The organism is Litoreibacter ponti (assembly GCF_003054285.1).
Lineage (GTDB): Bacteria > Pseudomonadota > Alphaproteobacteria > Rhodobacterales > Rhodobacteraceae > Litoreibacter > Litoreibacter ponti.
In genome coordinates this window covers 165367-219900 of sequence record NZ_QBKS01000001.1, presented here as the reverse complement: position 1 = coordinate 219900, position 54534 = coordinate 165367, and the positions used below count along the sequence as shown (strand labels likewise).

The 54534-nt window shown below is 64.7% G+C and carries 56 protein-coding genes (2 of these 56 cut by a window edge); 23 read left to right on the top strand and 33 right to left on the bottom strand.

Going from position 1 to position 54534, the window contains the following annotated elements; translation table 11 throughout:
- Both C8N43_RS01160 and C8N43_RS01155 read left to right on the top strand, forming a co-directional pair.
- Positions 1–383, top strand: the 3' portion of a protein-coding gene (locus tag C8N43_RS01160; RefSeq protein ID WP_107843871.1) for a rhodanese-like domain-containing protein. 82 nt of this gene lie to the left of the window's left edge; 383 of the gene's 465 nt are visible here — the last part of the coding sequence; its start codon lies off the left edge, out of view; it ends in the stop codon at positions 381–383.
- Complete coding sequence (locus tag C8N43_RS01155; protein ID WP_107843870.1) at positions 380–1192, top strand: CE1 family esterase; 813 nt, start codon at positions 380–382, stop codon at positions 1190–1192. Before C8N43_RS01160 ends, C8N43_RS01155 begins: the two co-directional genes overlap by 4 nt.
- Positions 1193–1195: 3 nt before the next feature.
- Here the strand turns inward: C8N43_RS01155 and mdoH are convergent, their stop codons facing one another.
- The 11 genes from mdoH to C8N43_RS01100 form a co-directional block, all read right to left on the bottom strand.
- Positions 1196–3082: a glucans biosynthesis glucosyltransferase MdoH gene (mdoH, locus tag C8N43_RS01150; protein WP_245912867.1), complete on the bottom strand. Its 1887-nt coding sequence runs from the start codon at positions 3080–3082 to the stop codon at positions 1196–1198.
- Positions 3079–4638, bottom strand: coding sequence for an OpgD/OpgG family glucan biosynthesis protein (locus C8N43_RS01145; RefSeq protein WP_245912866.1), 1560 nt, complete (start codon positions 4636–4638; stop codon positions 3079–3081). Before C8N43_RS01145 ends, mdoH begins: the two co-directional genes overlap by 4 nt.
- Positions 4638–5933, bottom strand: coding sequence for an OpgC family protein (locus C8N43_RS01140; RefSeq protein WP_107843869.1), 1296 nt, complete (start codon positions 5931–5933; stop codon positions 4638–4640). Before C8N43_RS01140 ends, C8N43_RS01145 begins: the two co-directional genes overlap by 1 nt.
- A gap of 33 nt (positions 5934–5966) precedes the next feature.
- Positions 5967–7337, bottom strand: a complete 1371-nt coding sequence (locus tag C8N43_RS01135; RefSeq protein ID WP_107843868.1) for a tetratricopeptide repeat protein — start codon at positions 7335–7337, stop codon at positions 5967–5969.
- A gap of 189 nt (positions 7338–7526) precedes the next feature.
- A complete protein-coding gene (locus C8N43_RS01130; RefSeq protein WP_107843867.1) occupies positions 7527–8726 on the bottom strand; it encodes a CaiB/BaiF CoA transferase family protein in 1200 nt (399 codons plus the stop codon).
- A 16-nt stretch (positions 8727–8742) separates the two neighbouring features.
- Positions 8743–10353: a thiamine pyrophosphate-binding protein gene (locus C8N43_RS01125; RefSeq protein ID WP_107843866.1), complete on the bottom strand. Its 1611-nt coding sequence runs from the start codon at positions 10351–10353 to the stop codon at positions 8743–8745.
- A gap of 13 nt (positions 10354–10366) precedes the next feature.
- Positions 10367–10831 (bottom strand): DUF302 domain-containing protein, encoded by a 465-nt coding sequence (locus C8N43_RS01120; protein ID WP_107843865.1) that lies wholly within the window; start codon positions 10829–10831, stop codon positions 10367–10369.
- 167 nt (positions 10832–10998) lie between these two features.
- Positions 10999–11451: a host attachment family protein gene (locus C8N43_RS01115; RefSeq protein ID WP_107843864.1), complete on the bottom strand. Its 453-nt coding sequence runs from the start codon at positions 11449–11451 to the stop codon at positions 10999–11001.
- Positions 11448–11651 (bottom strand): hypothetical protein, encoded by a 204-nt coding sequence (locus C8N43_RS01110; RefSeq protein ID WP_107843863.1) that lies wholly within the window; start codon positions 11649–11651, stop codon positions 11448–11450. The genes C8N43_RS01115 and C8N43_RS01110 overlap by 4 nt, the downstream gene beginning before the upstream one ends.
- A 76-nt stretch (positions 11652–11727) precedes the next feature.
- Positions 11728–12633, bottom strand: coding sequence for a metallophosphoesterase (locus C8N43_RS01105; protein WP_107843862.1), 906 nt, complete (start codon positions 12631–12633; stop codon positions 11728–11730).
- A gap of 9 nt (positions 12634–12642) precedes the next feature.
- On the bottom strand, positions 12643–13242 hold the full coding sequence (locus C8N43_RS01100) for a superoxide dismutase (protein ID WP_107843861.1): 600 nt from the start codon (positions 13240–13242) through the stop codon (positions 12643–12645).
- Positions 13243–13475: 233 nt separating this feature from the next.
- Between C8N43_RS01100 and C8N43_RS01095 the strand changes: the two genes are divergently transcribed.
- Entirely contained in the window at positions 13476–14747 is a 1272-nt protein-coding gene (locus C8N43_RS01095; RefSeq protein ID WP_107843860.1) for a PDZ domain-containing protein, read from the top strand.
- 9 nt (positions 14748–14756) lie between these two features.
- Here C8N43_RS01095 and C8N43_RS01090 read toward each other — a convergent pair whose 3' ends face one another.
- The 6 genes from C8N43_RS01090 to C8N43_RS01065 all read right to left on the bottom strand — a co-directional run bounded on the left by C8N43_RS01090 (position 14757) and on the right by C8N43_RS01065 (position 20866).
- The gene (locus tag C8N43_RS01090; RefSeq protein WP_107843859.1) at positions 14757–15083 is read right to left on the bottom strand and encodes a hypothetical protein; all 327 of its coding nucleotides are present in this window, start codon (positions 15081–15083) and stop codon (positions 14757–14759) included.
- Positions 15084–15212: 129 nt separating this feature from the next.
- Positions 15213–15788, bottom strand: coding sequence for a sarcosine oxidase subunit gamma (locus C8N43_RS01085; RefSeq protein WP_107843858.1), 576 nt, complete (start codon positions 15786–15788; stop codon positions 15213–15215).
- Positions 15781–18792 carry a sarcosine oxidase subunit alpha family protein gene (locus C8N43_RS01080; RefSeq protein ID WP_107843857.1) on the bottom strand — a complete coding sequence of 1004 codons (3012 nt, stop codon included), beginning with the start codon at positions 18790–18792 and terminating at the stop codon, positions 15781–15783. The genes C8N43_RS01085 and C8N43_RS01080 overlap by 8 nt, the downstream gene beginning before the upstream one ends.
- Positions 18793–18856: 64 nt before the next feature.
- A complete protein-coding gene (locus C8N43_RS01075; RefSeq protein WP_107843856.1) occupies positions 18857–19195 on the bottom strand; it encodes a sarcosine oxidase subunit delta in 339 nt (112 codons plus the stop codon).
- Between the two features lie 81 nt (positions 19196–19276).
- On the bottom strand, positions 19277–19474 hold the full coding sequence (locus C8N43_RS01070; RefSeq protein WP_107843855.1) for a hypothetical protein: 198 nt from the start codon (positions 19472–19474) through the stop codon (positions 19277–19279).
- Positions 19475–19621: 147 nt separating this feature from the next.
- Complete coding sequence (locus C8N43_RS01065) at positions 19622–20866, bottom strand: sarcosine oxidase subunit beta family protein (RefSeq protein ID WP_107843854.1); 1245 nt, start codon at positions 20864–20866, stop codon at positions 19622–19624.
- A 197-nt stretch (positions 20867–21063) separates the two neighbouring features.
- Between C8N43_RS01065 and ruvX the strand changes: the two genes are divergently transcribed.
- From ruvX to C8N43_RS01045, 4 genes are read left to right on the top strand one after another with little or no spacing between them, the layout of a single operon-like run.
- Complete coding sequence (gene ruvX / locus C8N43_RS01060; protein ID WP_107846180.1) at positions 21064–21525, top strand: Holliday junction resolvase RuvX; 462 nt, start codon at positions 21064–21066, stop codon at positions 21523–21525.
- Complete coding sequence (locus C8N43_RS01055; RefSeq protein ID WP_107843853.1) at positions 21522–21749, top strand: DUF1289 domain-containing protein; 228 nt, start codon at positions 21522–21524, stop codon at positions 21747–21749. Before ruvX ends, C8N43_RS01055 begins: the two co-directional genes overlap by 4 nt.
- A 60-nt stretch (positions 21750–21809) precedes the next feature.
- Entirely contained in the window at positions 21810–23174 is a 1365-nt protein-coding gene (locus C8N43_RS01050; protein WP_107843852.1) for a TrkH family potassium uptake protein, read from the top strand.
- Between the two features lie 36 nt (positions 23175–23210).
- Positions 23211–24305: a THUMP domain-containing class I SAM-dependent RNA methyltransferase gene (locus C8N43_RS01045; protein ID WP_107843851.1), complete on the top strand. Its 1095-nt coding sequence runs from the start codon at positions 23211–23213 to the stop codon at positions 24303–24305.
- Positions 24306–24362: 57 nt separating this feature from the next.
- Here C8N43_RS01045 and C8N43_RS01040 read toward each other — a convergent pair whose 3' ends face one another.
- The 3 genes from C8N43_RS01040 to C8N43_RS01030 are packed head-to-tail and all read right to left on the bottom strand — an operon-like array spanning position 24363 to position 27071.
- The gene (locus tag C8N43_RS01040; RefSeq protein ID WP_107843850.1) at positions 24363–25124 is read right to left on the bottom strand and encodes a hypothetical protein; all 762 of its coding nucleotides are present in this window, start codon (positions 25122–25124) and stop codon (positions 24363–24365) included.
- Positions 25121–26107: a tRNA dihydrouridine(20/20a) synthase DusA gene (gene dusA / locus C8N43_RS01035; protein WP_245912865.1), complete on the bottom strand. Its 987-nt coding sequence runs from the start codon at positions 26105–26107 to the stop codon at positions 25121–25123. The genes C8N43_RS01040 and dusA overlap by 4 nt, the downstream gene beginning before the upstream one ends.
- Entirely contained in the window at positions 26094–27071 is a 978-nt protein-coding gene (locus tag C8N43_RS01030; protein WP_158269883.1) for a GlxA family transcriptional regulator, read from the bottom strand. Before C8N43_RS01030 ends, dusA begins: the two co-directional genes overlap by 14 nt.
- A 106-nt stretch (positions 27072–27177) precedes the next feature.
- Here C8N43_RS01030 and C8N43_RS01025 point away from each other — a divergent pair, with 106 nt between their 5' ends.
- Positions 27178–28356: an MFS transporter gene (locus tag C8N43_RS01025; protein WP_107843847.1), complete on the top strand. Its 1179-nt coding sequence runs from the start codon at positions 27178–27180 to the stop codon at positions 28354–28356.
- Here C8N43_RS01025 and C8N43_RS01020 read toward each other — a convergent pair.
- On the bottom strand, positions 28326–29009 hold the full coding sequence (locus C8N43_RS01020) for a fumarylacetoacetate hydrolase family protein (RefSeq protein ID WP_107843846.1): 684 nt from the start codon (positions 29007–29009) through the stop codon (positions 28326–28328). The genes C8N43_RS01025 and C8N43_RS01020 overlap by 31 nt on opposite strands.
- A gap of 85 nt (positions 29010–29094) precedes the next feature.
- Here C8N43_RS01020 and C8N43_RS01015 point away from each other — a divergent pair, with 85 nt between their 5' ends.
- From C8N43_RS01015 to C8N43_RS00995, 5 genes are all read left to right on the top strand, one after another.
- Positions 29095–29634 (top strand): DUF4329 domain-containing protein, encoded by a 540-nt coding sequence (locus tag C8N43_RS01015; RefSeq protein WP_107843845.1) that lies wholly within the window; start codon positions 29095–29097, stop codon positions 29632–29634.
- 86 nt (positions 29635–29720) lie between these two features.
- Complete coding sequence (locus tag C8N43_RS01010; protein WP_107843844.1) at positions 29721–30608, top strand: metal ABC transporter substrate-binding protein; 888 nt, start codon at positions 29721–29723, stop codon at positions 30606–30608.
- Positions 30609–30619: 11 nt separating this feature from the next.
- Positions 30620–31495: a manganese/iron ABC transporter ATP-binding protein gene (locus C8N43_RS01005; RefSeq protein ID WP_107846179.1), complete on the top strand. Its 876-nt coding sequence runs from the start codon at positions 30620–30622 to the stop codon at positions 31493–31495.
- Positions 31492–32337: a metal ABC transporter permease gene (locus tag C8N43_RS01000; protein ID WP_170114402.1), complete on the top strand. Its 846-nt coding sequence runs from the start codon at positions 31492–31494 to the stop codon at positions 32335–32337. The genes C8N43_RS01005 and C8N43_RS01000 overlap by 4 nt, the downstream gene beginning before the upstream one ends.
- Positions 32337–33158 (top strand): metal ABC transporter permease, encoded by an 822-nt coding sequence (locus C8N43_RS00995; protein WP_107843843.1) that lies wholly within the window; start codon positions 32337–32339, stop codon positions 33156–33158. Before C8N43_RS01000 ends, C8N43_RS00995 begins: the two co-directional genes overlap by 1 nt.
- Positions 33159–33235: 77 nt before the next feature.
- Here the strand turns inward: C8N43_RS00995 and C8N43_RS00990 are convergent, their stop codons facing one another.
- The 6 genes from C8N43_RS00990 to C8N43_RS00965 all read right to left on the bottom strand — a co-directional run bounded on the left by C8N43_RS00990 (position 33236) and on the right by C8N43_RS00965 (position 39125).
- On the bottom strand, positions 33236–34018 hold the full coding sequence (locus C8N43_RS00990) for an FAD binding domain-containing protein (protein ID WP_107843842.1): 783 nt from the start codon (positions 34016–34018) through the stop codon (positions 33236–33238).
- 15 nt (positions 34019–34033) lie between these two features.
- Complete coding sequence (locus tag C8N43_RS00985) at positions 34034–36400, bottom strand: xanthine dehydrogenase family protein molybdopterin-binding subunit (protein ID WP_107843841.1); 2367 nt, start codon at positions 36398–36400, stop codon at positions 34034–34036.
- Positions 36401–36461: 61 nt separating this feature from the next.
- On the bottom strand, positions 36462–36764 hold the full coding sequence (locus C8N43_RS00980) for a hypothetical protein (protein WP_107843840.1): 303 nt from the start codon (positions 36762–36764) through the stop codon (positions 36462–36464).
- Positions 36765–36767: 3 nt separating this feature from the next.
- Entirely contained in the window at positions 36768–37253 is a 486-nt protein-coding gene (locus C8N43_RS00975) for a (2Fe-2S)-binding protein (RefSeq protein ID WP_107843839.1), read from the bottom strand.
- Between the two features lie 40 nt (positions 37254–37293).
- Positions 37294–37797, bottom strand: coding sequence for an SRPBCC family protein (locus tag C8N43_RS00970; RefSeq protein ID WP_107843838.1), 504 nt, complete (start codon positions 37795–37797; stop codon positions 37294–37296).
- 104 nt (positions 37798–37901) lie between these two features.
- Positions 37902–39125, bottom strand: coding sequence for a urate hydroxylase PuuD (locus tag C8N43_RS00965; RefSeq protein WP_107843837.1), 1224 nt, complete (start codon positions 39123–39125; stop codon positions 37902–37904).
- A gap of 97 nt (positions 39126–39222) precedes the next feature.
- Here C8N43_RS00965 and C8N43_RS00960 point away from each other — a divergent pair, with 97 nt between their 5' ends.
- Complete coding sequence (locus C8N43_RS00960) at positions 39223–40125, top strand: LysR family transcriptional regulator (RefSeq protein ID WP_107846177.1); 903 nt, start codon at positions 39223–39225, stop codon at positions 40123–40125.
- Here C8N43_RS00960 and C8N43_RS00955 read toward each other — a convergent pair.
- Complete coding sequence (locus C8N43_RS00955; RefSeq protein ID WP_107843836.1) at positions 40122–40610, bottom strand: anthrone oxygenase family protein; 489 nt, start codon at positions 40608–40610, stop codon at positions 40122–40124. The genes C8N43_RS00960 and C8N43_RS00955 overlap by 4 nt on opposite strands.
- 94 nt (positions 40611–40704) lie before the next feature.
- On the opposite strand from C8N43_RS00955, the gene C8N43_RS00950 reads away from it, so the two are divergent.
- Complete coding sequence (locus C8N43_RS00950; protein WP_245912864.1) at positions 40705–41286, top strand: TetR/AcrR family transcriptional regulator; 582 nt, start codon at positions 40705–40707, stop codon at positions 41284–41286.
- Here C8N43_RS00950 and C8N43_RS00945 read toward each other — a convergent pair.
- A complete protein-coding gene (locus tag C8N43_RS00945) occupies positions 41274–42041 on the bottom strand; it encodes a DUF2189 domain-containing protein (protein WP_107843834.1) in 768 nt (255 codons plus the stop codon). The genes C8N43_RS00950 and C8N43_RS00945 overlap by 13 nt on opposite strands.
- A gap of 45 nt (positions 42042–42086) precedes the next feature.
- On the bottom strand, positions 42087–42440 hold the full coding sequence (uraH, locus tag C8N43_RS00940; protein WP_107843833.1) for a hydroxyisourate hydrolase: 354 nt from the start codon (positions 42438–42440) through the stop codon (positions 42087–42089).
- A gap of 147 nt (positions 42441–42587) precedes the next feature.
- Here uraH and puuE point away from each other — a divergent pair, with 147 nt between their 5' ends.
- The 5 genes from puuE to C8N43_RS00915 all read left to right on the top strand — a co-directional run bounded on the left by puuE (position 42588) and on the right by C8N43_RS00915 (position 48159).
- On the top strand, positions 42588–43997 hold the full coding sequence (gene puuE / locus C8N43_RS00935; RefSeq protein ID WP_107846176.1) for an allantoinase PuuE: 1410 nt from the start codon (positions 42588–42590) through the stop codon (positions 43995–43997).
- The gene (locus C8N43_RS00930; RefSeq protein WP_107843832.1) at positions 43994–44809 is read left to right on the top strand and encodes a bifunctional allantoicase/(S)-ureidoglycine aminohydrolase; all 816 of its coding nucleotides are present in this window, start codon (positions 43994–43996) and stop codon (positions 44807–44809) included. Before puuE ends, C8N43_RS00930 begins: the two co-directional genes overlap by 4 nt.
- Positions 44803–45285 carry an ureidoglycolate lyase gene (locus tag C8N43_RS00925; protein ID WP_107843831.1) on the top strand — a complete coding sequence of 161 codons (483 nt, stop codon included), beginning with the start codon at positions 44803–44805 and terminating at the stop codon, positions 45283–45285. The genes C8N43_RS00930 and C8N43_RS00925 overlap by 7 nt, the downstream gene beginning before the upstream one ends.
- A 66-nt stretch (positions 45286–45351) precedes the next feature.
- Positions 45352–46674 carry a uracil-xanthine permease family protein gene (locus C8N43_RS00920; protein WP_107843830.1) on the top strand — a complete coding sequence of 441 codons (1323 nt, stop codon included), beginning with the start codon at positions 45352–45354 and terminating at the stop codon, positions 46672–46674.
- Positions 46675–46800: 126 nt separating this feature from the next.
- Positions 46801–48159, top strand: a complete 1359-nt coding sequence (locus C8N43_RS00915; protein WP_107843829.1) for a phosphohexomutase domain-containing protein — start codon at positions 46801–46803, stop codon at positions 48157–48159.
- Positions 48160–48219: 60 nt separating this feature from the next.
- On the opposite strand, the gene C8N43_RS00910 is transcribed toward C8N43_RS00915, so the two are convergent.
- Positions 48220–48813, bottom strand: coding sequence for a L,D-transpeptidase (locus C8N43_RS00910; RefSeq protein WP_107843828.1), 594 nt, complete (start codon positions 48811–48813; stop codon positions 48220–48222).
- Positions 48814–48881: 68 nt separating this feature from the next.
- Positions 48882–49868: a type I glyceraldehyde-3-phosphate dehydrogenase gene (locus C8N43_RS00905; RefSeq protein ID WP_107843827.1), complete on the bottom strand. Its 987-nt coding sequence runs from the start codon at positions 49866–49868 to the stop codon at positions 48882–48884.
- 125 nt (positions 49869–49993) lie between these two features.
- On the opposite strand from C8N43_RS00905, the gene C8N43_RS00900 reads away from it, so the two are divergent.
- Together C8N43_RS00900 and C8N43_RS00895 are read left to right on the top strand one after the other, a co-directional pair.
- On the top strand, positions 49994–51388 hold the full coding sequence (locus tag C8N43_RS00900) for a cytochrome ubiquinol oxidase subunit I (RefSeq protein ID WP_107843826.1): 1395 nt from the start codon (positions 49994–49996) through the stop codon (positions 51386–51388).
- 8 nt (positions 51389–51396) lie between these two features.
- Positions 51397–52407 (top strand): cytochrome d ubiquinol oxidase subunit II, encoded by a 1011-nt coding sequence (locus C8N43_RS00895; protein ID WP_107843825.1) that lies wholly within the window; start codon positions 51397–51399, stop codon positions 52405–52407.
- A gap of 7 nt (positions 52408–52414) precedes the next feature.
- Here the strand turns inward: C8N43_RS00895 and C8N43_RS00890 are convergent, their stop codons facing one another.
- On the bottom strand, positions 52415–53143 hold the full coding sequence (locus C8N43_RS00890) for a DsbA family protein (protein WP_107843824.1): 729 nt from the start codon (positions 53141–53143) through the stop codon (positions 52415–52417).
- A 146-nt stretch (positions 53144–53289) separates the two neighbouring features.
- Between C8N43_RS00890 and C8N43_RS00885 the strand changes: the two genes are divergently transcribed.
- Positions 53290–54534, top strand: the 5' portion of a protein-coding gene (locus C8N43_RS00885) for a protein-disulfide reductase DsbD family protein (protein ID WP_107843823.1). 768 nt of this gene lie beyond the right edge of the window; only the first 1245 of its 2013 coding nucleotides appear in the window; it begins with the start codon at positions 53290–53292; its stop codon lies off the right edge, out of view.

Here is a 54534-nt window from a genome sequence, read left to right as displayed (position 1 = left end):
GCAACCTGTTCTACGCCGCAATCACCGAGGCCTCCGCCGCCACCAAGCTCACAGCGCCCGAGGCGCACGCGCAGGCGGTGGCGGGCGATATCCTGCTGGTCGACATCCGCCGTCCCGACGAATGGGACAGGACCGGAACCGGCGAGGGCGCGGCGCGGCTCGACATGCGCCGCGAGGATTTCACCGACGCGCTCAAAACGCTCGCGGGCGGGCGCACCGACGCTCCGGTCGCGCTGATCTGCGCGCGCGGCGTGCGCTCGGCGCGGCTCACCAACCGACTGACCGAGGCGGGGTTCACGAATATCATTGATGTGCCCGAGGGCATGCTCGGCTCGCGCGCCGGGCCCGGCTGGATCGAACGCGGGCTGCCGGTCGTGAAATGAGGCATCTGCTCGCGGCGGCGCTCACGCTCCTTGCCACTCCCGCGCTGGCCTGCGGGGCTGCGGATCAGCCCTGCGAAATCGAGACCGGGAGCTACCACATCGCGATACCCGAAGGGGCGGACGGCCCCGTGGGCGCGGTCGTGTTCCTGCATGGCGCGGGCGGGCAAGGCACGGGCATCCTGCGCATGGGTGGCCCGATCCTCGCGCGCGGCTACGCGGTGATCGGCCCCAACGGGTTGAAGCGGCCCAACTCGCGCTTCGGGCCGGGCTGGTCATTTCACCCCGACCGGCCCGCGCAGCGCGACGAGCTGGCCTTCATCCGCGCAGTGATCGAGGACGCCGCAGACAACCACGGCATCGACCCCGACCGGATCCTGCTCGGCGGCTTCTCTATCGGCGGCTCCATGGTGACTTATCTCGCCTGCGACGACCCGACCCTCGCCCGCGCCTACGCGCCCGTGGCGGGCAGCTTCTGGCGCCCTCACCCGGACATGGAGGCCTGCGCCGGCCCGGTCGATCTGCTGCACACCCATGGCTGGCGCGACAAGACCGTGCCGCTGGAGGGCCGCCCGCTGCGCTCCTTCGATATCCTGCAGGGCGACGTGTTCTACGGGATGCAGATCTGGCGCGAGACCAATGGCTGCGCCGGGTTGCGCGCCGATACGTTCGAGACCTCGGAAGACTTCTGGCGCCGTAAGTGGGAGAGCTGCGAGGCGGGCTCTTTGGAATTCGTCATGCATCCGGGCGCACACGGCATTCCCAAGGGCTGGTCCACGCTCGCGCTGGATTGGTTTGAAGGGTTGGAGTGACGGCTATTCTGCCGGGAAGCGCTCCGCCCGGTCCAGCATGGCGCGCAGCCGGGAGCGTTCCTCCTTGGCGCGGCGGATGATGTCTGGGGCGTTGAACACCTCTGCCGTGCCAAGCTGGCGGGCGGTCCAGGCGTGGCGCGTCAACCGCGCGCCGGAGATCAGCGACAGCGGCACCGCCAGCGCCAGCGACACGGCGATGGGCAGCAGCCAAAGCGTCACCAGCCCCTCGAACAGGCCCGCGACCAACAAGGCGCCCGCCACGGTTTCGACCGCGTGGAACTTCATCACGGTCACCAGCGAGTAGCGCCCACCGCCGCGCGATTGCGGCGTCCAGCGCTCCTTGTAGCCAAGGGCGGTGCGCGCCACGGCGATGGTTTGCTGCACCATCAGGATCGGCGCGTAGAGCACCGAGATCACGATCTCGGACACGAAGCTGAAGGCGAATTGTGCCGCACCGCCGAGGTCCCGCAAGGCTGGTCCCGTACGCAGCAAAGCGACCGCGCCAAGGAACTTGGGCGCAAGCAGCATGCCGTACATGAACACCAGGATGGCGAAGTTCGACACGGTGCTCATCTCGGGCCAGGCCACCTGCGGGTTCTCGCCCGTGAAGTAGCGGATTACGTTGGCCTCTTCGCCCTTGCCGATCAGCGCCCAGACGGTCAGCAGTGCGAACCATGCGGGGCTGAGCAGGTAGCCCATCGCGCCGTGGAACAGGTGGAAGCGGGTCACCGGATGGAAGCCCTTGGAGCCGAGGATATTCAGGTGCTGCAGGTTGCCCTGACACCAGCGGCGGTCGCGCAGCACGTAGTCGATCAGGGTCGCAGGGACCTCTTCATAGCTGCCTTTCACCTGCGGCACGAAGCGCACGCCCCAGCCCGCGCGGCGCAAGAGTCCTGCCTCGACAAAGTCGTGGCTCAGGATCAGCGCGCCCTTGGAGCGGAACGTATCAAGCCGCGGCAACCCCGCGCAGGACGCGAAAGCGGCGGTGCGAATGATAGCGTTGTGACCCCAGTAATTGCCCTCGTGATCGGCCCATTTGGCCAGACCTTCGGCCAGGGCTGCACCGTAGATCGTGTTCGAGAACTGCTGCACCCGGCCAAAAAGCGTCTCTGCCCCGAAGAGCTGCGGGAAGCTCTGGATCAGGCCCGCCGACGGGTCGCGGGCCAACTCGTCGGTCAGCGCAAGGATGGCGGAGCCGGACATCAGGCTGTCGGCGTCGAGCACCAGCGTCGCCTCATACCCCCCACCCCAGCGGGCGACCCAATCGGCCAGATTGCCGACCTTGCGGTCAATATTGTCCGGGCGGCGGCGATAGTGCAGCGCGACATGCTCCGGCAGTTGCGCGCGCAAGGTCGCGAAGGCGCGCAGCTCCTGCTCGGCGATGGTCTCGTCGCGCGTGTCAGAGAGGATGAACAGCGTGTAATGGTGCGGGTGGCGCATCGCGTCGAGCTCTTCGAGCATCGCGCAGGCATTTCCGAACACGTCGGACGGGTTCTCGTTATAGACCGGCACCAGCAGCGCCACGTTTTGCGGCGCGGCGGGCGTCGTCGCCAGTGGGCGCGGACGCAGCATGGCGGCGAGGCCCACGGTCACGGTGGAGACCGATAGGGCGATCCAGAAGAACGTGCCCGCGATGAGCGCGATCAGCAAGCCCTCGAACAGGGACAAACCGCCCATGGCGAACCAGTCGGTGAACATGGCGATCAGCGCGCCGGTGGTCAGAAGTGCGGGCAGAAAGGTGGCCCAGCGCCACATCGACGTGCCGCGGCTGGTGGCCAGCTGCGGCGCGGCTCCATCGCTGAAGTCGCGGGACAAATCCTGCGTGGGGAAGGCCAACGGCCGCTCGGGCGGCATCATCGGCGCGGGGGTGACATCGGTCAGCGCGTTCATGCGGTCCACCTGTAAAGCCAGACTTCCGTCAACGACTTGCCATCCTTCACCAGCTGCACCCGGAATTCGGCGGAGGTCGCCTCTCCGGGCTCGAACTTGAACGCCAGCCGCACCCCGCCCGTTCCCGGGTTGCGCTGCAAGACGCCCTCGGTCACCTCGCCGCGATTGGCCCCAATGAAGCGCGTGATGCCGTCGAGGTCTTTCTCCTCGGTGCCGAACGCCTCGTGATCGGCGAAATCCACCGCGATGATCGAGTACGGCTTGGTCTTGTCATAGCCCTTGCCGATGCGCGAGTTCAGCACGCGGGCCACCGGGCGCACGCCCTCGGGCTCGCCGCCCCAATGCATCTGGTAGGCGAAGTCGTGCTCCTGCCCTGCGGCGAGCGGCTCGCGCGGGCGCCAATAGGCCACGATGTTGTCGTAGATTTCCTTGTCCGCCGGGATTTCGACCAGCGTGACAGAGCCGCGGCCCCAGCCGCCATCCGGGGTGATCCAGAGCGAGGGGCGGTTGTGGTAATGCGCCTCGAGATCGGCGAAGTCCTCGACCTCGCGGGCGCGCTGCATCAGGCCGAAGCCGCGCGGGTTGTCGTCGACGAAGCTGGATACTTGCAAGGTGGCCGGGTTGGCCAGCGGCCGCCACAGCATCTCGCCCGCGCCGTTATAAACCAGCAGCCCCTCGCTATCATGGACCGCCTCGCGAAAATCGTCGAAGCGGGTGCGGTTGGTCTGATCGAACAGAAACATCGAGGTCAGCGGCGCGATGCCCACATGGGTCAGCTCGGTGCGCGGGTAAAGCGTGGCCTCGACCGCGACATGGGCGGGCGCGCCGGGGGTGATGGTGAAGCTGTAGGCGCCCGTGGTGGACGGGCCGTCGAGCAGCGCGTGCACGATGATCTCGCTCGCATCCTCGCCCGGGGCCTCGACCCAGAAGCGGGTGAACTCGGGGAATTCCTCCCCCGCTGCATCGCCGGTGTTGAGCGCGAGGCCGCGGGCCGACAGGCCGTAATTCTGCCCCGTCGCGATGGCACGGAAGTAGGATGCGCCCTGAAAGACCATGAATTCCTCGAACTTGCCGGGCTTGGACAGCTCGTGGCGCAGGCGCAGGCCGGAATAGCCCAGCTTGCTGTCCATCGGGTCCTCGTCCATGGCCTTGTCGACCAGCTCTTTCGGGAATTGCTTGTAGCGCTTGAAGAGCGTCAGATCGAAGGCCAGCGTGCGGGCCTCGTCGCCTTCGACTACGTTGATCTCGATCGGACGCGGGAAGTAGAGGCCGGGATGGAACAGGTCCATCTGGAAGGCCCGGTCGGTGTCGGACCAGAGCGACTTCTTGGTGTCGAACACCAGCGCGCGGTACTGGTCATAGGTCAGGTCGCGCCAGCTTTGGTCGACCTCGGGCATGGGCTGGTAGTCCTCGCCCGCCAGCCGCGCGGCTTCCTGTTTCAGCCACAGGCGCGAGAACGGCCTGGCCTCGCCCTTGAACATCGGCAGCGCACCGGCAGGCCCCGCCACGGAGGCGGCGCCCAGCATCATCAGGAAGGTGCGGCGGTCGAGGCTCATCAGACAGGCGTCCTCTTGGGTTTCCAGGGCGTAGCTTTGATCCAGGCGACGAAGTAGGCAACCAGAATGAGCGCTGCAACACCCGTCAGGTTCACCAAAACCACGGTGGCCGTTTCCCGCCCGACCTGATCCATGGTGAAGCCGGAAATCCGCGCAAAGACCATGGAGAAGACGAAGACCGCAAGGCTCTGCTGGCCCACCTTCATGATCACGCGCACGATGGTGTCCCAGCTGCGCGACAGCGCCGAGTGGCCCTTGGCGATCAGGCGGTGCCCGCCGACGCCCGCAACGACCCAGGCAAGGTAGGCCAAGGCCAGGAAATGCACGTAGCGCAGGATGCCGAAGGCGGATTTGTCGATTAGCGGCTTGTTGGAGACGCGCCAGTTGATCACCGGGTTGTTCTCGAACGCCAGACCGAACCACTCGCGGTTCACCGCCCGCACTCCGATGTTGGAAAGCGGAATGTTCGCCACCACGATCACCGCAGCCACGACGATCAGCCACGTCTTGACCGGCGGCGCGGGAATCCAGCCGCGCATGAACGCAAAGCCCGTGAAGAAGATCAGCTGCCAGCCGAACGGGTTGAAGAACCAGTGACGCTCCGACCACGGCTCCGCGGGCAGTGACAGCCACAGATGCTCCGCCCCCATCCACGCCAGCAGACCGCGCTGCGCGAACAGCCAGACGGTGGCGATCACGGCGAACATCAGCCAGATATTCACGCGGCTCAGCGCCATGACGAACGGCATCATCACGAGGATGATCATATACATCGGCAGGATGTCGAAATAGTTCGGCACATAGGTCAGCGTGAACAGCCCCACCAACTGGTCGGCGGTGGTGGCCAGCTCGACCCCCTTGCGGGTGACGCCCTCGAAGAACGGCACGAGGTTCAGCGTGTTGATATAGGTCTTCTCGAAGATGCCGAAGCTGTCCCAGAAGGCCAGCATCATCGCGATGAAGAAGAACATCCCGATATGCGCCCAGTAGACCTGCCAGACGCGGTAGGCGACGCGCGCGGTGCCAAGCGCCCAACCCGCCCGATCAAACGTGCGCCCAAAGGCGATGGCCGAGGCCATGCCCGAGCAAAACACGAAGATCTCGGTGGCATCCGAGAAGCCCCAGCGGGCGGGGATCCAGGAGGTGAAGAAATTGCCCGGCGTATGAGCGAACAGGATGATGAACATCGCGATGCCGCGATAGAAGTCGAGCCGCGGGTCGCGCGTGGTAGCGCCCGACGTGCCAGTGGCCGCCGGACTGGCGGCATAAGCATCAGCAGGATTGAGCGTGGCCATCGTCATATCTTTGATCTGCCTCGGTTGGCCCGCTTATTCAGCAGGCACGCGGGCAGCGCAAGCGGATGCGTCGCGCCCCTGGGCGATCAGATCGAAGCGGGCGGCGGCATAGCCATCCTCGGCGGAGCGTTTGCGCACGCGGTCTTTCAGGATGCGCTCGGCCTCGTCGAGGAAGCCCGCGCGGATGCCCGCATCAATCGTCAGCCGCTCGAACACATCGCGCTGCGCGTGGGAGCCGCCGGCCTGCTGCATCGTGCTGCGCGCGCGTGCGAGGTTCAGGAAAGCGGTCTTGAAATCCGCCTCGCCAAACGCTTCGAGCCCGGCGGCGGCGCTCAGGCCCGGGGCCGCCATGCGACGGTCCATCTCGACCCGGTTGGCCTTGGCGTCCCGGTGCATCCGGCCCATCAGCTTGGTGATCGCGTGCTCGCGCTTGCCGCCGATCAGCGCCAGCAGGTAGTGCAGGTCCGCGAAGATCAGGCAGCCATCCTCGGTGCGGTTGGCAGAAATGTCGGCCAGCTCTTCCCAGCGGCCGCCGACATTGACGCCGTCGAGTTCGAGCCGGCTCAGAAGCGAGGTCGCGTTGGAGATATCGCGGTAATCATCGGTCTTGTCGGCGCGGATCTCGGTGTCGTAGAGCGCCAGCACCGTGTCGGTCTGGCCGAGGTCGAGATGCATCAGCGCCTTGTGCCACCACACGTGGTAGCGGAAATTGTTGCAATGGGCCCAAGCCTCTTCCCGACCGGTCAGCCAGTCGATCCCGCCCTTGGCGTTGCCCGTCATGTCGTAGACGTGGGCGACCGCATGCAGGCCCCATGCGTCATCGGGAGAGACAGCAAGTCCCATGCGCCCGACCGTTTCGGCCCGGGCGTATTCGCCGGTCTCTTCCAGCGTGAAGGCGTGGCAGCCCATCAGGTAGCCGCGCCCGGGATGATCCGGGCCGTAGGCGTGCATCACCGCCTCGACCGAGGCGCGCATGCCGACGCCGTCGCCCAGCACGAAGCGGATCGCGTGCGACAGCTTCATCGCCAGCGTGTCGCCGGGATGGACCTTCAGCACGTCTTCGAGGTTTGAGATCGCGTCAGAGGGGCGGCCTTCGTAGAACGCCTTCAGCGCCTTCAGGAACGAGGTCTCCCGGGCGGAAATCGTCCGGGTCAGCGCCGCGGCCTCGGCGAGGCCCAGCGCGTCGCGGGCCACGTCGTTCAGCTCCCGGCGGCCGAGCAGCAGATAGAACATGCCTTTCACGGCGTGGCCCAGCGCGAAGTCCGGATCGGCCTCAAGCGTCGCGCCCAGATGGGTCGGCGTCGCGGCCCCATGGGCCATGAAAGCCATCAGCGTGGCATCCCAATGGGCCAACGCGTCGCGGGAATTGAGGGTCGTGTCCTGCCCGAAGACGTCTTGATACATGGATGCTCTCTCTTGCTGCCGATTCTTGCGCGGGCGCCGAGCCCACATTTCACTGATAGCGATTGAGGAGCGTCGGTCTATGTTCGCGCGTCCATAGTCACGCCAACGTGACGCCAATAAGGGAAACGGTGATCAAAAACCCGCCATCTACGGGGAATTTTCGGCGGAATTTCGCTATATTTCGGTGGCTTACCCTGCGTCGTTGGAATCAGGCAAAAGCCCGAGTGCCGCGAGCACATCGGCCGTATCCTGCCCGAAGCGCGGTGGCGCGTGGCGGTAGGTGACTGGCGTCTTCGACAGCTTGAGCGGATTGCCGATCAGCGGCACCGCACCGCCCGCCACATCGTCCCGCGCCATGTCGATCTTCATGCCCCGCGCCGCGACCTGATCGGTCGCGAAGAGCTGGCCCAGCGTGTTGACCGGCCCCACCGGCACCTTGCGCGCCTCCAGCCCCGCGATGATGTCGGCCATGGACCGCTCGGCCAGCAGGCCTTCGATGATCTTGAGAAGCTTCGAGCGGTTCTGGATCCGCGCCGGATTGGTTGCGTAGTCGGGGTTTTCCGCCAGATCGGGCCGCCCGAGATAGTCGCAAAACCGCGCGTATTGGCTGTCGTTGCCCACCGCGATCAGCACGTGGCCATCGGCGGCCTCGAAGGTCTGATAGGGCACGATGGTGGCGTGCTCGTTGCCCTGACGCTTGCGTTCTTTGCCCGTGACCAGATGCGCGACGCCTTCATTGATCAGCCAGCTGATCTGACTGTCGACCAGCGCAAGATCGATATGCTGCCCCTCCCCCGTCGCATCTCGGTGGCGCAGGGCGGCCAGGATGCCCACGGTCGCGTACATGCCGCACATCACGTCCGCGATGCCAACAGCGACTTTCATCGGACGCCCCTCCGGCTCGCCAGTCAGCGACATGATCCCGCCAAAGCCCTGCGCCATCAGATCATATCCCGGCTTGTCGCGGTTCGGGCCGGTCTGGCCGTAGCCCGAGATCGAACAATAGACGAGCCGAGGGTGCGCCATGAGCAGGCTCGCATGGTCCAGCCCGTACTTCTTCAGCCCATCGGGTTTGAAATTCTCGATCACCACATCGGCCTCAGCCGCCATGGCGCGGATCGTGGCCTGCCCCCCGGGCGTCGCGATATCGACCGCGATCGAGCGTTTGTTGCGGTTCGCGCACATGAAATAAGCGCTGAGATCGGTGCGCGCGCCGTCCGGGTCCTCAACAAAGGGCGGGCCCCATTTGCGGGTGTCGTCGCCGTCCGAGGCCGGGTTCTCGATCTTCCAGACCTCGGCCCCCAGATCGCCCAGAAGCTGCGTGCAGGTCGGGCCTGCCAAAATCCGGCTCAGGTCCAGAACCTTCACCCCGTCAAGCGCGCCCGCCATATGTCCGTCCCTTGTTCTAGATCCGACCGTCATAGCCCTTGGCATCGATGACGGCGGCAATGACGGAGAACGTCTCAGCCTGCATCGCCTGCGTCAAGGCATCGCGCAGCTCGGCGCGCGAGGTCACGGTATGCCCCTCCCCGCCAAAGCCACGCGCGATGGCGGCGAAGTCGTGCCGGGCGAAATCGACGCCCGCATTCTTCATCTGCCGCTGGCGCTGTTTCAGCTCGATGAGCGCCAGCGAGGCGTCGACGAAGACCACGAAGATCGTGTTCAGCCCGTGCTCCTTGGCCGTGGACCACTCGCCCGCCACCATCAGTGCGCCCGCATCACCAGAGAAGCTGACGACCGTGCGCGACGGGTCCGCATATTTCGCGCCCATCGCCAGCGGTACGGCGCAGCCCATGGTGCAGAGCGCCGAGCTTTGCAGCAACGTGCGCGGGCTGTGGCAAGTCCACATCTGGCTGAGCAGGATGCGGTGCGCGCCACTGTCCACGGTCGCAATCGTGTCGTCCGGCAGCACGTCGCGGCATTCGGCGATGACAGCGCCCGGGCCCCACGCGTCCGAGGTCGGGAACGCCTGCTCCATTTGCGCCTTCACCGCCGCAATCTCGCCGCCCGGCCAGCTGTCGCGCTTGACCCCGCCGCCCGCGAGAGCGCGTAAGGCCGCGCCTGTGTCACAGATGAAGCTCAGGCCCGCCTGATGCATGTAGTGGTGGTTCGGCTCCGCGGTGATGTCGATCACGCGGGTCTCCGCCGGGTCCCAGACCTCGCGCCAGCCCGGGCGCATTTCGATCGGGTCATAGCCCACGCAGATGATCAGATCTGCGGCTTGAACAAAGGGCAGCAAGTGCTTGTCCGCCAAAGGAGAAAGCCCCGCACCCCCCAGCGACAGCGGATGGATTTCAGGGATCACCCCCTTGGCCTTGTAGGCCGTGATCACCGGCGCGCCGTAAGTCTCCGCAAAATGCAGCAGCTCCCCATGGCTGTTATCGTAGAGCACATCGAGCCCCGCGATGATCACCGGCCGCTCGGCCGCATCGAGCCAGGTCTGCGCCTCGGCCAGATCGCAATCGGCAGGCGCCGTGAGTGCCGCTTTCGCACGGCGGCGCAGCTTTGGTGCGGCCTGAGCGTCGGCCACAGAGATTGGCACATCAATATGCACCGGACCGCCTCGACCTTCCGTGGCGATGCCGATGGCTTTGTCCGCCACGATATCCGCGCCTTGGGCGGTCAGAGTGAACGTGGCCTTGGTGATCTCGTCAAAGACGCGGGTGTGGTCGAGCACCTGATGCGTGTAGGTCAGCGCCTCGTCCGGATCGACGCAGCCGGTCAGCACGATCATCGGCACGCGGTCCTGGTGGGCGTTGGCCACCACATTGACGCCGTTCATCGCCCCCGGCCCGACGGTTGCGACCAGCACGGCGGGCGCGCCGGTGACGTGATGCACGCCCTCGGCCATGAAACCTGCGGCGTTCTCATGTTTGCACAGCACGAACTCGATGCCCGCGCGCTCCAGCGCATCGACGATGGTCAGAACTTCGCCCCCGGGCATGCCAAAGGCGTGGCGGCACCCGGCCTCGTAAAGCCGCTCTGCCACCAGATCGGCGGCGCGTTTCAAAGCCATTGGGGGGTCCTCCTCAGCGCGCGACGGCGTCACGGGCGATCGTGTCGAAAATTGCGTCCAGCTCGGCGGCGGCCTCTGCCAATTCCGGCCCTGCTTCGTCCATATAGGGCGTGAAGACAAGGGTCGGCGTCTTGTAGCTGAGCGTCGCGCCGCCATCCGTTTCCGTGACATACATGCGGATCGGCGCCTCGATCATGGCCGCCGTGGACAGGCCCAGGATGCGGACTGCAAACCTGTTGTTGAAGACACCGATCACGCGATTTCCGGGGATCTCGATCCCGCGCGCTTTCGCCGCCCCGGTGGGACCGGCTTGCGTGACGACGCCCATCTTGCCCGCCTTCACCGCCGCTTTCACGTCGTCGACCAGCACGTCATAGGGTTTGTCCGTGGGCAGCACGACCCACCCGTCGCGCGCGGTGACATCTGCGTGTGCCGCCCCGCCAAAAATCAAGCCGAGGCTCAGGATCAGTGCGCGCATGATATCTCCATTTGGTCTCAAATACTCACGCGACATCTGCCAGAAGAGCCGCATCCGGGCCAATCACGTTGCCGCCAGCCAGATGCAACAAAGCCCCGACAGGCCGCAGGCCCCGGGGCTTTGTTTGAAGGATGTCGTGCCGCGGAACACGGCTCCGTCAGGTCGAATTAACCTGCCAGATCGTTCTTCACGATCTGCTCGATCTCGTCAATCTGGTGGTTGGTCAGCGTCTTCGGGATCTCACCAATCACCTTGTCAGAGACCTCTTGGTGCAACTCCTGGCGCAGCTCGCCCAAAACATTTGGTGCGGCGGCAATGACAAGATGCTCGAACCGGCCCTTGTGGGCTTGCTTGTAGAGGATATCGGCCAGATCAGAGGCAAAGCGCTCCTTCGCAAGCTCGTGCCAATCCGTGTCGTCAAACGCGGATCGGTGCCGCGGCCCGCCATCATGCATGCGCCCCGGGCGGTTGGCGGATTGGTCGATATCCTTGGGATTGTCCTGTTCTTCCTCGCGAAAGACCTCCAGATGCGGGTCCTCGCCATCGGTCTGGTTTTCGAGAAACAGCGCCTTCTCGCCATCGGCGATCAGCACCCATGTCTTGTGCTTGAGCCGCGTCATTGCGCGTCCTCCGCCTCATGGGATTTCGTGACGCGGGTCGCACCTGCCGGACGCTCCTTGGCGCGCTTCATCTCGTCTTTTGTCCCGATGTCGCGGGCGAGCCGGCCTCCGGTACGACCCTCGCCAGAGACAGCGCCCTCGGTGCCAAGCACCTTCTCGCTGTCCTTGCTGCCATCTTTCGATCTGTGCCGTTCCGCCATGGCGGGCCTCCTTTTTCGTATGTTGAATGTCTGTAAGGGGAAACGCGCGCCGTGTGGGCAGAGTTCCGGGGTCGCGTCAGGCGGAGCGGATCGTGACCATCGTGATTTCCGGCAAGACACCGAACCGCAACGGCAGCATCGAACAGCCCAAGCCCCCCGAGACGATCAGGTCGCGCCCTTCCTCGATCCGGTGTCCATAGGCGTAGCGTCGGCCATATTCCGATGGGATAATCGGGCGGGTGTGAAAGATCTTGATCTGCCCGCCATGGGTATGGCCCGACAACACCACGTCGATCGGCCCGTTGAGATCGCGCTTGGGCAGTTTCGGGAAAATATCCGGCTCGTGGGCCAGCAGCAGGCTGAAGGCTTCGTGCGGCACATCGGCAAGCGCCGCGTCCAGATCATGCGCGCCGGTGTGCTGGTCGTGCTTCTTGCCCTCATAGGCCCATTGGCTCTCGATCCCCGACACCCAGATGTCGCCCGGGTGATCGAGTTTCACCGCCTCGTTGCGCAGCACACGCAATCCCGCCGCTTCCAGCATCGGCACGGTAAAGGGCGTGTCGCTCTCGCGCGCCTGTGTCGCTTCGTCGTCCCACCAGTCGTGATTGCCGGTGGTCGAGAACACCCCGAACGGGGCCTTCAGATCGGACAGGACCTCTACCACCGCCTCGGCGGGCTCGGGCGTCATCACCCAGTTGTCCTGCGCCAGCAGGTCGCCGCCCATGTAGATCAGGTCGGGGGCCTGCGCGTTCACCATCTCCACGGCCTCAGCCACCCGGGAGATCGGCATGAAGGTCTTGTCGGCGTGGATGTCCGAGATGATCGCGACCGTCAACGCCTCGCCGGGCGCGAATTTATCCGTCAGCACATCATGCTTGATCAGCTTGATGCGCGTGTAGGCCCCCCACCAGTAATCGGCGAAGCCCATAAAGAAACCTGCCCGATGCGGGTCGGGCAGGTTCATGTTGTCCTTGGCTGACATCGGCTCCGCTTACATGCGCGAGGCGACGTTTTCCCAGTTCACCAGATTGTCGAGGAAGTTCGACAGATACTTCGGCCGGGCATTGCGGAAATCGATGTAGTAGCTGTGCTCCCACACGTCGCAGCCCAGAAGCGCGGTCTGGCCGAAGCAGACCGGGTTCACGCCGTTCTCGGTCTTGGTAACCTTCAGGCCGCCATCGGTGTCTTTCACCAGCCACGCCCAGCCGGAGCCGAACTGGCCTGCGCCTGCGGCCGAAAACTCTTCCTTGAACTTGTCGACCGAGCCGAAGCTGTCCTTCAGCGCGGCTTCCAGCTCCGACGGCATAGAGGATTTACCGGGGCCCATCATTTCCCAGAACTGGTTGTGGTTCCACAGCTGGGAGATGTTGTTGAAGATGCCATTCTGCGCCACGGCGCCCTTATCATAGGTGCCGACGATGATCTCTTCGAGGCTCTTGCCCTCCCACTCGGTGCCCTCGATGGCCTTGTTGCCATTGGTCACATAGGCGTTGTGGTGCAGGTCGTGGTGGTACTCCAGCGTTTCCTTCGACATGCCGTTATCGGCCAGTGCGTCATGGGCGTAGGGAAGATCGGGAAGTTCAAAAGCCATGGTAGAGGGCCCCCTTGATGAGTTGTCAAATTACATAGTGCTTAAGTGAGCGCCCGGACGGGCGCGGTCAAGCCTCGTATTGCCAACACGCCGTCGCGCGCGAAGGTTCCCGGAACAATTGAGATGTGTGAGGCGGGTCACGCAGGCGCGGTTAACCACTTTTGCACACTTGCCAAGGATACATCCCACGGGCGAGCCTTTCGCCCAAGGACACACGACAACGGACCCCCTTCATGCGCGCTCTGCAAGAGACCTCCTGGCCCCAGAACTTACGCGACAAGGCGATGCGGCAGGACCAGCGTGTGCTGACCGTCTGGCCCGGCTCCCCGGCGGAGGCACTGGGGATCAAGCCCGGCTGGCATCTGCTGCAAATCGATATGGAGCCCCCCTCGCCTGCGAAGATCCGCGCCGCGCGGGGCAATGGCGTCAACGGCATGGCGTTTCTCGACCCCGACAGCGGCGCCATCCACACGTTGGAGGCCGGGCCCTGGCCCTTCGGTCTACATCTGATCCCACGGGTCAATGACGGGCTGATCGAAGGCATCCGGTCGCGAAACTACGACGTGGCCGCGTTGAACACGCTTTGGTCGCAAGGGAACTGGAAGGATTTCGAGGCCCTGCGCGCGCCCCTTGAAGACGCGGCCCTGCCCAAGGGCCTGCCGTTCTTCAGCAAGCGTCCCAAGGACCCCGATGCCCTGACCCGCAAGATCGGCACGCTGGACGTCCCCGATCTGCAGCTGTTCCTCGCGCTCAGCCATCTGGCAGGTGGCGATGTCGCGGGCTGCGACTTCTACCTGCGGGCGCGGCGCGATGCGCGGGAGCGGATGGGTCTGCAAGACGATTTGCTCGACCACGATGCGCTGGAGCTGTTCATGGACGCGCTGATCCTGTGGAACCGCGGGCGGCGCGAGGAGGCGAAGACCGTCGCAGGCCAGATGCTGGCCACCGCCCCGCGCAACAAGGGCGCGATTGCGCTTTACTGCCAACTGATGGGCTCCGACCCGCTGCGATACTGGCCGCCCGAGATGCGCGAGCCCTTCCCCATCAATTACGCCCTGCCCCAGCACGACCCGTTTGGCCAGTGGCCCGAGGGCGGCACGGTCCGGCTGGAGGACACGATCGCCGCGATGGCGCCGGGGCAGTTGCATCTGGTCTACTCGCTCAGCTGGTACCGCACCAATGGCCCCATGCAGTGGGAGTTCGAAACGCTGATCCCGCTCTACCAGATGGACCCGGACCGGATCGCCAGCATCGACCTGATCACCGCCATCGACAATCCCAACAGCCATTGGATCGACAAGAACCAGATCGAGGACCGCGCCCGGGCCGCCGGGCTTCCTGTCCGGGTGCTTTTCGACCAGCCCGACCACGTGGCTGAGGATCTGGGCTGTATCGAGGCCCCGCAGCTCTACCTGCTCGACCACAAAGGCCGGGTGCTGTCGATGGAAAAGCTCGCCAATGAGGAAGGCTACTGGCAGGCGCTCAGCGTGATGAAGACCCTGTAAGCCGGAACGTCAGCTGATCTTGCAGCTGCCCGACGCGCGGAAATCGTTTCCATAACCGATAGGCTTGGCGATGACGCTCACCGCCCCAGTGTCGGTCTGGACCATCGCGCGGTAATTGAAGGCAGGCGTCGTTTGGTTCGACTTGCTCCGGGTTCCGGTCACCACCCAGCGCAACACCATCTTGCCCCCGGAATTGCGGGCGAGCTTCGCCTTGCGCACGGACCCGTTCAACTGGTCGGGTGTGGGCTTGAGCAACTGCACGCTCTTGCGCGCGGTATCGACCTTGATCAGCGCCGCCCGGGCAATCCAGCCGCCGCTTCGGGCAAGATCGGTCATGACGCAATCGAGTGTAACTGTGCTTGCAGCGGCGGGTGCGACAGCCAAAAGGGCTGCGGCCAGTGAAATGGCTTTGAAGTACAATGTTTCATCCAAATTAAAGACTTACATGACATCGCTAACACGGAGTTAGTGACAAAGAAACCCGACCTCAGAGCCCGCGCTGGCGGACATCGCGAGCAGGTCGAAGACATAGCCCGCCTCGGACCGGAAGCAGACGAGTTTGAAGCTGGTGTCGCTGTCCATCCAGAACGCCGCCGCCGCCTGCGCGAGCCGGGTGCGGCGGATCATGCCGGGCTGGAAGGCATCTTGGGACAGATCGACCGGGGCGAGCTTGGCGAGCACCTCCCGCGCGCCTGCGCCGCTGATCTGCATCACCGCGCGGGCGTCGGAAACGTTGACGACGAGCGCGTGTTGGCCTTTGAGCGCGTCTGCCAGTTGGTCCGTGGTCGCCTGAGCGTCGGCATAGGGCACCATCACCAGCAGCTCGTCGGGCGACATCCAGGCCGCACCTTTGTCGCCCTTTATGAAGATTTCACGTTGGCCAGGCATGTCGGTGCCGGTTGCGGCCTTGAGCGCCTTTTTCACCGCAGCAGAGGCGAGATCGCCACGCAGGGTGATCATGCCCTGCAAGCCCAGCTCGCGGATGTCCGCGAAACCATCCCCGTTCACTTTGCTCTGCAACGCGCTGACTACATTAGACATTCTGCTTCTCCCCCTCGGGGTCATAGAAGACCGGACTGACGATCTTCGCCTTGACCGGATCGCCCTCGATCATCGGGAACTCGATCACCTCACCCATGCGGTCGGGGCCGTTCAGCACCAGCCCCATGGCGATACCTTTCCCCAGCGTTGGGGAGTGGTAGGTCGAGGTGACGCGGCCTTGCGTGTTGCGCTGGCCGTTGTCGTTGCGCCCGTCGGCCACCGCGTAGGCCCCGTCCGGCAGGACCGAGCCATCGAGCGTCTCGAGCCCGACGAGCTGCCAGCGGTTCGGGTCCGTCATGTGGCTGCGCTGCTGGGCGCGCTTGCCGAGGTAGTCGTCCTTCTTCTTGCTGAGCGCCCAGTGCAGGCCAAGGTCCTGCGGGATGACGGTGCCGTCAGTCTCGTCTCCGATCATGATGAAGCCCTTCTCGGCGCGCATGATGTGCAGGGCTTCGGTGCCGTAGGCGGTGGCGCTCCACTCTTCGCCCGCCGCGTGCAGCGCGTCCCAGAAGGCCGCCGTTTGGCTGGCAGGCACGGCGATCTCGTAGCTGAGCTCGCCCGAGAAAGAGATGCGGAAGACCCGGGCGTCAAAGCCGCCGATCTGGCCCTCTTTCCACTCCATGAAGCCGAGCGCCTCCTTGCTGACATCCATGCCGCCAAGCTTTTCGAGCAGTTTGCGCGCGTTCGGGCCGACGACGGCGATCTGGCCGAATTGCTCGGTCGCGTTGGCGGTGTAGACCTTCCAGTCCCACCATTCGGTCTGCAGCCATTCCTCCATGTGGGCGTGAATGCGCGACGCCCCGCCGGTGGTGGTGTGGCAAAGCCATGTGTCGTCATCGATCCGTGCGACCACGCCGTCATCGGTCAGGAAGCCGTTTTCGGTGCACATCAGCCCGTAGCGGCACTTGCCGGGTTTCAGGTTGGACATCATGTTGGTGTACATCATGTCGAGGAATTTGCCCGCGTCAGGGCCCTTGACGACGATCTTGCCAAGGGTGGAGGCGTCAAGCAGCCCGAGGCTGTCGCGCGTCGCTTTTACCTCGCGGTGGACAGCATCTTCGACGCTCTCGCCGGGGCGCTGGAAGCAATAAGGCCTGCGCCAGTGGCCGACGGGTTCGAAATACGCGCCATTGGCCTCGTGCCAGTCGTGCAGCGGAGTTTTGTTGATCGGCTGGAACAGCTCGTTTTGCGCCTCGCCCGCAATCGCGCCCATGGAGATCGGCGTGTAGGGCGGTCGGAATGTGGTGGTGCCGACCTGCGGGATCGGGCTGTTGAGGCTGTCCGCGAGGATCGCCAAGCCGTTGATATTGCTAAGCTTGCCCTGATCCGTTGCCATGCCGAGCGTGGTGTAGCGCTTGGTGTGCTCAACGCTCTCGTATCCCTCTTGCGCGGCGAGCTGCACGTCGGAGACCTTCACGTCGTTCTGGAAATCGAGCCACATCTTGGCGCGCAGCTTGGCGTGGGCGCCTTGGGGCATTTTCCACACCGGCAGCAACGGGGCCATGGGCTGCGCCTGTGCCTTTGGCGCGCTTGTGCGCTTTGGGGTGTGGCCGGTGCGGGTGGCGGCCTCGCGCCCCGCCGCATGGGCATCTGCCAGCACGTCAGGCGTGTCCATCGCACCGGAGGCGATGCCCGCAGGGATCACGAAGGCCTCGCCGTCCGCGCCCTTGGGGGCGGCGTCTGGGTTGGGTTTGAAATGCGCCTGCGCGTCATCCCACGTGAGCTTGCCGCCGCAATGGGACCACAGGTGCACCACGGGCGACCAGCCGCCGGACATGGCGACCGCGTCGCAGGCGACTAGCTTCATGGTTTTGCCTTCGCCCGCATGGGGACAGATCTCGACCCCCGTGACGCGCTTGTGGCCGTTGACTTTGGCGATGGCGGTGCCGGTCTCGACCCGGATGCCGCGCGCCTTGGCCTGCTCCATCAGATCGCCGCCGCCCTGGGCGCGCGCGTCGATGATCATCGGCACGGCGAGCCCTGCGTCGAGCAGGGTCAGAGCGGTGCGGTAGGCGTCGTCATTGTTGGTCACGACCACGGTGCGGTCGCCGGGGGAGACGGCGTAGTTGGCGACGTAGTCGCGCATGGCGGAGGCGAGCATCACACCGGGAATATCATTGCCAGCGAAGCTCAGCGGGCGCTCGATGGCGCCGGTGGCGGTGATGATCTGGCCCGCGCGGATGCGCCAGAGGCGGTGGCGTGGCAGATCGTTCGTGGGCGCGTGATCCGTCAGGCGCTCATAGCCCAGTGCGTAGCCATGGTCATAGACGCCTGCGCCCATCATGCGGGTACGGATGGAGACATTGTCCATCTTCCCAAGGGCTTGCAGCGTCTTGGTGATCCAGTCTTCGGCGGGCATGCCGTCAATCTCTGCCCCATCGACTGGCGCGCGGCCGCCCCAGTGGGCGGTCTGCTCGATCAGCAGGACCTTTGCGCCGGCCTCGCCCGCGGCCTTGGCGGCTTGTAGCCCGGCGATGCCGCCGCCGACGACGAGCACATCGACGAAGGCGTAGAAATGCTCGTAGCGGTCGGCGTCACGCTCCTTGGGGGCGCGGCCGAGGCCTGCGGCCTTGCGGATGAACGGCTCGAAGACGTGTTTCCACGCGGGCGCCGGGGCCATGAAGGTCTTGTAGTAGAAACCCGCGGGCATGAAGCGCGCGGCGAGCGCGTTGACCTCGCCCACATCGTAGTCGAGCGAGGGCCAGTGGTTCTGGCTTTCGGCGTAGAGCCCATCGAACAGCTCTGTCGTGGTGGCGCGTGCGTTGGGCTCGAACCGGCCGCCCTTGCCGAGGTTCATCAGGGCGTTCGGCTCCTCCGCGCCGGAGGCCACCACGCCGCGGGGGCGGTGGTATTTGAAGCTGCGGCCCATGAGCATCTGATCATTGGCCAGAAGCGCGGAGGCGAGCGTGTCGCCCGCGTGGCCGCGCAAATGCTTGCCGTTGAACTGGAATTTCACCTGTGTGGCGCGGTCCAGCAGGCGGCCGCCGGTGGCGAGGCGTGTGCTCATCGTAACAGACCCTTGGATGCGGGGAGAGCGACCCTCCGGGGGCCGTATTTTGGGAACAAAGAAATCATGAGGTGCCCAGCCAGTCGTCAAAGGACCATCCGGGGCGCTTGGCCGCGATCGTGTCGAGCATCGCTTGCGGGGGCGTGGAGGTCTGGGCGGTGTAGGTGCCGAAGACCTCGAGCGTGGTGGTGCAGCGGGCGGCGTGGAACCACTTGCCGCAGCCATTGGCGTGGCGCCAGCGCTCGAAATGCACGCCGCGGGGGTTGCGGCGGGTGAAAAGATACTGCTCGAAGGCGTCGTCGTCGGAGCCTACTGTTTCGCGCTTGAGATGCGCCTCGCCGCCTGCGTGAAGTTCGGTCTCTTCGGCGGCGACGCCGCAATAAGGGCAGGTCAGGACCAGCATGATGCGCTCCTTTCACGCACGAAAACGGCGGGCGCGAGGGAGCGCCCGCCGTCTTGGCGAGGTTGTGAATATCGGTGAGTTTTAGCCGTCTGTGGCGGGCGCCGCAGGTGCGGTTGGGGCCGTCTCTTCCAGCGCCGCAGGGGCTGGGGCTGCGCCGTCTTCGGGGACGGTGCCGGTGCCCAGCATGGCCAAAACGAGGACAAAGAGGCCGATGAGCACGGCTGCCACCACGAGTCCCGTGGTGCCGACGCCTTCGTTGTGAGTGGTGTAGTCAGACATTGGAGTACCTCCTTTGGTGAGGCCTCCATCATCGCGCGGTGGGCCCATGGCTCAACGGGCGTGGACGATGCGCGCCGATTTGGGCGGCGGCTGGCCGGAATGGCCGCGCGCGATGCGCCGAATTGTGCTGAGCAGGAAATCGCCATGTCAGTGCGCCACCCCGGCAGCGACGCTTTCGTCGATAAAGCGGCCCTCGCGGAAGCGGTCGAGGCCGAACTCGGCGGTAAGCGGTGAGTGGCCCTTGGCGACCAGCTCTGCCATGGCCCAGCCGGAGCCGGGGATCGCCTTGAACCCGCCGGTGCCCCAGCCGCAATTGATAAAGCAATTGCCCAGCGGCGTCTTGGACAGGATGGGCGAGCGGTCGCCCGTGACATCCACGATGCCGCCCCATTGGCGCAGCATCTTCAGGCGCGACAGGATCGGGAAGGTTTCGTTCAGCGCGCGCACGGTTTCCTCGATATGGTGGAAGCTGCCGCGCTGCGTGTAGTTGTTATGGCTGTCCGTGCCGCCGCCGATCACCATCTCGCCCTTGTCGGATTGCGACAGGTAGCCGTGCACCGTGTTGGCCATCACCACGATGTCCATGCAGGGCTTGATCGGCTCTGACACCAGCGCTTGCAGGGCCACGCTCTCGATCGGAAGGCGGAAGCCCGCGAGCCCCGCCACGTGGCCGGAATTGCCCGCGACGACGATACAGAGCTTGTCGCAGTCGATCTCGCCCTTGGTGGTGGTCACGCCCTTGACCGCGCCCCCTTCGGAGCGGACGGCGGTGACCTCGCATTGCTGGATGATGTCCATGCCCATGTCGGAACACGCCCGGGCGTAGCCCCACGCCACCGCATCATGGCGCGCGGTGCCGCCGCGGGCCTGCCAGAGCCCGCCCAGCACCGGGTAGCGCGGGCCATCGATGTTCATGATCGGGCAGAGCTCTTTGACGCGAGCCGGGCCGATCCACTCGGTTTTCACCCCCTGCAGCGCATTGGCGTAGGCCGTGCGCTGGTAGCCGCGCACCTCGTGGTGGGTCTGGGCCAGCATGATCACGCCGCGCGGGCTGAACATGACGTTGTAGTTCAGGTCCTGGCTCATGGTCTCGTAGAGCGAGCGGGACTTCTCGTAGATCGCCGCCGACGGATCCTGCAGATAGTTCGAGCGGATAATCGTGGTGTTGCGCCCTGTGTTGCCGCCTCCGAGCCAGCCCTTCTCGATGATCGCCACATTCTTGATGCCGTGATTTTTGCCTAAGTAGAAGGCCGTCGCCAGCCCGTGCCCCCCTGCCCCAATAATGATCGCGTCGTATTTCTTCTTGGGCGTGGGCGAGCGCCATGCACGCTCCCATCCTGTGTGGTAGCGGGCGGCCTCTCGGGCGATGGCGAAAGCGGAATAGCGTCTCATGGGCGGCAGCCTTTGGGCACAGATCAACGGTTTGCTTTTGCGACAGATCGGGGCCGCGCGCGGGGCCCTATTCGGCACAACATTGTCCAGTTGCGACATGGCAGGCAAGCGCGGGCGCAAGGTGGTGGACCTTTCGCCACAGGCTGCGTATTGCGGGGATCGAAGGAGCGCGGATTTTGGGCGAGATTTACGACGATATGGAGGGCTTTGCCGCCGCACTGCCGCCGATGCGGGCGCTGGCCGGGCTGGATCTGGGCACGGTGACGCTGGGCGTGGCCGTGTCGGATGTCTTCTTGTCGGTCGCAACGCCGCTTGAGACGATCAAGCGCCGCAAGTTCACCGTGGACGCCGAGGTGCTCTTGAAGATCACCACGGCGCGCGACATCGGCGGGCTTGTGCTGGGGTTGCCGCTGAACATGGACGGCTCCGAGGGGCCGCGCGTGCAATCGACGCGAGCCTTTGCACGCAATCTGGCGCGACTGACGGAGCTGCCGATCGTCTTCTGGGACGAGCGCTTGTCCACCGTGGCGGCCGAGCGGGCGTTGCTGGCGGCGGATACGTCACGAAAGCGTCGCGCGGAGGTGATTGACCACGTGGCAGCCGGGTTTATCCTTCAGGGAGCGCTGGACCGAATCCGGCATATAAAGGCAGAAACATGAGCAGTGAGATCTGGCAGCGCGACGAGGTGCAAAGCCCGTGCGTCAAGATATGTGTGGTCCACCCGGCAGAGCGTATCTGCACCGGATGCCTGCGCACCATCGACGAAATCGGCGCATGGTCGCGGATGAGCAATGACGCCCGCGCGGCCCTGCTGGAGGAGCTGCCGTCGCGCGCCGCCCGGCTGAAGGTCCGGCGCGGTGGGCGCAAGGCACGGATGGGCTAAACGGATCGCGGGAACCTAATCCCGGTTGGGGCGTTGACGTGAAGTTGCACGGGCCCTCGCATGAAAACCGATCTTTCGACCCATAATCCTGTCTGGCGCGCGCTTGTGCGACTGCGGCTGGCCGCGGACAACACCGAGCCCGCCAAATTGCTGCTGATCGGCTACCTGTCCTACATGCTGATCGGCTTTGCCTTGCTGTCGCTGCCCTTTGCGCAGGCCACGCCGGTCGCCGCGCTCGACGCGCTGTTCATCGCCACCTCTGCGGTGTCGACGACGGGTCTGGTCACCGTCGATCCCGGCACGAGCTTTACCTTCTTCGGGGAGCTTGTGGTGCTGCTTTTGATCCAGATCGGGGGCTTGGGCTACATGACCATCGGCTCCTTCGCAGTGCTGGCGCTGCAGGATAACCTCGGCAAAATGCGCGCGCGCACGTGCCGCGCAGCGTTCAACCTGCCGGAGGATATCTCGCCCAAGCTGTTCCTGCGCTCCGTGGTCATCTTCACCCTGATCTGCGAGGCCATCGGCGCGGCGATCCTCTATCCCAAATTCGCCGCGGCCGGTGTCGACAACCCGCTATGGGCGGCAATTTTCCACGCGGTATCAGCGTTTTGCACCGCGGGGTTCAGCCTGTTCTCGTCCAGCCTTGAGGCCTTTCGCGGCGACTTCACCGTCAATGCAACCATCTCCGCCCTGAGCATCTTCGGGGCGATGGGCTTCTTGATCATCGTCGATTTGTGGCGCACCCTGATGGGGCGACAGCGCAACCTGGGCTTCACCTCGAAGGTCATCTTTAGGCTGACCATGCTGTTCCTGATCCTCGGCACCGCCGTTGTGATGGTCACCGATCCCGGCATCATCGCCCTGCCCGCCGAGGAGCGGATCATGACCGCCTTCTTCCAGGTGATGACCGCGGCCACGACGGTGGGGTTCAACACCTATCCCATTAGCGAGCTGTCCATGGCGGTGTTGCTGGTGGTGATGTTTTTGATGGTGATCGGGGCGTCGCCCGCGGGCACGGGCGGGGGATTGAAGACGACCTCGTTTGCGGTGCTGATCGGGCTGGTGCGCTCGACCCTGAAGGGCCGCGACGAGGTGCGCTTCTTCAAGCGCCGTGTCCGGTTTGAACAGTTGCAGACCGCCACCGCCTCGCTGGTCTTCTATCTTGGATTGATGGTCGCGGCGCTGTTTTGTTTGCTGCTGACCGAGCCTGCCCTGGACTTCGCGGCGCTCTTGTTCGAGGCGCTTTCCGCCATGGGCACGGTGGGTCTGAGCATGGGCGCTACCGGTGAGCTGTCGCCCCTGGGCAAGGTGGTGATCATCGTGCTGATGACCGCGGGGCGCGTGGGCATCCTGACCTTCGGCATCGCCCTGGCCTCGCGCGATGAGAGCCGCGAGGAAGAGCGCGACAATGAGCTGGTGATGTAAGTAGCGTCCCGCGCCCGCCTGCCCTATGCAGGCCCCATGGAAGAGTTCGAGATTTTCGCCGCCGCCCCGCCGGGACTGGAGCCGATGCTGCTGCCGGAGTTCCGCGCCCTTGGCTACAAGGATGCGCGCTACGGCCCCGGCGGCGTGACGATGGTGGGCACGTGGGCCGACGTGTGGCGGCTGAACCTGGAGTTGCGCGGCGCGAGCCGGGTTCTGGCGCGGATCGGGACGTTTCGGGCGTCACATCTCAACGTGCTGGCGCAGCGCGCGGCGGAGTTTGACTGGAATGCAGTGCTTCCGCGCGGGGTGGCCGTGCGTGTCGAGGTCACCTGCGCTCGCTCGAAAATTTATCACGAAGGCGCCGCGAAAGAACGGATCGGCAAAGCGATGGCCGGCGCAGGGTTGCGCATGGAAAGCGAGGCCGAGCTGCGCCTGCTGGTGCGCATCGAGCGCAATGTCGTGACGCTGAGCCTCGATACCTCAGGCGCACTTTTGCACAAGCGCGGCCACAAGGAAGCAGTGGGCAAGGCCCCGATACGCGAGACGATGGCTGCGTTGTTTCTGCGCGCGATGGGCTTTGATGGCACGCAGCGGGTCATGGACCCGATGTGCGGCTCCGGCACGTTTCTGATCGAGGCCGCCGAGATCGCCTGCGGCGCGCAGGCGGGACGGTCGCGGGATTTTGCGTTCCAGCACTTCGTTGGGTTTGATGCTGAGGCCTTCGCGGAGATGCGCAGATCACTTGGCCCGGTCACTGGCCCGCCCCTAGCCTTCGGTTCTGACCGGGACGCGGGCGCGATCCGCTCCGCCTCGGCTAATGCCGCGCGCGCCGGGGTAGAGGAGTTGTGCGCCTTTAGCCACCACGCGGTGAGTGACGCGAGCCCCCCGGATGGCCCGCCCGGCATTGTGATCGTCAACCCGCCCTATGGCGGACGTGTGGGGCAGAAAAAGCAGCTGTTTGCGCTGTACGGTGCGCTTGGCAAGACGCTGACTGCGCGGTTTGGCGGCTGGAAGGTCGGGATCATCACGTCCGAGCCGTCCCTGGCAAAAGCCACGGGTCTCAAACTGATGCAAGGGCCGAAAGTGCCCCATGGCGGGCTGAATATCTGGCTCTTCCAGAGCCAGCTTTGAGCCACGCCAAAGTCTTATGAAGACTTTGGGGCAAACTTTTCTAAAAAGTTTGGCGCGTCACGCGAGCCACTGCGCGATGTCGCGTAATTCCGGGCGGAAATAGGCGATCATGCGACCCTCGGGCGGGGCAGTCTCGCCCTCGCGCCATGGCGCAACACCGTGCAGGGCAAGCCTGTGGATCAGGTAGGCTTCGCCGGGGCGGGCGCGGATCTCGATCCGCTGACAGCGCTCGAAACAGCGCTTGCGCGCGGCGTGATAGGTGTCCGTGAGGTCCTCGCCGGACCATGTCTGCGGGTCGATGCCGTCAAGCCGCGCGGCGAAGGCCGCGCGCATGATCTCGTGGCTGCCCTCCCAGATCACCATCGGGCTGGCGGTGCTGTCATTGAGCGGCAGACCCAGCACGAACGCGTGCGGCTCGCGCAGGTAGCGACGCTTCAATGGCCCCTCGGGCAGCAGCCCGTCGACATGGGCGGCATCGCGGTCGCGGCGGAAACGGAAGGCGGCGTCGCTTTCCGCGGAGGACTTCTTCGGGTAGCCGGGGTAGATCACGGAGACCTGCGCGCGGTCGAGCGGCGCCATTAAGCCCGTGTCCCGCAAATGGTCAATCGCGGCGCCGCTCAGCGCCGGGCCGCCTTGCAACTGGGCCGTCTCGTCATTCGGTAGCAGGTTGACGCCCACGAACCATGTCCCGCCACAGCGCAGCCAATCGCGATGGAGTGTTTCGTCGCGGGTGAGCGGGACGGCGATCCGGCGCGCCTGCGCGGCCCAGTCGGCGACGGCCTGCTCGAAGGAAAACAGCCGCCAGCCGCGATCGCTCATGCGGCCTGCGCCATCGCGACGGCGCTGAGCGCGTCCAAAAGCAGGCCCGGGCCTGCGCCGGGCTTATGTGCGCCTTCCGACAGGATGCGCCGCCAGCCTCGCGCACCGGGCTGGCCCGCAAAAAGCCCCAGCATGTGGCGCGTGACCTGGCCAAGTTTGCCGCCCTCGCTCAGATGCGCCTCGATATAGGGCAGCATCGCGTGGACCACATCGGCGCGGCTGCGGGGCTGTGGCGCGCAGCCGAACACGCGCGCGTCGACCTCGCTCAGGATGTCCCAGGGCTGGTGATAGGCGGCGCGGCCATACATCAGCCCGTCGAGCGTTTCGAGATGCGGCAAGCCCGCCTCCAATGTCTCGAGCCCGCCGTTGAGTGAGATATGCAGCTCGGGAAACCGCTCTTTCATCGCGTGCACCAGATCGTAATCCAGCGGCGGAATATCGCGGTTTTCCTTCGGGCTGAGCCCCTGCAGCCACGCTTTGCGGGCGTGGATGGCGATCCGAGAGACGCCCGCGTCGCGGATCCGGGTCAGGAAATCGGGCAGCACCGTCGCGGGGTCCTGGTCATCGACCCCGATGCGGCATTTCACGGTGACTTCAACGGGTTGCGCCCTGATCATCGCGGCGACGCAATCGGCCACAAGGCCGGGGCGCTCCATCAGGACGGCGCCGAAACACCCCGACTGCACCCGGTCCGACGGGCAGCCGACGTTGAGGTTGATCTCGTCATAGCCGCGCTCGGCGCACAAAGTGGCGGCCGCGGCCAGTTCGGCCGGGTCCGAGCCGCCAAGCTGGACCGCCACAGGGTGCTCTTCGGGGGAGAAGTCCAGCAAATGATGCGCCCCGCCGCGCACCAATGCGGGCGCGGTCACCATCTCCGTGTAGAGCAGCGCGCGGGTCGAGATCAGGCGGTGGAACACCCGGCAATGCCGGTCCGTCCAATCCATCATCGGCGCGACCGAGACTATGGGGTCAGCGTTCAACATGCTGCCCATATGGACCGGATTGCGCCGGAATTGAAGATGCGGCGTCGTCGCGGAAGAGGCGCGCGTAATCGGCGGCCCCCACGCCGAACCGCTTCTGGAACGCGCGACGCATGCGTTGCAGATCGCCGAACCCCGCCTGAACGGCGACGGATTTCAGCGGCAGATTGGCCGACAGCAAACCGCGCGCGTGATCGAGCCGGGTACGCTCGACGAATTGCGCGGGCGACAGGTCCATGTCCCGCCGGAAGCGGCGCGCGAGCGTGCGCGGGTTCAGACCGGCCTCCCCCGCCAGCGTCTCAAGCGTCCAGTCGCGGTCGGGGTGCGCGACGACCGCCTCGATCACCCCCGCGAGACTGTCGTCGTCGCTGATCTGGCCGGCGAGGTGGATGGCATACTGGCTCTGCCCGCCGGTGCGGCGCAATTGCACGACCAGCTCGCGCGCGACGGCAAGCGCCACCTCACGGCCAAGATCGCTGCGGATGATCGCCAGGGCCAGGTCGATGCCCGTGGTGACGCCCGCCGAGGTATAGATCTTGCCGTCCTCGGCATAGATGCCGTCGAGATCCCAGTTGACCTGCGGATACCGGGCGAGCTGCGCCTCGCGCGACCAATGGGTGGTCGCGGTCCGCCCGTCGAGCAGGCCCGCCTGCGCCAAGATCAACGCGCCCGAGCAGATCGAGATCAGCCGCCCTTGTCCCGCGGCGCGGGCTCTGACCTGCGCCATCAGCGCCTCGTCGGACAAAAGCGGGTCGACCGCACCGCCGGGGATCAGCAGATCGGCGTCCGACGGCGCGAGGGCGGCGTCCGGGGTGATCTGCATCCTGCAGCCCGCCCGCACCGCCTTGCCGTCGCGGGTTACGAAGCGGTGGCGGTAATGCCCATGGGCCGACGCGAAGGCCTGCACCGGGCCGGAGACGTCCAGCAGGTTGACCCCGTCGAAGAGCAGCACATCTATCTTGCGCATGGGACGATCTCGCAGATCAGTGTTGTCCATTTTTGACGCCTGTTTGACATTTCAGACATAGTGGATCGCCGCTAAAGGTGGAGCTGTCAAGACACAGGAGCGCGCCATGACCCGCGATACGATCAGCTATATCGGGCTTTTATCGGCCAACACGCTTCTGGGCGCGGCGATGCCGATGCTGATCATTCTGGGTGGACTGGCGGGCTTGATGCTGGCCCCCTCGCCTGCGCTCGCGACCTTCCCGCCTTCCGTGCAGACGCTGGCGGGGCTGGTGGCGGCGGGGCCGTTTTCGCTGTTGATGGGCCGGTTCGGGCGGCGGTTCGGCTTTGTCGTGGGCGGCGTGCTGGCCAGCATCGGCGGGATCATGGGGCTGGTCGCGCTGTTCCAATCGAGCTTCGTGCTGCTCTGCGCCGCGCATATGGCGCTTGGCGCGGCGCTGGCGTGCTTCAACTACTTCCGCTTCGCCGCAGCCGAGGTCGTGCCGGAGCGCTGGCAGCCGGTGGCGATCTCGCTGATGCTGACCTCCGGCCTGATCGCGGCCTTCGTGGGGCCGCAGCTGTTCATCGTCGCCAAGGACCTGTTCGCGCCGGTGCCGCTGGCGGGTGCCTACGCCGCGATCTCGGTGCTGTGCCTTGTGGGGCTGCTGCCCCTGCTGGCCGTGCGGATCAACGGCGCCGGGCCCGCACCCGCCAAGCTCAATCTGCGCGCGTCAGCGGCAATGATGGCGCGGCGTGAGGTGTGGATCGCGGTGCTGATGGCGGCCACCTCGACGGGTGTGATGGTACTGCTGATGGCCCCGACGCCGCTGGCGATGGTCAGCTGCGGGCTGTCGGAGACGCTGGCGGGGGACGTGATCCGCTGGCACGTCGTCGCGATGTTCGCCCCGAGCTTCTTCACGGGCTTTGCCATCAAGCGGTTCGGCGCGCGGGTGATCGTGGGGCTTGGGCTTGCGCTGCTGGGTCTCTCGGCCCTGTGGGCGGCAAGCGGGCTGACGCCCACGCATTTCTACGGCGCGCTGATCGTGCTCGGCCTTGGCTGGAACTTCGGCTTCATCGGGGCGACCACGATGCTGACGGCGGCCACCGCGCCCGAAGAGCGCGCGGTGGTGCAAGGGGCCAATGACACGGTCGTGGCGCTGGTCGCTACGCTGTGCGCCTTTGGCGGCGGCGCGATCGTGGCGGGCTTTGGTTGGGCGGTGCTGGCGCTGGCGGCCCTGCCGATCCTTGGCGCGAGCCTTGCGGCGCTGCTTTGGCCTCAGCTCAGGGTGACCGAGACCTCGCCATAGCCGTCGATGCCTGCGCTGAGGCTGTCGCCCGGACCGATCGGTCCGACGCCCGCGGGGGTGCCGGTCATGATCAGATCGCCCGGCGCTAGGGTCACGAGCGTGGAGAGGTGCGCGACACATTCCGCAGCGCTCCAGATCATCTCGGACAGATCGCCGTTCTGACGGGCCTCACCCCCGACCTTCAGCCAGATGCGACCGCTCTCGACCGGTGCCGCGAGCGGGTGTAGCGGGCCCAAGGGCGCGGAGTTGTCGAACCCCTTGGCCATGTCCCACGGGCGGCCCGCCTTCTTGGCCTGCGCCTGCAGGTCACGGCGGGTCAAATCGATCCCCACCCCGGCGCCCCAGACATGGGACAAGGCGTCCGCCTCGGCGATATTGGCCCCGCCCGTGCCAATGGCGAGCACCAGCTCGACCTCGTGATGCAGGTCCTGCGTGGCGGGCGGATACGGGATCGTGGCGGCACTTGGCACCACGGCATCGGCGGGCTTGGTGAAGTAGAAGGGCGGATCGCGCTCGTCATTGCCCATCTCGCGGATATGCTCAAGATAATTGCGCCCCACGCAGAAGATGCGGCGGATAGGGAAGCGGCTGTCGCTGCCCGCAATGGCCGCGGAGGCCTGGGGCGGCGGGGCGATGATGTAGTCGGTCTGCATGGGCTTGGTCCTTTCGTCTCTGCCCCCTCTTACGCCGGGACCGCGGATATAGACAGGGCGCAGCGCTTCGCGCTAGGCTCAAGCCATGCTGAGAGTGATCGCCCTTTGCCTCTTGTCCGTGGCACCGGCCGCGGCTGACACCGCCGCACTTGCGCAGGATCGCACCCTGCAGGCCACGGCGCGCCAGCTTCTGACCGGGCTGCAGGCCCGCAGCTTCAAGACCGGGCGCGAGTTTTGCGGGCTGATCGGGCGCACGGCACAAGGCCAGCTGGTTGCGACCAAGAGCTACCGCGGCGGGCTTGATGGCTGCACGCCGCGCAATTTCCGCGACGAGAGCATCGAGCCGATCGCCTCCTTCCACACCCATGCTGCCTATGACCCCGATGCCGACAGCGAGGTGCCGTCCTTCAACGATCTGGTCGCTGACACCGATGAGGGGGTGGTGGGCTTCGTCTCCACCCCGGGCGGGCGGTTCTGGGTGACGATCCCCGAGCAGGACCGGGTGGTACAGATCTGCGGGCTGCGGTGTCTTCCGCAGGACCGCGATTTCGTGGCCGGCGAATGGGGACCGATCGCCAAGAGCTACACGCGCCGCCAGCTCAAGCAGCGGGAGCTGCTGTACTAGCTGCGAATTAATCGCAACTTCCTTGACTTGTTGCAAATCATTCTCATATTCAACCGGTGAGTTTCTGTAATCCGCCGGAGCCCGAAATGCGTCTTGCCCTGCCTGCCGCCCTTGCCGCGATCCTTGCCCTGTGTGCCCTGCCCGTGCATGCCGCCGAGAAGTTCAAGGCTGTGACCACCTTCACCGTCATCGCCGACATGGCGTCGCGGGTCGCGGGGGACGTGGCGACGGTGGAAAGCATCACCAAGCCCGGCGCCGAAATACACAATTACGCGCCGACCCCGCGCGATATCCTGCGCGCGCAGAATGCTGACCTGATCCTGTGGAACGGGCTCAATCTGGAGCTGTGGTTCGAGCAGTTCTTCGGCAACCTGCGCGACGTGCCCTCGATCACGGTCTCCGACGGGGTGGCGCCGATGAGCATCACCCAAGGCCCCTATGACGGCAAGCCGAACCCCCATGCGTGGATGTCGGTCGAGGCCGCGCAAATCTACGTCGACAACATCGCCGCCGGGTTTGCGGAACATGACCCCGAGAATGCTGATACCTACCGCGCGAACGCGGAGGCCTATAAGGCGGAAATCCTCGCAGCCCTCGGCCCCTTGAAGGCCCGGATCGAGGCCCTGCCGGACGAAAGGCGCTGGCTGGTCACGTCCGAAGGCGCGTTTTCCTACCTCGCCCGCGATCTTGGCCTGCGGGAGCTGTACCTTTGGCCGATCAACGCCGACGCCCAAGGCACGCCCAGCCAGGTGCGCGCGGTGATTGATGCGGTGCGCGCGAACAATATCCCTGTCATCTTCTCTGAAAGCACCGTCTCCGCCGCGCCCGCCGAGCAGATCACGCGGGAAACCGATGCGGCCTATGGCGGCGTGCTATACGTCGATAGCCTGAGTGCGGCGGATGGCCCGGTGCCGACCTATCTGGACCTGTTGCGGGTCACCGTGGAGACCATTGCAGAAGGGCTTGAACGTTGATCGAAATCCCCATGGCGGACGGCTCCGGCCTGTGCGCCCATAACATCACCGTCACCTACCGCAACGGCCACACGGCCTTGCGGGACGCCTCGTTCGAGCTGCCGAAAGGCACCATCGCGGCGCTGGTGGGGGTGAATGGGTCGGGCAAGTCGACACTGTTCAAGGCAATCATGGGGTTCGTGCCGACCGCCTCGGGCGAAATATCGATCCTGGGCGGCACCGTCCGCGACGCGCTGCGGGCCAACACGGTGGCTTACGTCCCGCAGGCGGAGGAGGTCGACTGGTCCTTCCCCGTGCTGGTCGAGGACGTGGTGATGATGGGCCGCTACGGCCATATGGGCTTCTTCCGCATCCCCCGCGCCGCAGATCACAAAGCGGTGGAACGCGCGCTGGAGCGGGTTGGCATGCTGGAGTATCGCCACCGCCAGATCGGCGAGCTGTCGGGCGGGCAGAAAAAGCGCGTGTTCCTGGCCCGCGCGCTGGCGCAAGACAGCCGCGTGGTGCTGCTGGATGAGCCGTTCACAGGCGTCGATGTGCAGACCGAGGACGCCATCATCGCGCTGTTGCACGACATGCGCGACGAAGGCCGGGTGATGCTAGTCTCGACCCACAACCTGGGATCGGTGCCGGAATTCTGCGATCGCACGATCCTGATCAAGGGCACGGTGCTGGCTCACGGCCCGACCGAGGAGGTCTTCACCTCCGCCAATCTGGAGCGCGCCTTTGGCGGCGTGCTGCGCCACTTCGTCATGCAAGGCGCCGATCTGCACGATGACGAGGAGGACAAGCGCCGCCTGACGGTCATTTCCGACGATGAGCGGCCGTTTGTGATCTACGACCACCACGATGACGAGGACGAGCGCGAAGACGAGGTGGCCGACAAGTGAGCCCGCTGCTGGAGCCCTTCACCTACAGCTACATGCTCAACGCCATCTGGGTGTCGGGGCTGGTCGGCGCGGTCTGCGCCTTCCTGTCGGCCTACCTGATGCTGAAAGGCTGGTCGCTCATCGGCGACGCGCTGAGCCACTCGATCGTGCCGGGGGTTGCAGCCGCCTACATGCTGGGCCTGCCCTTCGCGCTTGGAGCGTTCTTTGCGGGCGGGTTGGCAGGCGGCGCGATGCTGTTTCTGAACCAGCGTACGGGGTTGAAGGAGGACGCGATCATCGGGCTGATCTTCACCTCCTTCTTCGGGCTGGGATTGTTCATGATCTCGCTCTCGCCCGCGTCTGTGAACATCCAGACGATCATCATGGGCAATGTGCTGGCAATCTCGCCCGGGGATATCCTGCAGCTGGCGCTGATTGGCGGCGTGTCGCTGGTGATCTTGCTGGCCAAGTGGAAGGATCTGATGGTCACCTTCTTTGACGAGAGCCACGCGCGCTCCATCGGACTGCGCCCGGACCTTTTGAAGATCATGTTCTTCACGCTGCTCTCCGCCTCGACCGTGGCGGCGTTGCAGACAGTGGGCGCCTTTCTGGTGATCGCCATGGTGGTGACGCCCGGGGCGACCGCGTATCTTCTGACCGACCGCTTCCCGCGGCTGCTGGCGATCTCCGTGGCGATTGGCGCGGGCAGCTCGATGGTGGGGGCGTATATCAGCTACTTCCTCGACGGCGCGACCGGCGGCGTGATCGTGTGCCTGCAGACAATGCTGTTCCTGCTGGCCTTCCTGTTTGCGCCCAAGCATGGGATGCTCGCCGCGCGGGCGCGTGCCAGGAAGGCGGCGTGATGGAGTGGTCCCTGCCCTTCCAGTTCCCGTTCATGGTGAACGCGATGCTGATCTCGGTGATGATCGCGGTGCCCGCCGGGCTGCTTTCGTGCTTTCTGGTTCTGAAAGGCTGGTCGCTGATGGGCGACGCCATCTCGCATGCGGTGCTGCCGGGGGTGGTGCTGGCCTATATCGCGGGGATCCCGCTGGGGATCGGGGCCTTTCTGGCGGGCATGGCCTGCGCCGGGCTCACCGGGTTCATCGACGAGAACAGCCGCGTGAAGCGCGACACGGTGATGGGCGTGGTGTTTTCGGGCATGTTTGGGCTGGGGATCGTGATGTACACGAAGATCGAGAGCGACGTGCATCTCGATCATATCCTCTTTGGCAACATGCTGGGGATCGGCACCGCGGATCTGTGGCAGACCGGCGTGATCGCGGTGGTGGTCACGGCGCTGATGGCGTTCTTCTGGCGCGATCTGCTGCTGCATGCCTTTGACGAGCAACAGGCCCGCGCCCAGGGCCTGCCGGTGCGGGCGCTGCATTTCGGGCTGCTGGCGGTGATCTCGCTTGTGGTCGTCGCGGCGCTGACCGCGGTGGGGATCATCCTGGCGATTGCATTTCTCGTGGCGCCGGGCGCGATTGCGTTTCTGCTGACGAAACGCTTCGGCGTGATGCTGTGGTTGTCGATGGGAATCGCCACTGTCTCGTCAGTGCTGGGGGTTTACGCGAGTTTCTTTCTCGACAGCGCGCCTGCGCCGACGATTGTGCTGCTGATGACGGCGGCTTTTGTTGCAGCTTTCCTAAACGCGCGCCGCGTGGCGCGGCGCGCGATGGGGTGATCAGACTTTTATGAAAAGTCTGATCGCAAATCCTTCATAAGGATTTGGTCGCAATTTCTCACAGAGAAATTGCCTCCTTAACAGGCCGCGACGGCCCTGCCGGTCATCACCTTCACCAAATGCGCGCGATACGCACCGGTGCCGTGCAGGTCCGAGATCATCCCGTCCGCCGAAACATCCAGCCCGTCCAGCGCCGATGCGGCGAAATTCGCCGACAGCGCCTCTTCCGCTTCGGTCCAGCGGAACACGCCGTCCTCGGAAGCGCCGGTCACAGCCACCCGCACGCCATCGGCGAATTTGGCGACAAAGACCCCCACCAGCGCAAAGCGCGAGGCGGGTTGCACGAACTTCTGGTAATTCGCCTTCTCCGGCACCGGGAATTTCACCTCGGTGACGATTTCGCCTTCTTCCAGCGCGGTGGTGAACATGCCCTGGAAGTAGTCGTCCGCCGCGATCTCGCGCGTGTTGGTGACCACGGTCGCACCGGAGCCCAGCACCGCAGACGGGTAGCACGCGGCCGGGTCGTTATTGGCAACCGAGCCGCCGATCGTGCCGCGGTTGCGCACCGCCGGATCGCCGATGTGCGACGCCATGGCCGACAGCGCGGGGTAGCTGCCATCGGCGGCCACTTCGGCATGGGTCGTGGCCCCGCCGATGCACAGCCGCCCCGCATCGTCACGGCAGATGCCTTTCATCTCGTCGATGCCGCTGAGGCTGACGAGCGTCTCGGGACTGGCCAAGCGCTGCTTGAGCGTCGGGATCAGAGTCTGGCCCCCGCCCAAGGCCTGCGCCTCGTCCGAGGCCAGGGCCGAGACCGCATCCGCGATGGTGGAGGGCCGGGTGAGTTCAAAATTATACATGTCTGGCGCTCCTATCTATTGGCCGTTCATCGCAGCCCAAACCCGGTCGGGCGAGAGCGGCATGTCGATATGGGTGACGTCGTGGCCCGCGCGCTGCAGCGCGTCGATCACGGCGTTGACCACTGCGGGGGGTGAGCCGATGGCCCCCGCCTCGCCGCAGCCTTTCACACCCAGCGGATTGTGCGTGCAGGGCGTGATGCAGGAATGGTCGACCGAGAACATCGGCAGATCATCGGCGCGCGGCATGGCGTAATCCATGTAGCTGCCCGACAGAAGCTGGCCTTGCTCGTCATAGGCGCAATTCTCCAGCAGTGCCTGCCCGATGCCTTGCGCCAGCCCGCCATGGACCTGGCCTTCGACGATCATCGGATTGATGATGTTGCCGAAATCATCGGCCGCAGAAAAGCCCACGACCGCGACCCGACCCGTCTCGGGATCCACCTCGACCTCGCAGCCATAGGCGCCGGAAGGATAGGTGAAGTTGGCCGGGTCATAGAACGCGGTCTCCTCCAGCCCCGGTTCAATGTCTTCGAGCGGGTAGTTATGCGGCACATAGGCCGCGAGGGTCACATCCCCCCAGGCCACCGACTTGTCGGTGCCCGCGACAGTGAAAGCGCCGTCCTTCAACTCGATATCCCCTTCCGAGGCTTCGAGCAGGTGCGACGCGATCTTCTTGGCCTTGTTGATGATCTTCTCGGTCGCGCGCACCATGGCCGAGCCGCCCACCGCGATGGAGCGGGAGCCGTAAGTGCCCATGCCCATCGGGGTCTTGGCGGTGTCGCCATGCACGATGTCGATCTGGTTCTCATCAATGCCGATCATGTCGGCCACCACTTGCGCAAAGGACGTCTCGTGCCCCTGCCCGTGGCTGTGGCTGCCGGTCATCACCGAGATCGAGCCCGTAGCGTTGACCCGCACCGTAGCACTCTCGTAGAGCCCCGCCCGCGCACCAAGCTGGCCCACCAGGTTCGACGGCGCGATGCCGCAAGCCTCGATGTAATGCGCAATGCCGAAGCCGCGCAGCTTGCCGTTCTTCTTGCTCTCGGCGGCGCGCGCCGCGAAGCCCGCGTGGTCCGAGACCTCCAGCAGCTTGTCCATCGTGGCGTGGTAGTCGCCGGTGTCGTATTCCACGGCCACCGGGGTGGCATAGGGGAATTCGGTGATGAAGTTCTTGCGGCGCAGCTCCACCGGGTCGATCCCCATCTCACGGGCCGCCTTATCGACGACGCGCTCCAGCTGGAACGTGGCCTCCGGGCGGCCTGCGCCGCGATAGGCGTCGACAGGCACGGTGTTGGTGAACACCGCCTTCACGTTCACATAGATCAGCGGGGTCTTGTAGTTGCCCGCCATCAAAGTGCCATGCAGCCAGGTCGGAACCGAGGGTGCAAAGGTCGACAGATACGCGCCCATGTTGGCGTGGGTGTCGGTGCGCAGGGCGAGGAAGTGGCCCTCTTTATCCATCGCCAACTCGATCTTGGTGACGTGGTCGCGGCCATGGGCGTCGGACATGAACGCCTCCGAGCGCGACGAGGTCCACTTGACCGGACGCCCCATCTGTTTGGCGGCGAAGGTGCAGAAGGCTTCCTCGGCATAGTGGAAGATCTTGGTACCGAAACCGCCGCCCACATCGGGGGCCACGACGCGCAGCTTGTGCTCGGGGATGCCCAGCACGAAGGCGCCCATCAGCAGGCGGATCACGTGAGGGTTCTGCGAGGTGGTGTAGAGCGTGTGCTCGTCGGTGGAGAAGTCGTAATCGCCCACGGCGACGCGCGGCTCCATCGGGTTGGCCACGAGGCGATTGTTGGTCAGCTCCAGCGTGGTGACGTGGTGGGCGTTCTTGATCGCCTCGTCCACGGCTTCGCGGTTTTCTTCGACGAAGCCCCAATCGTAGCACAGGTTCGAGCTGAGATCGTCATGCACCTTGGGTGCGCCGTCTTTCAGCGCGGACGGCATGTCGATGACAGCGGGCAGCTCGGTGATATCGATCCCAAGCGCCTCGCCAGCGGTGCGGGCCTGATCGAGCGTCTCGGCCACGACCACGGCGATCGGATCGCCCACATGGCGCACCTTGCCTTCGGCGAGGATCGGGTGTTTCGGCTCCTGCATCACCTCGCCGTGGCGGTCGGTGACCTGCCAGCCACAGGGCATGCCGCCGACGCCTTCGAAGTCCTTGGCCGTGAACACGCGCAGCACGCCGGGCATGGCCTCAGCCGCCGCGGTGTCGACGCCATTGAGCGTGCCATGGGCGACGTCGGAGCGGACGAAATGCGCATAAGCCTGATTTTGCAGGTTGATGTCGTCGGTGTACTTGCCGCGTCCCGTCAGGAACCGCAGGTCTTCGCGCCGCTTGGAACTGGCGCCGATGCCTCCATCTTTTGGCATGTCTTATCTCCCGTCATTTTTTTTGTTCTGTCAAAGGCCGGTCCCGCGTGCCGGGGCCGTGCTAAAGCTTACAAATCGCTGTTTGGGCGTTGCCAGTCTTGGGATTGAAAATCCGCAGGCTCCAGCCCGAGTCGAACCGGATGCCGTCGCCACGCAGGGTGCTCGTGATCGTGGAGCACATTTCGGCGGCCTCGCTCTTCGGCGCGTCGATCTTGACGTAGACGGACTTGTCCGCCACCCGGCATCCGCCCTCGGTGACATCGAGGGAATCGAGCCAGCGGCACATCTGCGCCGCCCGGTCGGGATTGGCGAAAGAGGCCGCCGGAACCGCCATCAGGAGCGCCAGCGCAAGAGCCAAGCGCATCCGCTATTCCGCCGCCACGGCGGGCACATCCTGACCGGACGCCGCCATGATCGCCTTGACGATGTTGTGGTAGCCGGTGCAGCGGCAGATATTGCCTTCGAGGTAGTCACGCACCTCCTGCTCGGACGGTTTGGGGTTCTCTTTCAGCAGCGCCGCGGCGGACATCACCATGCCCGGGGTGCAGAAGCCGCATTGCAGGCCATGGTGCTCCTGAAAGGCCGCCTGGATCGTGTTCAACGAGCCGTCGGCGTTGGCCTGCCCCTCGATCGTGTCGACCTGTGCGCCTTCGGCTTCGGCCGCAAACATCGTGCAGGATTTCACGGCCTTGCCGTCCACATGGACCACGCACGCCCCGCATTGCGACGTGTCGCAGCCGACATGGGTGCCGGTCAGGTGCAGGTCATCGCGCAGGAAGGTCGACAGCAGCGTGCGCCCCTCCACCTCGCCGGAGACGGACTTGCCGTTCACCGTCATGGATACCTTCGTCATTCAAATTCCTCCCTAAGTGTCTGTAAGGTGTTGGCGGGTCTCAGCTCACAAGGCGCTTGAGCCAGCCTTTTTTCTTTGTGTCATGGTCGCCCTCGTCGGGCGCGCCTTCCAGAGCGGTCTGGAACCGCTCAAAGAACTGATCGGCCATCTTCTTGGCAAAGCCGTCGATGATGCGGGAGCCGAGCTGGGCGAGCTTGCCGCCCACTTTGGCCTCGACCTCGTAGCCCAGCCGTGTGCCGCCGCCGTCGATGGGGGTCAGGGTGACGTCTGCGCCGCCCTTGGCGAAACCCGCCGGGCCGCCCTTGCCCTCTCCCGAGATGGTCAGGCTGTGTGGCTCAACCATGTCGGTCAGCTGCACCGCGCCTTTGAACGTCGCCTTCACCGGGCCGACCTTCTGGACGACGACCGCCTCGAATCCCTCTTCGGGCGAGCCGGTCATCTCCTGACAGCCCGGCACGCAGGCCTTGAGCACGTCCGCATCAAGCAACGCGGCCCAGACCTCGGCCGGGCTGGCATTGATGTCGCGGTGATCTTTAAGTTCCATCGAGGCCCTCGTTTGATGTTGCACGAGGAAGTTCGGCGCGCGCGCCCCTGCGGTGGTTTGGCAGACTCCCTTGGCCTACAGGCTGGAGCATCACCGATTGTTTCTCAAGAGTTTTCTTCGCCCGCCCCACGGTACCAGCCACGGATCGCCGCCCGCTCGTCCGCCTCGATGAAACTGAGGTTGGCGGGCGGCATGGCGTGGCTGACGCCTGCCTGCAGGTAAATCTCGCGCGCATAGCTTGCGATGTCGGCGGTGGTTTCCAGATGCACGCCCTTGGGGGCCCATCGGATCCCGGGCCAGAACGGCTCGCGCGCGTGGCACATCGAGCAGCGGCCAAGCACGATTTCCTCGACCCGCTCGAAGCCTGGGGCCTGCGCATATTGCGTTGCCACCGGGCCCATCGCCTGCTCTTCCTCCGCCTGCGGGCCGCCCAACGCCGAGAGCCACATGATCGCGATAAACAAAATGACGGTGGCCCCGATGGTCCAGTTCGGCACCTTCTTCTTCATGTGCATCGTGTTGAAATAGTGCCGGATGGTGACGCCCATCAGAAACACCAGCGCGGCGATGATCCAGTTATACTCGGTAGCGAACGCCAGCGGGTAATGGTTGGACAGCATCAGGAAGATGACCGGAAGGGTCAGGTAATTGTTATGGGTCGAGCGCAGCTTGGCGATCTTGCCGTACTTGGCATCCGGGGTGCGGCCTGCTTTCAGATCGGCCACGACGATGCGCTGGTTGGGCATGATGATGAAGAACACGTTGGCCGTCATGATCGTGGCCGTGAACGCGCCCAGATGCAGCAGCGCCGCACGGCCGGTGAAGACCTGCGTGTAGCCCCATGACATGACTACCAGAAGCACGAAGAGCAGGATCATCAGCGTCGTGGGTGTCTCGCCCAAGGGCGATTTGCACAGCGCGTCATAGATAACCCAGCCCACCGCCAGCGACGCCGCGGAGATCAAGATCGCCTGCCACGCTGCCAGGTCGGCGACATTCGGGTCGATCAGGTACAGCTCGGACCCGGCCCAATAGACCACCGCCAGCATTGCCGCCCCCGACAGCCAGGTCGCGTAGCTTTCCCATTTGAACCAGGTCAGATGCTCCGGCATCGCCTCCGGCGCGACCAGATACTTCTGAATATGGTAGAAGCCGCCGCCATGGACCTGCCACTCCTCGCCATCGGCGGGACCGTGGATATTGCGGTTCAGGCCGAGGTCCAGCGCGATGAAGTAGAACGAGCTGCCAATCCACGCGATGGCGGTGATGACATGGAGCCACCGCACCGCGAAGGCCAGCCAGTCCCACATGATTGCCAGATCGTACATCGCGCCGCTCCCTGTTTCGGGCATCTCACCACAGTTGATTACTTTCGCGAAATAGAGAATTCTTGGGGGCAGTTTCAAAAAGTTTTGGAAAATGGCGATGAGCTACGTCGAGACGATCAAGACCTTCCTGCGGGTATTCGATTTGGGATCGATGTCGGCGGCGGCGCGCGATCAGCGGATCTCGCCTGCCGTGGCCTCTGCCCGGATCAACACGCTGGAGACCCAGATGGGGGTGCGGCTATTCTCGCGCACCACCCGCTCGCTCGCGCCGACGGAACAGGGCCGCGTCTTTTATGACGGCGCGCAGCGCATCGTCGAAGCGATCGAGGCGGCGGAGGCCGCGGTCACCGATATGACCCGCTCGCCGCGCGGCACGCTCTTTGTCGCGGCCCCGTTGGGGGTCGGGCGCACGGTTCTGGCCCCCGAGATCCCAGGGTTCAAGAAGCTCTACCCGCTGGTCGACATCCGGCTTCGGCTGTCGGACCGCAAGATCGACCTGACGGCGGAAGGCCTCGACGTCGTATTGTTCCAGGGCAATCCGCCGGACAGCAACCTGATGCTGCGCCGGATCGGGGAGGTGGAGCGTGTCTTGTGCGCCTCGCCGGACTACCTCGCCTTCAAGGGCCAGCCCAAGGATGGCCCGGACCTTGTGGCCCATCACGACTGCCTGAACCTGCGCTACCCCGGCGCGCCGGAGTTTCAGTGGCCGCTCCAGACGCCGGACGGGCCGGTACGCTACGCGGTATCAGGCCCGTTTGAGAGCGATGATGGCGACGTGCTGACGACATGGGCGCTAGGCGGCTACGGCGTGGTCCTGAAGCCTCGCCACGAGGTGGCCGAGCATCTGGCCTCCGGTGCGCTGGTGGAGCTGTGCACTCGGACGCCGCCGCCGCCAGTGACACTGGGCATGCTCTTTGCCCACAAGCGGCATCGCGACCCGAAGCTGCGGCTCTTTCTCGACCATATGGGTCCGCGGATCGCGCAGGCATTGGGGCTTTAGAGCGCCGTCAGGCCAATGCAGGCGAAAAGCAGGGCCGCGCCGGAGGCGAGCGTGCGCATCTGGTTCCAGGACTGCCATTTGCCGGAATAGGCCTGCCAGATCGCCTCTGCTTCCGCCCCGGTTTGCGGGATCGGGGTCACGGCAAGCGCCTCGTTCATCGGCACGTTGATCGCCATGGTCAGCCCTGCACCCAAGATCAGATAGGTCGCGGCTGCCAGCCAGAACCAGATCGACGCGCGGCGATATCCCGCCCTGCGCTGCCACAGGGCGGCAAGGGCCAGCACGACGGGCGTGCCGAAGAAAGTGGGAAAGAAGGTTGCGTTGCGCACGGAGGCGTTCATCGCATTCATCGCCTCGATCGCGCGGGCCGGCGGCATCGTGTCGAGCCCCCACATGGTCGAGCAAACCCACGCATAGAAGAAACCGAAGATGGCCCCCGCGAATAGCGTGGCGGTGATTGAAAGCGGTTTGGTGATGGCAGTCATCGGCGCGACTCCTTTTCCGAATATATCTGTACGGCTTTACATATCCGTATACATATGTTCGGATTTAACGCAAGTCTGTTGGAAGGCCCCGCCCGTGAAGAACCAAGACGCCCGCCGCGCCGAAATCGAAGACGTCGCCCTGCGCGTGCTAGCCGAACGCGGCTATGACGGGGCGTCGATGCTGACGATCGCGAAGGCCGCGAAAGCGTCGAACGAAACGCTTTATCGCTGGTACGGCGACAAGGCCGGGCTGTTCGGCGAGATCGTGAAAGGCAACGCGGCGCAGACGCAGGCGACACTCGACGCGGCCATCGAAGGCGACGATACGGTGGAGCGCGCATTGGCGGCGCTGGCCCCTGTCCTGCTGGGATTGCTTGTGGGCGAGCGGTCGGTCTTGCTGAACCGCGCGGCCGCGAGCGACCCGTCAGGCGTGCTGGGGCAACTGATCGCCAAGGGCGGGCGCGAGGCGGTGTTCCCGCGCATCATCGCGCTGATGACAGAAATCGATCCGGACCGTGCGGGTACGCTTGCGGGGTGGTTTCTCAGCCTATTGGTCGGGGATCTTCAGGTGCGGCGGATTATCGGCACGCTGCCCCCTTTGAGCGCGGAAGAGATTAGCGCGCGCGCCGACGCGGCGTTGGAGGCATTTTGGGTGCTGGCCGCTCAGAGCTCCTGATAAAGCGCGCGGCGGTAGACGTGCCACGTGGCGTGGCCCAGCACCGGCAAGGCCACGAACAGTCCAAGAAACATAGGCGCCATGGCAATGAGCAACAGCACCGCAATGATCGCGGCCCAAAGAAGCATCACCGCGCGGTTGCGCATGACGGTGCGGATCGAAACACCCATGGCGGTCATGAAATCGAGCTCTGCATCGAGCAGCAAGGGCATGGAGACCACCGTCAGAGTGAAGGTGAATAGGGCCACGACCGCGCCGACGATGATCTGGAAACCGATCAGCGACAGGCCCGCGGGGGTTACGAACATATCCCAGGAGGTCGTGATGTTGGTCAGCTGCATGTTGCCCAGAAATAGGGCCAAGGACATGTGGGCGAAGAAGCTCCAGAACAGGAAGATGACCACGAGAAGCGCGCCAATCCAGGGCAGCTGGCGTCCGCGCTCGGCCCAGACGACGGAAAGGACCGCGGCCCATGTCACGGGCTCGCCCGCCTCCAGGCGTCGGCTGACCTCGTAAAGCCCCACAGCGGCGAAGGGTGCCACCAGCGGGAAGCCAAGGCTCATCATCAGCGTCCAGGTGAAGGTGCCCGCGCCCAGATAGACAAGGATCGCGCCGCATAGGGCGTAGAATGCCGAGAAAAACAGCCCGAACGCGGGCGCACGGGCAAAATCACGGGCACCTTCCCGCAAGGCGCGCAAAAGTTCCCAGACCGTGACAGTGCCGATGGTCGGCAATTTCGAGGGGGCGGTGTCCATGCACGTATCGTCGCCCGCGCAAGTGGTCCGTGTCAAATGCGCAGATCAGCTGCCGCGATAGGTCGAGTAGCCGAAGGGCGAAAGCAGCAGCGGCACGTGGTAGTGATCAGGCTCTGACATGCCGAAGCGGATCGGGACCTCATCGAGGAAGCGCGGATCCTCCGGCGGCGTGCCCGACGTGTCGAGATAGGCGCCGGCCTTGAACACCAGCTCATAGGTGCCGGTCTGGAACTTGTCCTCGGGCAGGATCGGGCTGTCGGTGCGCCCGTCGCTGTTGGTCACCATCGTGGCGATCTTGCTGTGGCTGTTGCCGGTGACGCGGTAGAGCACGATCTCCAGTCCCGCCGCCGGGCAACCGCGGGCGGTGTCGAGCACGTGGGTCGTCAGATAGCCAGCCATGAGGGCCTCCGTTTCAGATGTGGCGATGGGCAAGAATTGCCCGAGCGCTTGGCGTGATCCTAGGGGGCGGCGCGGAAAACTCTTTCAAAAACTTTTTGTAACACGCACTGATTGTAGATGATGTAGCGATAATCCATGGCGGATGACATGCAAAGATACCCCAGAGATATGCGCGGCCACGGCGCCACGCCACCCGATGCCAATTGGCCAAATGGCGCGAAGATCGCCGTCCAAATCGTTGTAAATTATGAAGAAGGTGGTGAAAACTGCACCCTGCACGGTGATGCCGGGTCGGAGGCCTTCCTGTCGGAGATCGTCGGTGCCGCATCCTGGCCAGATCAGCGCCACTGGAACATGGAATCAATCTATGAGTACGGCGCACGGGCCGGGTTCTGGCGGCTGCACCGGCTGCTGAAAGACCTGCCCGTGACCGTTTACGGCGTCGCGACCGCGCTGGCGCGCTCCCCCGAACAGGTCGCGGCCATGAAGGACGCGGGCTGGGAGATCGCGTCGCACGGGCTGAAATGGATCGAATACAAGGATTTCGAGCCCGAGGACGAGCGCGCCCATATGGATGCGGCCGTGAAGCTACACTCCGAAGTCACCGGCACGCCACCGCGCGGCTGGTACACCGGCCGCTGTTCGGAAAACACGGTCCGGCTGGCCGCCGAGCATGGCGGGTTCGACTATGTCGCCGACAGCTATGCAGATGATCTGCCCTACTACTTGCGCTTTGATGGCCGGAACCAGCTGATTGTGCCCTACACGCTCGATTGCAACGACATGCGGTTCGCGACGCCGCAGGGGTTCAACTCCGGCGACCAGTTCGAAGCCTATCTGCGCGACAGTTTCGATGCGCTGTACGAAGAAGGAACCGAGGGCGCGCCGAAGATGATGTCCGTGGGGCTGCATTGCCGCCTTGTGGGGCGTCCGGGGCGGGTGCAGGCGCTCAAGCGGTTCATCGACTATGCCAAGGGCTACGATGGGGTCTGGTTCGCCACCCGCGCCGAGATTGCCAAGCATTGGCGCGAGGCGCATCCACCGGTGCCGGTCACCCGCCCGACCTTGATGGACAAGGCAAGCTTCGTGAACACCTATGGCGGCATTTTCGAACACTCGCCCTGGGTCGCCGAAGATACCTGGGCGCTGGAGCTGGGACCCGCCCATGACAGCGCCGTGGGTCTACATAATGCGATGTGCCGCGCGTTCCGCGCAGCCCCCGCGACCCGCCGGCTGGAGGTACTGGACGCGCATCCCGACCTCGCGGGGAAGCTGGCCGCCGCCAAGCGGCTGACGGCGGAAAGCACGTCGGAACAGGCCTCCGCCGGGCTGGACGCACTGACGGATGCAGAGCGCGACGCCTTCACGCAATTAAATGAAGATTATACCGCAAAGCACGGGTTTCCCTTCATTATTGCCGTGCGGGATCATGACAAATCATCGATCCTTGCGGCGTTTGAACGCCGTATCCGCAACACATCGGAGGCCGAGTTCACCGAGGCCTGCGCGCAGGTCGAGCGGATCGCCGAGCATCGGCTGAAGGACATGTTGCCATGAGCTACGCCCTGCCACCGGGTGGCCTGCCCTCGCAATCGGACCCGCTGACCGGAACGGCGATCTTCACAGAAGCCTATGCTTTCTTGCCCGCGGGCGTCATGCGCGACATCGTGACGAGCTTTCTGCCGGGATGGACGGGGATGCGCGCGTGGGTCGTCGCGCGGCCCTTGTCGGGCTTTGCCGAGACGTTTTCGCAATATATCTGCGAGGTCGCGGCGGGCGGCGGCTCCGACACACCGGAAAGCAACCCGGAGGCCGAGGCGGTGCTGTTCGTTGTCGGCGGTACACTGGAGCTGCGCTGCGCGACAGGCACCCATGTCATGGAGGAAGGCGGCTACGCCTACCTGCCCCCGGGCCAGGGCTGGACCCTGCACAATCGTGGCGCGGCCCCGGCGACGTTTCACTGGATCCGCAAACGCTACGAGCCCGCGCCGGGCCTGAGCGCGCCGGAGGCTTTCGTGACCTCGGATCAGGAGGTCGCGCCGACGCCGATGCCCGATTGCGACGGGGTCTGGGCCACCACCCGCTTTGCCGCGCCCGATGATTTGCGCCACGACATGCACGTCAACATTGTCACGTTCCAACCCGGCGGGCTGATCCCGTTCGAGGAGACCCATGTGATGGAGCATGGGCTTTACGTTCTCGAAGGCACCGCCGAATACCTGCTGAACCGCGACTGGGTGTCGGTGGGGCCGGGCGACTTCATGTGGCTGCGCGCCTTCTGCCCGCAAGCCTGCCGCGCGACGGGCGATGGGCCGTTCCGCTACCTGCTCTACAAGGACGTGAACCGCCACGCGAAGCTGCCGTGGTAGTGCGCACGCAGCCCCTGACGGCGGAGGCCTTTGCGCCCTTTGGCGACGTGCTCGACTGTGCGGGCGCACCCGACAAGATGATCAACGAGGGGCTGTGCGGGCGCTTCCACGACCGCGCCCAGCTCGACTTCGCCGATGGGCGCGCCGGGATCAGCCTGTTTCAGGCCGAGCCGCGCAGCTTGCCCTATACGCTGACGCTGGTCGAGCGGCACCCGGAGGGCTCGCAAGCCTTCATTCCGATGAGCTTTGAGCCGTTTCTGGTGATCTGCGCCCAAGATTTGGGCGACACGCCCGGCGAGATTGTCGCGTTTGAGACAGCCCCCGGCCAAGCGATTAACTTTCATCGAGGCACGTGGCACGGGGTGTTGACGCCCCTGCATGCGCCGGGGCTGTTTGCAGTGGTCGACCGGATCGGTCCGGGCGCGAACCTGGAAGAATTCAGACTGGCTGAGCCGGTCTTGATAGAGCGCGGATAACGCGCCGACACGACCGACCCCATGGGGATGGGGCGGATAACAAGACGTCATTACGGGGAGAGACCAATGACTGACGTAACCAACGCGGGCGCCTATTCGGACCCGAACACCACGCCCCCGCTCGGCCAGACGGTGCCGCTGGGGCTGCAACACGTGCTGGCGATGTTTGCCTCTAACGTGACACCATCGATCATCGTGGCAGGCGCGGCCGGACTGGCCTTCGGCTCTGCCGAGCAGGTCTACCTGATCCAGATGGCGATGCTGTTTGCGGGTGTGGCGACGCTGTTCCAGACCGTGGGCGTCGGCCCTGTGGGCGCGAAGCTGCCGATCATGCAAGGCACCTCCTTTGCCTTCGTGGGCGTGCTGGCGGGCGTCGCGGCGACGCAAGGTCTGGGCGTCGCGCTGACCGCCTGCATCATCGGCGGCACGGTGCACTTCCTGCTGGGCGGCGTGATCCAGCACCTGCGCTGGCTGTTCCCACCGCTGGTCACCGGGTTGGTGATCCTGGCGATCGGTCTTTACCTGATCCCTGTGGCGATCAAATACGCAGCCGGCGGCGCGGCCAAGTTCCAGATGGAGGCCGAAAGCTTCGGCTCTCTGATGCACTGGTCCGTGGCGCTGACCGTCGTCGTGGTGTCGCTGGTGGTCAAGTTCTTCACCAAGGGCTTTGTGTCCAACGCGGCCATCCTGATTGGCCTGCTCGCGGGCTACGCGCTGGCCTTTGTGCTGGGCATGGTCAATTTCGGCGCGGTGGGCAATGCTAGCTGGATCACGGCGATCCAGCCCCTGCCCTACGGGTTCGAGTTCTCGCTGGGCGCGGTTGTCGCGGTAACGCTGGTTTCCATCGTGTCGGCCATCGAGACCGTGGGCGATTGCTCTGCCACGACCAAGGCGGGCGCAGGCCGCGAGGCAACCGACCGCGAAATCGCGGGCGCGACCTACGCGGACGGGCTTGGTACCGCCGTAGCGGGTGTCTTTGGCGGACTGCCGAATACCTCGTTCAGCCAGAATGTCGGCATCGTCGGCATGACCGGCGTGATGAGCCGCCATGTGGTGACGGTCGCGGGCCTGATCATGATCATTTGCGGCCTGATCCCGAAGATCGGCGCTGTGATCGCGTCCATGCCGCTGCCGGTGCTGGGCGGCGGCGTGATCGTGATGTTCGGCATGGTGGCGGCCGCGGGCCTGAACATGCTGACGGAGGTCACCATGAACCGCCGCAACATGATCATCATCGCGGTGTCGCTGGCGGCGGGCCTTGGCCTGAACCTGGTGCCCGAGGCCGTGCAATACGTGCCGGGCGTGCTGAAAACGCTGATGACCTCTGCCGTGGCACCCACGGCGGTGATCGCGATTGCGCTGAACCTGATCCTGCCCGAAGAGGTCTGATCCCGGTTCACGGCTGATTTGGGGCCCCGGTGGCGACACCGGGGCCTTCTTTTTGGCCAGATGACACTTGGAGCCCCGCCGCCCGTGCGTTAGGCCTGCGCTCAATTCAAGCGCGAGGACGACACGATGACCACCCTGACCTGCTTCAAGAGCTACGATGTGCGCGGACGGCTCGGCGACGAGCTGAACGAAGACATCTGTTATGGGATCGGACGAGGCTTTGCGCGCTCCATTGTCCCGCGCGAGGTTGTGATCGGCTACGACATCCGCCCTACCTCTAAGGCGCTGGCGGGCCAGCTTGCCGAAGGCTTGCGGGACGAAGGGGTGGACGTGATCGACATCGGCCTGTGCGGCACCGAGGAGGTCTATTTCGCGACGTCTCATTATGCCGCCGGGGGCGGGCTGATGGTCACCGCATCGCACAACCCGATTGACTATAACGGCATCAAGATGGTGCGCGAGGGATCGCGCCCGATCTCGTCCGCCGACGGGCTGGGCGAGATACAGGCGCTGGTGGAAGCGGGCGATTTCGGCCCCGCGAAGGCGCGCGGCGCGCTGGAGCACCGCGACCCACGCGCCGACTACGCCGCGCGCGTTGCAAGCTTTGCGGATGTGTCGATGTGGCGGCCTATGAAGGTCGTGGTGAATGCCGGCAACGGCGTGGCCGGTCCCGCCTTTGATGCGATCGAGGCCGCACTGGGGGCTCCGGTGGAGTTCATCCGCCAGCATCACACGCCCGACAGCGACTTTCCTAATGGGATCCCGAACCCGCTTCTGCCTGAGAACCGCGCGCAGACTGCGGAGCGTGTGTTGGCCGAAGGGGCTGATATGGGTATCGCGTGGGACGGCGACTTTGACCGCTGTTTCTTCTTTGACGAGACCGGTGGCTTCATCGATGGCGAGTATGTCGTCGCCCTGCTGGCCGGGGCCTTTCTTGGCAAGCATCCGGGCGCGAAGATCATCCATGATCCGCGCGTGGTCTGGGCCCTGGAGGACCTTGTGGGTCGGATGGGCGGCGAGGCCGTGGCCTCGAAATCGGGGCATTCGCATATCAAGGCGAAGATGCGCGCGGAGGATGCGGTCTATGGCGGCGAGATGTCGGCCCATCATTATTTCCGCGACTTCATGTATTGCGACAGCGGCATGGTGCCGTGGCTGCTGCTGATCGAGCATATGAGTGCCACGGGCCAAAAGCTGTCCCAGATGGTGGCCGACATGCAGAAGAGCTTCCCAAGCTCAGGCGAGATCAACTTCAAGCTCGACGACAAGCAGCCCGCGATTGACGCGTTCGAGGCGACGTATGTCAGTCACGCCAACGCCGTGGACCGGCTGGATGGCGTGTCGTGCGATTATGGGGACTGGCGGGTGAACCTTCGGCAGTCCAACACAGAGCCGGTGCTGCGGCTCAATGTCGAGACCCGCGCAGATCGCGCGTTGCTGGCCGAGAAGGTCGCGGAGATCAGCGCGCTGATCAAGACGGCATGAGCGGATGGCTCACGCCGCGCAATTGAGTATTTTCGCCAAAACGAAGCAGGGGGGGCCGTGTCAGATGACGCGGACCTGTGTGCCGACGGGGCACAGACCGAACAGCTCTTCGATCTGCTCGTTGTAAAGCCCGATGCAGCCCGAGGACGAACGCCGCCCGATCTTGCGCGTGTCATGGGTGCCGTGGATCAGGTAGGCGGGCCAGCTGAGATACATCGCATGCGTGCCAAGCGGGTTTCCGGGGCCCGGCGGCATGTATGACAGCGTCGGGTCCTCCTTGATCATGTTGGCCGTGGGCGTCCAGTCAGGACCGACGCGCTTGCGCACGATCTCGGTATAGCCGCGCTTTGTCAGGTCCTCGCGCCGTGGCACGGAGGTCGCGTAGACGCGGTAGTCCGAGCCGTCGGCGTTCCAGTAGTGCAGCGCGCGCGATGTCGTGTCGGCGACGATGGTCGCGACGCCCAAGGTCTCGAAATGGTCCTGCCAGTTCTGGTAGCTGAAGCTCGACGCGTTGCGGCGCACGCCCTGCGGGGCTTGCGGGACGCCGATCTCGTCGAGCGGTGCATCGACCGTCTGGGCGCGCAAAATCGCGGGTGTGCTCAAAGCGGCAGTCGCGCTGATCAAGAAGGTGCGGCGGGTTGTTTTGGGGCTCATCGGATTGGCTGCTCCTGCTCGGGGAATTCGTTTTGAGCGGGGTAGCAGTTTGCGCCGCCTGCGCAAACTCACATCGACGTCATCCGCCGCGCCAGATCGATCATGCGGTTCGAGAAGCCCCATTCATTGTCGTACCAACCGAAGACCCGCGCCATTGTCGCGCTTTTGGTGACATGGGTTTCGGGCAATGCCATGACGATGCTTTCTGGTCGTCCACGCAGGTCTGACGAGACCAGCGGCTCGGTTGTCGTACCGAAGATCGGCGCGGGCAGCGCTGCGAGCATTTTGTTGATTTGCTTTTCGGATACAGCGCTTTGCGCCTGAAAACTCATGTCGATCGCCGAGACAGAGGCCGTGGGCACCCGGACCGAGGTCGCAAAGATGCGGCCCGCAAGGTCCGGCAACACCAGGTCGGTGAGCCGCCCGGCGGAGGTCGTCGTGGGCACCATCGAGAGCGCCGCGGCGCGCGAGCGCACCAGATCGCCACGCGGCGCATCAACGGTTGGCTGCGACCCCGTGTAGCAGTGGATTGTGGTCATATGCGCGGAGACCAGACCAAACGCCGTGTCAATCGCGCGGGCCAAGGGTGCGAGCGCGTTCGTGGTGCACGAAGCGCAGGAAATCACCTGCTGATCGCCCAGCATCTCGTCATTTGCGCCCAAAACAACCGTCTGATCGGCGGTGGGGCACGGGCCCGAAATCAACACCCGGGACGCCCCGGCGCGCAGCCCGCGAGTGGCGAATTCACGCGAGTTGGATTTGCCTGTGCATTCCAGCACCAGATCGACGCCTGACAGGTCGATCTGAGACAGGTCCGGGTTGTCCGTCAACGGATAGCGCGTACCGTCGATGGTCAGCCCGCTATCGTCGTGAGACACGGCTTTAGGAAATAGCCCGAACACACTGTCATGCTTCAACAAATAGGCGCAAAGCTCCGGCCGCGCGATGTCGTTGAGCGCAACGATCTCGAAGCCTTCCCCGGCCTCGGTCGTGGTCAGGAGCCGCAGGATAGAGCGGCCGATACGGCCCAGACCATTGATCGCTATTTTCGCCATGAATTTCTCCCCCCACCGCGTCCATCTCGCCGCATGCGCGTTGTGTCGCACATGCGCTGATATCTGCATCTAATCGCCTATCTCAGGCGTAAGTAAATGAGAAACCCGAGACGCAAGAGGCACCCATGGACACCCTGATCCTATCGCGCATCCAATTTGGGGCGAATATCTCGTTCCATATCCTGTTCCCGACGATCACCATCGCGTTGGGCTGGGTGCTGCTGTTCTTCAAGCTGCGGTTTAACGCGACCGGGGATCAGAAGTGGATGGACGCCTACATGTTCTGGGTGAAGGTGTTCGCACTGTCCTTCGCAATGGGCGTGGTGTCGGGCATCACCATGTCGTTCCAGTTTGGCACCAACTGGCCGGGCTTCATGGAAAAGGTGGGCAATATCGCGGGTCCGCTTCTGGCCTATGAGGTGATGACGGCCTTCTTCCTTGAGGCCGTGTTCCTCGGCATCATGCTGTTCGGCGCGTCCAAGGTGAAGCCATGGGTGCACACGCTGGCCACGTTCCTCGTGGCATTTGGCACCACCATGTCGACCTTCTGGATCATCGTGCTGAACTCGTGGATGCACACGCCGCAAGGCTTTGAGATGCGCGAAGGCGTGGCCCACGCGACCAGCTGGTTTGAGATCATCTTCAACCCGTCAATGCCATACCGCCTGACGCATATGCTTCTGGCCTCCGGCTTGACCGTGGCTTTCGTGATCGCGGGCATCTCGGCCCTGCGCATGCTGTGGGGAGACCACAAGGAAAGCGTAAAATCGACCCTGCGGGTTGGCGTGTTCCTCGCCGCGGGCTTGATTCCGGCGCAGATCCTCATGGGCGACTTTCATGGCCTGAACACGCTGGAATATCAGCCGCAGAAAGTGGCCGCGATGGAGGGGAACTGGGAAACCCGTGGCAATGTCCCACTGGTGCTTTTCGCGCTGCCGGACGAGGAGGCTCGCGAGAACCGGTTCGAGATCGGCATCCCGAACGGCGCATCCTTGATCCTGAAGCACAAGGCAGACGGCGTTGTGCCGGGTCTGAACGACTTTGTGGCCGAGGATGGCACCGTTAATCACCCACCGGTGGCGCCTGTCTTCTTTAGCTTCCGCATCATGGTGGGCATAGGCTTCGCGATGCTGTTTCTGAGCTGGGCGGGCGCGTATATGATCCGCCGCCGAGGCGCAGATAACCTGCCCAAGCCGATGCTCTACGCGTTCACCGCCATGACGTTTTCGGGGTGGATCGCGACGCTGGCGGGCTGGTACACGACCGAGATCGGGCGTCAGCCGTGGCTTGTTCAGGGCGTGATGACCACCAAACAGGCCGTGGCCGACGTGCCCGCGCCTATGGTTCTGAGCACCCTGATCGCATACCTCCTGATCTATGCCGCGCTGATTGTCGCTTACATTGGTGTGATTACTTACCTGGCTGCGAAATCCTCGCGCGGCGAGCCGCTGAGCTCGCGCCAGTACCCCCGACGCGGCGAGGCAGAGCCAAGCCTGCGCGCCCTTCAACCCGGAGAGTGAGCCAAGAAATGGAATTATTCGGAGACCCGGCCGTCTGGCTGCCGTTCACCTTCGCCGCCCTCATGGGGTTGTCGATCCTGATCTACGTGGTGCTCGACGGGTTTGACCTGGGCGTGGGGCTACTCATGCCCTTGTCCGACGAGGCCGAGAAAGATCGCCTTGTCGCCTCCATCGGGCCGTTTTGGGACGCGAATGAGACTTGGTTGGTCTTGGCCATTGGCTTGCTGCTGGTGGCCTTCCCGCCCGCCCATGGGGTAATTTTGACATCGCTCTACTTACCCGTGGCGATCATGCTGTTCGGTTTGATCCTGCGAGGCGTGTCGTTCGAGTTCCGGGCGAAAGCCCCGATAGCCCAGAAACGCTTTTGGAATGGCGCATTCTTCACCGGCTCTCTGATGGCGTCGCTGTCCCAAGGGTTCATGTTGGGTATGTACGTGATGGGGCTGCAATGGACGTGGATCAATGCGGGCTTTGCCACGCTAACGGCATTGTTCCTGACCGTGGGCTACAGCTTCATCGGCGCGGCGTGGTTGATCCACAAGACCGACGGCGTCTTGCAGGCGAAGGCCGTCGGTTGGGCGAAGGGCGGCATTTGGGGATTGATCCTTGGTATCGGTGCTATCTCGTTGGCGACACCGTTTGTCAGCGATCGGTTGTTCGACAAGTGGTTCTCATATCCTGCGATGCTCTACCTCGCGCCGTTGCCGATCCTGTCGGCGGCGCTGGTGGGATACATCTGGTGGAAATTGCGGCGGCTGCCCTACTACGACGACCGCTACAATTGGACGCCGTTCGCAGCGGCCTCGGCGCTGTTTGCGCTGTCCTTTGGTGGAATGGCCTACAGCTTCTACCCGTATGTCGTGCCGGAGCAGATTACGATTTACGAGGCGGCATCGGCGCCGGAGAGCTTGTTCATCATCTTGCTCGGAACGCTTTGGGTGTTGCCCGCGATCCTCGGGTACACGATCCTGAGCTACTTCATCTTCCGCGGCAAGGCGACCGAGCTGCGCTACGATTGATGCAAACTTAACCGGCCTGGTCGCGGATATCCGCGACCAGCGCTTCCATCTGTTCAATCTGGATCGCGCCGGGCACCAGCTCGTCACCGAACACGAAGGCGGGCGTTCCATTGAAGCCGAGCGCTTGGGTCAATTGCTGGCTGATTTGCAGGTGGGCCACAACCTCGGGGGCGTCCATGTCGGCGCGCAACTGATCCGTGTCCATGCCAAGATCCTTTGCGATCCGCATAACAGTCGCCTCATTGGCGCGACCTTGGTTTTCCATCAGCGCGACATGGAACTCTTCGTATTTTCCCTGTTTGCGGGATGCCAAAGATGCGCGGGCGGCGAAGACGCTTTCTTCTCCCAAGATCGGCCATTCGCGCATCACGATACGCACATTGTCATCGCCTTCGACCAGTTTCTTCACATCGCCAAAGACCCGGCGGCAATAGCCGCAATTGTAGTCAAAGAACTCGACAATGGTGACGTCGCCCTCCGGGTTGCCCATGACGGGCGCATTGGGATCACGCTCCAGCGCGTCACGGTTCGATGACAGCACGGCTTGTGCGGCGGCGGCGGCCTCTTCCTCCTGGCGGGCTTGCAGAAGCTCGATCGCTTCCATCACCACCTCTGGATTGTCACGGATGGTCTGCAGGATCAGATCGCGCAACGCCTCGTCAGAAAGGTCTTGCGCGGGGGCGGCGGTCGTCGCGGCGAGACAAAGGGCAAGCGCGGTGGTGGCGAAGCGGGTCATCGGCGGGCTCCATGGGAAAGTGTTGGCGAGAGGGTGAGTGCCGAAACGAGGATTGTCAAACACATGGGTGGCTATTTTCTTCACGAGGCGGTGACCCGCGCGGCTTGGCTCTTGCCTTCCGCCCTGTGACGCGGGACCAGTGGGGCATGAGGATCCTTGGCCTAGTTCTTTTGTGGCTGTCCGTGCTGGCAGTGCCGCTTGCCGCGGCAAGCTCGCTGGCGTTCCAGAGCGACCGCCTTACCGCGCGGCTGATCACGGCTGAAAACAGCGTAACGCCGGATGCGGGCACGATCTCGGCCGCGCTGGAGCTGGAGCTTGCACCTGGCTGGAAGACCTACTGGAAATCTCCCGGCGCGGTCGGATACGCGCCGGAGCTGGACTGGTCCGGCGCAGCGAACGTCGCCCGCGCGGACATCCTCTACCCCGCCCCGACCCGGTTCGAGGCCTTCGAGATCGAGAATTACGGCTATGCCGACGCCGTCACCTTCCCGCTACAGATCATGCTCGACGAAGCGGGTGAAACGGTGGTCTTAAGCGTCGAGGCGAATGTGCTGGTGTGCGAGGAGCTGTGTGTGCCGGAGATGTTCACCCTATCGGTGACGCTTCCCGCGGGCACGTCGGGTATCGACGCAGCGGCCGCCGAAAGGATCGCCGATGCGGCTGCCCGTGTCCCCGGCGCGCCGGAGGACGCGGGGATTACAGCCGCCTACTTCATGGATGACACGTCCTTGCAGGTCGAGGCGGTCAGCGCCACGCCCTTCACGGACCCGCATGTGTTCCCCGACCTTGGACCCAACGCGACCTTCGGGCCGCCGGAGGTCAGCCTGAGTTCCGACCGGCGTGAGGCGCTGATCCGGCTTCCTGTCCAGTCGCTGCCTGACGCCCCACCCGCGATGGAGCTGACGCTGACCGATGGCGCGCGCGCGGCCGTCATCACGCCCGCCGAAATGGCCGCGGGTCCGTTTCAGAATGTGGCCGGTCCGGGCCTGTGGTCGGTCGTGCTGATCGCCCTTCTGGGCGGGTTGATCCTGAACATCATGCCCTGCGTTTTGCCGGTGCTGGCGGTGAAATTCACCTCTGCGCTGAAGGCCGCCGACCAGTCGCCCGCGCGCATCCGGGCGGGCTTCGTCGTCTCCGCGCTTGGTGTGCTCTGCTTCATGTGGGCGCTGGCCGCGGTGCTGCTGGCGGTCCGCGCGGGGGGCGGCTCCATCGGGTGGGGGACGCAATTTCAGAACCCCGTCTTTCTGGGCGTGATGATCGCCATCATGGTGGCGTTCGCCGCGAATATGGCGGGGCTGTTCGAGATCACTTTGCCGCAGCGGCTGAACACGAAAATGGCGCAGATGGAAAGCGGGCCGGGCCTGCTGGGCGACTTTTCGACCGGCGCGTTG

Excerpts from the sequence above, each read along its gene's own strand:
- C8N43_RS01155 (WP_107843870.1), top strand. The coding sequence starts at position 380 with ATGAGGCATCTGCTCGCGGCGGCGCTCACGCTCCTTGCCACTCCCGCG.
- mdoH (WP_245912867.1), bottom strand. The coding sequence starts at position 3,082 with ATGAACGCGCTGACCGATGTCACCCCCGCGCCGATGATGCCGCCCGAG.
- C8N43_RS01145 (WP_245912866.1), bottom strand. The coding sequence starts at position 4,638 with ATGAGCCTCGACCGCCGCACCTTCCTGATGATGCTGGGCGCCGCCTCC.
- C8N43_RS01140 (WP_107843869.1), bottom strand. The coding sequence starts at position 5,933 with ATGGCCACGCTCAATCCTGCTGATGCTTATGCCGCCAGTCCGGCGGCC.
- C8N43_RS01135 (WP_107843868.1), bottom strand. The coding sequence starts at position 7,337 with ATGTATCAAGACGTCTTCGGGCAGGACACGACCCTCAATTCCCGCGAC.
- C8N43_RS01130 (WP_107843867.1), bottom strand. The coding sequence starts at position 8,726 with ATGGCGGGCGCGCTTGACGGGGTGAAGGTTCTGGACCTGAGCCGGATT.
- C8N43_RS01125 (WP_107843866.1), bottom strand. The coding sequence starts at position 10,353 with ATGGCTTTGAAACGCGCCGCCGATCTGGTGGCAGAGCGGCTTTACGAG.
- C8N43_RS01120 (WP_107843865.1), bottom strand. The coding sequence starts at position 10,831 with ATGCGCGCACTGATCCTGAGCCTCGGCTTGATTTTTGGCGGGGCGGCA.
- C8N43_RS01115 (WP_107843864.1), bottom strand. The coding sequence starts at position 11,451 with ATGACGCGGCTCAAGCACAAGACATGGGTGCTGATCGCCGATGGCGAG.
- C8N43_RS01110 (WP_107843863.1), bottom strand. The coding sequence starts at position 11,651 with ATGGCGGAACGGCACAGATCGAAAGATGGCAGCAAGGACAGCGAGAAG.
- C8N43_RS01105 (WP_107843862.1), bottom strand. The coding sequence starts at position 12,633 with ATGTCAGCCAAGGACAACATGAACCTGCCCGACCCGCATCGGGCAGGT.
- C8N43_RS01100 (WP_107843861.1), bottom strand. The coding sequence starts at position 13,242 with ATGGCTTTTGAACTTCCCGATCTTCCCTACGCCCATGACGCACTGGCC.
- C8N43_RS01095 (WP_107843860.1), top strand. The coding sequence starts at position 13,476 with ATGCGCGCTCTGCAAGAGACCTCCTGGCCCCAGAACTTACGCGACAAG.
- C8N43_RS01090 (WP_107843859.1), bottom strand. The coding sequence starts at position 15,083 with ATGACCGATCTTGCCCGAAGCGGCGGCTGGATTGCCCGGGCGGCGCTG.
- C8N43_RS01085 (WP_107843858.1), bottom strand. The coding sequence starts at position 15,788 with ATGTCTAATGTAGTCAGCGCGTTGCAGAGCAAAGTGAACGGGGATGGT.
- C8N43_RS01080 (WP_107843857.1), bottom strand. The coding sequence starts at position 18,792 with ATGAGCACACGCCTCGCCACCGGCGGCCGCCTGCTGGACCGCGCCACA.
- C8N43_RS01075 (WP_107843856.1), bottom strand. The coding sequence starts at position 19,195 with ATGCTGGTCCTGACCTGCCCTTATTGCGGCGTCGCCGCCGAAGAGACC.
- C8N43_RS01070 (WP_107843855.1), bottom strand. The coding sequence starts at position 19,474 with ATGTCTGACTACACCACTCACAACGAAGGCGTCGGCACCACGGGACTC.
- C8N43_RS01065 (WP_107843854.1), bottom strand. The coding sequence starts at position 20,866 with ATGAGACGCTATTCCGCTTTCGCCATCGCCCGAGAGGCCGCCCGCTAC.
- ruvX (WP_107846180.1), top strand. The coding sequence starts at position 21,064 with ATGGAGGGCTTTGCCGCCGCACTGCCGCCGATGCGGGCGCTGGCCGGG.
- C8N43_RS01055 (WP_107843853.1), top strand. The coding sequence starts at position 21,522 with ATGAGCAGTGAGATCTGGCAGCGCGACGAGGTGCAAAGCCCGTGCGTC.
- C8N43_RS01050 (WP_107843852.1), top strand. The coding sequence starts at position 21,810 with ATGAAAACCGATCTTTCGACCCATAATCCTGTCTGGCGCGCGCTTGTG.
- C8N43_RS01045 (WP_107843851.1), top strand. The coding sequence starts at position 23,211 with ATGGAAGAGTTCGAGATTTTCGCCGCCGCCCCGCCGGGACTGGAGCCG.
- C8N43_RS01040 (WP_107843850.1), bottom strand. The coding sequence starts at position 25,124 with ATGAGCGATCGCGGCTGGCGGCTGTTTTCCTTCGAGCAGGCCGTCGCC.
- dusA (WP_245912865.1), bottom strand. The coding sequence starts at position 26,107 with ATGTTGAACGCTGACCCCATAGTCTCGGTCGCGCCGATGATGGATTGG.
- C8N43_RS01030 (WP_158269883.1), bottom strand. The coding sequence starts at position 27,071 with ATGCGCAAGATAGATGTGCTGCTCTTCGACGGGGTCAACCTGCTGGAC.
- C8N43_RS01025 (WP_107843847.1), top strand. The coding sequence starts at position 27,178 with ATGACCCGCGATACGATCAGCTATATCGGGCTTTTATCGGCCAACACG.
- C8N43_RS01020 (WP_107843846.1), bottom strand. The coding sequence starts at position 29,009 with ATGCAGACCGACTACATCATCGCCCCGCCGCCCCAGGCCTCCGCGGCC.
- C8N43_RS01015 (WP_107843845.1), top strand. The coding sequence starts at position 29,095 with ATGCTGAGAGTGATCGCCCTTTGCCTCTTGTCCGTGGCACCGGCCGCG.
- C8N43_RS01010 (WP_107843844.1), top strand. The coding sequence starts at position 29,721 with ATGCGTCTTGCCCTGCCTGCCGCCCTTGCCGCGATCCTTGCCCTGTGT.
- C8N43_RS01005 (WP_107846179.1), top strand. The coding sequence starts at position 30,620 with ATGGCGGACGGCTCCGGCCTGTGCGCCCATAACATCACCGTCACCTAC.
- C8N43_RS00995 (WP_107843843.1), top strand. The coding sequence starts at position 32,337 with ATGGAGTGGTCCCTGCCCTTCCAGTTCCCGTTCATGGTGAACGCGATG.
- C8N43_RS00990 (WP_107843842.1), bottom strand. The coding sequence starts at position 34,018 with ATGTATAATTTTGAACTCACCCGGCCCTCCACCATCGCGGATGCGGTC.
- C8N43_RS00985 (WP_107843841.1), bottom strand. The coding sequence starts at position 36,400 with ATGCCAAAAGATGGAGGCATCGGCGCCAGTTCCAAGCGGCGCGAAGAC.
- C8N43_RS00980 (WP_107843840.1), bottom strand. The coding sequence starts at position 36,764 with ATGCGCTTGGCTCTTGCGCTGGCGCTCCTGATGGCGGTTCCGGCGGCC.
- C8N43_RS00975 (WP_107843839.1), bottom strand. The coding sequence starts at position 37,253 with ATGACGAAGGTATCCATGACGGTGAACGGCAAGTCCGTCTCCGGCGAG.
- C8N43_RS00970 (WP_107843838.1), bottom strand. The coding sequence starts at position 37,797 with ATGGAACTTAAAGATCACCGCGACATCAATGCCAGCCCGGCCGAGGTC.
- C8N43_RS00965 (WP_107843837.1), bottom strand. The coding sequence starts at position 39,125 with ATGTACGATCTGGCAATCATGTGGGACTGGCTGGCCTTCGCGGTGCGG.
- C8N43_RS00960 (WP_107846177.1), top strand. The coding sequence starts at position 39,223 with ATGAGCTACGTCGAGACGATCAAGACCTTCCTGCGGGTATTCGATTTG.
- C8N43_RS00955 (WP_107843836.1), bottom strand. The coding sequence starts at position 40,610 with ATGACTGCCATCACCAAACCGCTTTCAATCACCGCCACGCTATTCGCG.
- C8N43_RS00945 (WP_107843834.1), bottom strand. The coding sequence starts at position 42,041 with ATGGACACCGCCCCCTCGAAATTGCCGACCATCGGCACTGTCACGGTC.
- uraH (WP_107843833.1), bottom strand. The coding sequence starts at position 42,440 with ATGGCTGGCTATCTGACGACCCACGTGCTCGACACCGCCCGCGGTTGC.
- puuE (WP_107846176.1), top strand. The coding sequence starts at position 42,588 with ATGCAAAGATACCCCAGAGATATGCGCGGCCACGGCGCCACGCCACCC.
- C8N43_RS00930 (WP_107843832.1), top strand. The coding sequence starts at position 43,994 with ATGAGCTACGCCCTGCCACCGGGTGGCCTGCCCTCGCAATCGGACCCG.
- C8N43_RS00920 (WP_107843830.1), top strand. The coding sequence starts at position 45,352 with ATGACTGACGTAACCAACGCGGGCGCCTATTCGGACCCGAACACCACG.
- C8N43_RS00915 (WP_107843829.1), top strand. The coding sequence starts at position 46,801 with ATGACCACCCTGACCTGCTTCAAGAGCTACGATGTGCGCGGACGGCTC.
- C8N43_RS00910 (WP_107843828.1), bottom strand. The coding sequence starts at position 48,813 with ATGAGCCCCAAAACAACCCGCCGCACCTTCTTGATCAGCGCGACTGCC.
- C8N43_RS00905 (WP_107843827.1), bottom strand. The coding sequence starts at position 49,868 with ATGGCGAAAATAGCGATCAATGGTCTGGGCCGTATCGGCCGCTCTATC.
- C8N43_RS00900 (WP_107843826.1), top strand. The coding sequence starts at position 49,994 with ATGGACACCCTGATCCTATCGCGCATCCAATTTGGGGCGAATATCTCG.
- C8N43_RS00895 (WP_107843825.1), top strand. The coding sequence starts at position 51,397 with ATGGAATTATTCGGAGACCCGGCCGTCTGGCTGCCGTTCACCTTCGCC.
- C8N43_RS00890 (WP_107843824.1), bottom strand. The coding sequence starts at position 53,143 with ATGACCCGCTTCGCCACCACCGCGCTTGCCCTTTGTCTCGCCGCGACG.